Genomic DNA, 57,671 nt, shown 5'->3' on the forward strand with positions numbered 1-57,671 from the left:
GTGGGCGGCGGTCGCGCTGCTCACCTACGTCGCCCGCCCGCGGACGACGCCGACCCCCCGCGGCAGCGGTCTCGACGACGCGCGGGCCCCGTCGGACCCGGAGCCGGCACCGGCCCCCTGACCGCCCGCTCCCGCACTCCTGCGGTGTTGCTCGTGCGGGGTGTCGGCGACGTCCGGCGTGCTATTGCGGGTGTTCCTCGTCCGTCGCGGGTCCTGCAGGACCCGCCTTGCACGAGGAACACCCGCAATGCCGCCGTCCACAGGCGGCCCGGCCGTCCACGGGACGCGGGCGAGGTGCAGCGCAGCCCTCCGGGCACTCCACCCTCGCCTCATGGATCTCTGGCAGGACCGTGAGCTGCTCCTCCGCCGCGACCTGGTCGCCGATGGCTGGTCGGACGACGAGCTGGCCCGCTGTTACCGCACCGGGGAGTTGTCGCGCATCCGACGCGGCGCCTACGTGCCCGGCTCGGCCCCGCTCGAGCCGGCCACGCGGTACCGGCGCCTGATCACGAGCACCGTTGCGGGCCTCCGCCGCGACGCGGTCGTCAGCCACCAGTCCGCGGCACTCCTGCACGGCTTTCCCCTGTGGCGGGCCCCCCTGGACCGAGTGCACGTGACTCGACGTCCGCCGGCGTCCACCGACCGCAGTTCCGTCCTGCACGTCCACGTGGCCGCCTACCGCGACGAGGAAGTCCACCTGCTCGACGGTCTCCTGGTGACCGATCCGGTCCGGACGGCGCTGGACCTCGCGCGGACGCAGTCCTTCGAGACCGCGGTCGTCGCGCTGGACGCCGGCCTGCGCACGACGCTGCTCCAGGCGGCGCTGGTCCAGCAGCGGCTCGACGAGATCGGTGGCCTGCGCGGCAGCAGGGCCGCCGCGCGAGCGGTCGCCGCATCCGACCGGCGGAGCGGGAGCGTGGGTGAGACCCGCAGCCGCCTGCTCCTCCAGCGTCTGGGGCTGGCGCCGACCGGCCTGCAGTACTCCGTTCTCGGGGCCGGCGGCACGCCCATCGGCTGGACGGATTTCGTATGGGAGGGCCACCGCCGGCTCGGCGAGTTCGACGGGAAGGTGAAGTACGGGCGTCTGCTGCGACCGGGACAGCAGCCGGGTGACGCGGTGTTCGACGAGAAGCGCCGCGAGGACGCGATGCGCGACGAGGGCTTCGGGATGACCCGCTGGACCTGGTCGGAGATCGACGCGCGCATCCTCGGTCCGCGGATCCGCCGGGCCATGGACCGCTGCCCGCGGTGACCGGGCACAGGGCCGGCGCATTGCGGGTCTTCCTCGGCTGTTGGCAGTTCTGCAGGACCGCCGAGGCACGAGAAGAACCCGCAATGCCGCGCGGACGGCGGGCGCGGCCGCGTCACCCGGGGCGACGCGGCCACGGCCGTCAGAGCGGGAGGTCCTCCAGCATCTCGGTGACCAGCGCGGCGATCGGCGAGCGCTCGGACCGGGTCAGCGTCACGTGCGCGAACAGCGGGTGGCCCTTGAGGGCCTCGATGACGGCGGCGATGCCGTCGTGCCGGCCGACGCGGAGGTTGTCCCGCTGGGCGACGTCGTGGGTGAGCACCACCCGCGAGCCCGAGCCCAGCCGCGACAGCACGGTGAGCAGCACGCCCCGCTCCAGGGACTGTGCCTCGTCCACGATCACGAACGCGTCGTGCAGCGAGCGGCCGCGGATGTGGGTGAGCGGCAGGACCTCGATGAGGTCGCGGGCGGCGATCTCCTCGGTCACCTCGCGCGAGACCAGCGCGCCGAGGGTGTCGTAGACCGCCTGGGCCCAGGGCGACATCTTCTCGCCCTCGCTGCCGGGCAGGTAGCCGAGCTCCTGCCCGCCGACGGCGTACAGCGGCCGGAAGATCACGACCTTCTTGTGCGCCCGCCGCTCCATCACCGACTCCAGCCCCGCACACAGGGCCAGCGCCGACTTGCCGGTGCCGGCCCGGCCGCCGAGGGAGACGATGCCGATCTCCGGGTCGAGCAGCAGGTCCAGGGCGACCCGCTGCTCGGCGGACCGCCCGTGCAGGCCGAACGCCTCGCGGTCGCCGCGCACCAGCCGCACCTGCTTGTCGGGGGTGACCCGCCCGAGCGCCGATCCGCGGGAGGAGAGCAGCACCAGGCCGGTGTGCGAGGGGAGCTCGGCCGCGGCCGGGACGTAGGTCTCCCCCGCGTCGTAGAGCGCGTCGAGTTCGACGTCGTCCAGCGAGAGCTCGGCCATCCCGGTCCAGCCCGCGTCGACGGCGTCGACCACCCGGTACTCGTCGGTGTCCAGGCCGACGGCGGCCGCCTTGACCCGGAGCGGGACGTCCTTGGTGATCAGGCAGACGTCGCGCCCCTCGGCCCGCAGGTTCAGCGCGACGACCATGATCCGGCTGTCGTTGCTGTCGTTGCGGAAACCGGCCGGGAGCACCGACGGGTCGCTGTGGTTGAGCTCGACGTGCAGCGTGCCGCCCTCGTCGCCGATCGGCACGGGCGCGTCGAGCCGGCCGTGGGCGACGCGCAGGTCGTCGAGGATGCGCAGGGCCTGCCGTGCGAACCACCCCAGTTCCGGGTGGTGCCGCTTGTCCTCCAGCTCCCCGATGACGACCAGCGGGAGCACCACGTCCGAGTCGCCGAACCGGCGCAGCGCGCCGGGGTCGGAGAGCAGGACGGAGGTGTCGAGGACGAAGGTGCGACGAGTGGTCATGCGTCGACTCCCGTGGGGTGCGGCCTCATGGCAAGGCGCACCCCGGCTCGATGGCGGCCGGGCCCCGGCACAGAGGCCGGGCACCGGCCCCCCTGGTCGACGAACTCGTCAGCACCAACCGGGCCTCCCGTGGGCGGCGGGGGAATCCCCGTCGTCCATCCCGGACGCTAGGCCCGGCAGGTGACAGGAAGATGTCGCCCGGGCCACGTGTCCCTCGAACGGAGCACCAGCCGTACCACCCGCCCCAGGCGGCCGTCAGCCGTTCTCCCGCCGGAACCGGCGCACGCCGAAGACCCACCCGAGGACCACGAGGACGACGGTCAGCCCGACCCCCCACCACGCCGCAGCGCTGGTGTACTCGCCGTCGAAGAACGCCCGCGCGCCCTCGACGATGTGCTTGAACGGGTTGACGTCGCTGACGCCCTGGAGCCAGCCCGGCGCCAGGCTCATCGGCAGCAGGATCCCCGACAGCAGGAGCACCGGGAAGACGACGGCGTTGAGCAGCGGCGCGAACGCGTCCTCGCTCTTGAGGGTCAGCGCCAGCGCGTAGGAGACGGCCGACAGCGCCGCGCCGAGCATCGCCACCAGCAGGAGCGTCAGGACGACGCCGGCCACGGGGGCGCGCAGCCCGAACAGCAGCGAGACGAGGATCAGCAGCGTGCCCTGCACCAGCAGGACGAGGACGTCGCGGAGCACCCGGCCCAGCAGCAGCGCCGTCCGGCTGGCCGGCGTGACGCGCTGGCTCTCCACCACGCCGGCCCGCCACTCCGCGATCAGCGCGAAGCCGACGAACAGCGCACCGAACAGGCCCAGCTGCACGAGGATCCCGGGGACGAACAGCTGGTAGGCGTTGCCCGAGCCCAGCCGGCCGGCCAGCGGCTCGAGCAGCGGGCCGAACAGCACGATGTAGAGCACCGGCTGCATCAGGCCGATGGCCACCCACGCCGGGTTGCGCAGCGACAGCCGCATCGCGCGGGAGAAGACGGTCCAGGTGTCGCGGGCCAGGGCGCTCACCCGGGTGCCGGCGCGGTGGCGGGCGAGGCCCCCTCCCCGCGCCCGGCTTCCGGTGTTCACGAGGGCACCACCTCGGGGGTCGGCGCGTCGTCGGGCGAGGTGCCCTCCTCGCGCAGCGAGCGGCCGGTCAGGCCGAGGAAGACGTCGTCGAGGCTGGGCCGGCGGCTCTCCACGCCGGCGATCCCGATGCCCGCGGCGTCCAGCCCGCGGACCAGGTCGACCAGCGCCGGCCCCCCGGCCGGCACGCGGCCGATCACGCGTGCGCCGTCGACCTGCGCCGGCTCGGCGCCGGGCAGGTCCCCGACCAGCCTGGCCGCGTCGCCGGCCCGGGCGGGGTCGGCGACGGTGACGGTGAGGACGTCGCCGCCGACCTTGGACTTGAGCTGGTCCGGGGTGCCCTCGGCGACGATCGCGCCCCGGTCGATCACGAGGATCCGGTCGCACAGGGCGTCGGCCTCGTCGAGGTAGTGGGTGGTGAGGAAGACCGTCGTCCCACGGTCCTCGCGCAGGGACCGGATGTGCCCCCACAGGTTGGCCCTGGCCTGCGGGTCCAGGCCGGTGGTGGGCTCGTCGAGGAAGACCAGGCCGGGGTCGTGCACGAGGCCCATCGCGATGTCCAGCCGGCGGCGCTGACCGCCCGACATGTCCTTCGGCTGGCGCTCCCACAGACCGTCCAGGTCGAGGTCGGAGAACAGCTGCCGCCCCCGGACGACGGCGTCGGCGGTGCGCACCCCGTACAGCCGGGCGTGGTCGACGACCTCCTCCCCGGCGCGCGCCTCGGGCGCGGTGGAGCCGCTCTGCGAGACGTAGCCGATCCGCCGGCGCACCCCGACCGGATCGGCGATCAGGTCGCAGCCGGCCACGGTCGCCGTGCCCGCCGAGGGGGTGAGCAGCGTGGTGAGCATGCGCAGCGTCGTCGTCTTGCCGGCGCCGTTGGGTCCGAGGAAGCCGACGATCTCACCGGCGTCCACGTCGAGGTCGACGCCGGTGACGGCCTGGACCTCCTGCTTCCTCTTCCGGAACGTGCGGGCCAGCCCGCGAGCGTGGATCACCGGGGCAGTGTTCCGGTCACCGGGCGGACGTCCAAGACGATTCGGCTCCGCGCCCGGCGGGGTCAGCGCTCCCCGGGGTGTCGGCCGGGGGGCAGCGGAGGCAGGGTCGGCGCCTCCCGGGTGGCCGGATGACCGTCATAGCGGTCCGGGGGTGCGGCGCGCGGGTCGTAGCCGCCCGGGGGCGCCGCGCGCGGGTCGTCGGCACGGGCGGACGGGCGGACGGCGCCCCGCCGCGGCCGCGCGGCCAGCATCGCCCAGCCCAGGGGTACGACGAACACCGGCCACTGCAGCGTCAGGTCGCCGACCCAGAGGATGCCGGCGAGCAGCAGCACGGCGAGGCAGCCCGCCGTCCAGAGGCCGAGCAGTCGGGCCTCGCCGGGGCTGCGCCGCATCCCGTACCTCAGGCCGCCGGCAGCTCGCCGGCGACGACGGCCGGGGTCAGCGGCTCGTCGAGCAGGCGCAGGAACCGGTCGGCCGCCGCCTGCCCGGCGGGGGCGGCGGCCAGCCAGCGGGAGAGCAGGTCGAACCCCTCCACGTAGGTGGTGATGTAGGCGCGCCACAGCGGGTGGGTGAGGAAGCGCAACTGCTGCCGCGCCCGGTCCTCGCCGACCAGCGACCACCGCTGCAGGTGGGCGACCACCTCGTCGGGGTCGGCGCCGCGGTCGTGCAGCAGGATCGCGGCGTCCTGCCGGACCCGGTTGAGGGGCGCTGCCGCAGCGGAGATCCGCTCGGCGAGGACGCCGTCGAACCGCAGGCCCAGGTCGTCGAGCACCTCGGCCGCCCACGCCCCCCACCCGTCGCCGACCGAGGCCTGGACCCCGAGGTCGGCCAGCCCCTCGGCCATGAGGCACTCGGGGGTGTTGACCAGGAAGATCGTGTGCTCGACCCGGCCGGAGCGCTCGACCAGGCCCTGCTCCTTGCGGCAGTGCTCGGTGTGGTGGCCGGGGTAGGACTCGTGCGCCACCAGGTGCGGCAGCTGGCTCAGCCGGTGCGGCAGGTCGGCGTTGATGGCCACGCGGGAACGGTAGGCGCCCTCGTAGTAGTTGAACCCCGACCACGGCTTGTCGGTGACGACCTCGTACCGCACGGTCTCGGCCTCGGGCAGGCCGTAGCCGGCGCGCACCCGGTCGCGCAGCGCGCTGGACAGCGCCTGGACCGCGACCTCGAGCCGCTGCGGCGGGCACTCCTCGCGGCGCCGGTGGCGGGCGTACCGCTCGGCGAGCGAGCCCTCGCCGGGCAGCAGTTCCGCCAGCTCGGCGTGCGCGGCCGCGTAGTCGTCGGGGTCGCCCAGGGCCACGTCCACCTGGAAGTAGCTGCGCACCTCGTCGCGGAAGGCGACCGGCTCGCCGCTCATCTTCCGCGCGCTGCACTCCAGGCCGGTCAGCTGGCCGCGCAGGAACTCGGTGCGGTCGGGCGGCAGGCCGGCGGAGTCCAGCTCGGCCAGCAGCGCCCGCGCCCGGTCGCGCAGCCCGCGCGGGGTGGGGGCCGGCTCGTCCTGCACCGCGGCCCGGACCCGCGGGTCGCCGCTGTAGGCGTCGACGAAGCCGCTCTCCAGCCGGTCGAACCGCAGGCCCAGCCGCACGTACTCGAGGGCGAGGTCGGCCTGCGCGCTGCTCATGGACGCGAGTCTCGCAGGACCCCCGGCCGGCGTCGTGCCCATGCTGCTACCCGCCGTAGCGGCGGTGCCGGGCCGAGTAGGCGCGCAGCGCCCGGAGGAAGTCCACGCGCCGGAACTCCGGCCAGTAGACGTCGGTGAAGTAGAACTCCGAGTGCGCGGTCTGCCACAGCAGGAAGCCCGACAGCCGCTGCTCGCCGCTGGTGCGGATCACCAGGTCGGGGTCGGGCTGGCCCCGGGTGTAGAGGTGCTCGGCGATGTGGTCGACGTCGAGGATCTCGACCAGCTCCTCCAGCGACGTCCCGCGGGCGGCCTGCTCGGCGAGCAGCGAGCGGACGGCGTCGGCGATCTCGCGGCGCCCCCCGTAGCCGACGGCCAGGTTCACCGTGGCCCCCGGGCGGTCGCGGGTGTTCTCCTCGGCCTGCTTGAGGACGGCGACCGTCTCGGCCGGCAACAGCTCCAGCGCGCCCACCGGCCGCAGCTGCCAGCGTCGGTCGGCCGCCGACAGGTCCTCCGCGACGCCCTCGATGATCCGCAGCAGCGGGAACAGCTCGGGCTCGGGCCGGGAGAGGTTGTCGGTGGAGAGCAGGAAGAGAGTGACGACCTCGACGCCGGCCTCGTCGCACCAGCCGAGCAGCGAGGCGATCCGGTCGGCGCCGCGGCGGTGGCCGGCGTTCGGGTCCTCCAGGCCGATGGAGCGCGCCCAGCGGCGGTTCCCGTCGACGATCACGCCCACGTGCCGGGGGGTGTCGGCTCCTACCAGGCCGCGGGCCAGCCTGCGCTCGTAGACCTGGGTGAGCAGGTCGCGCACGAACTGACGCACCCCCACGCACGTCACCCTAGGCCCCTCGGCACGGCGCCGTGCGGCACCCGATCCCGTGCCGCGGCCACCCCGCCGGCTGCCGGGCAGCTCACAGGCGGCGTACGGCTACGGCGCCGTAACCTCGGTCCATGAGCCGCGCGCCGGAGGAACGGGACGAGGTCCGGGTCGAGGTCGAGGACGGCGCCGAGCTCGAGGGACCGCGCACCCAGGCCCTCACGGCCGTCCGCGAGGAGGGCGAGCGGGTCGAGCGCGCCTGGACCTCCGCCGACTTCGGGGACGACGGCGACTGGGAGCATCCCGACACCCGCCCGCGGATGCGCGGCTGGCTGCACCTGTTCGCGTTCTTCGGCGCGGTCGTCGCCGGCGCCGTCCTCGTTCCGCTGGCCTCCGTGCAGGGCGCCCGGGCCGGGTTCGCGGTCGCCGTCTACTGCGCGACCATCTGCGGGCTGTTCGGGATCAGCGCGCTCTACCACCGCCGCCGCTGGTCACCCCGCGGCTGGAAGATCATGAAGCGGCTCGACCACTCGATGATCTTCCTGTTCATCGCGGGCACCTACACGCCGTTCGCCCTGCTCGCGGTCGACCAGCCGACCGGCTACTGGATCCTGCTGCTCGTCTGGGCCGGGGCGCTGGCGGGTGTGTCGCTCAAGATGAGCTGGCCGACCGCTCCCCGCTGGCTCGGGGTGCCGCTCTACATCGGGCTGGGCTGGGTCGCCGTCTTCATCCTCACCGACATCCTGCACATCGCGGGTGTGGCGTCGCTGGTCCTGCTCGCGGTCGGCGGCGTGCTCTACACGATCGGCGGCGTCGCCTACGGCATCAAGAAGCCCAATCCGTGGCCCGGCGTCTTCGGCTACCACGAGGTCTTCCACGCGATGACGATCGTGGCGGCGATCTGCCACTACATCGCCGTGTACTTCGCGATCTACAACTCGCCGTTCCTCTGAGCTCCGGGCCGGCCCTCAGCTGAAGGGCGACCGGTCGTCGAGGCGGGTCGAGGCCCGGCCGGCCAGCCGCCACAGCCGGGCCACCACGTCGCGGTCGGCGTCGGTGACGAGGTTGCCCATCACCCGCAGCGCGACCGTCATCAGCCCGCGCGAGCGCATGCCCAGCGGACCGGCCGCCGGGAGGAACCGCGGCACGGTCAGCAGCCCGGCGAGGCGGCGGGCGATGGAGAACGCCTCGCCGTAGTGGCCGCGCAGGGTGGCCGGCCATGCGGTCGACCAGTCCGGCTCGTCGAACAGGTCGACGACGGTCCGGCCGGTCTCCAGGCCGTAGTCGATGCCCTCGCCGTTGAGCGGGTTCACGCAGCCGGCGGCGTCGCCCACCAGCGCCCAGTTGCGGCCGGCCACCCCGGAGACGGCGCCGCCCATCGGCAGCAGCGCCGACGCGGGGGCCCGCACCGGGCCCGTCAGCTGCCAGTCCTCGCGTCGCGCGGCGGCGTAGGCGTCCAGCAGGGGCCGCAGCCGGACGCCGGCCGGGCGGCGCGCCGTCGCCAGCGTGCCCACCCCGATGTTGACCTCCCCGGCGGCGGCGCCCAGCGGGAACACCCAGCCGTAGCCGGACAGCAGCTCGCCGGCCGCCCCGCGCAGCTCCAGGTGCGAGGAGATCCACTCGTCGGCGGCCCGCCCCGACGGCACGTAGCCGCGCGCGGCCACGCCGTACGCGGTGTCGCGGTGCCACTCCCGGCCCAGCACCCGCCCCAGCGGGGAGCGCACCCCGTCGGCGACGACGAGCCGCTCGCAGCCCACCGTCACCCGGGCGCCGTCCAGCTCCAGGACGACGCCGGTGACCCGGTCGCCGTCCCGCTCGACGTCGACGGCCCGCGCGCCCTCCAGCGGAGTCGCCCCTGCCTCCAGCGCGCACCCGCGGATCCGCGCGTCCAGCTCGGTGCGCGGCACGGCGCTGCCGTGGTCGGGGAACTCCCCACCGGGCCACGGCAGCTGCCACTCCCGGCCGAAGCCGGCCGCCCGCAGGCCCCGGTTGCGGGCGCGCGAGCGGGCCCAGTCCCCCAGCCCCAGCCGGTCCAGCTCCGCGATCGCACGCGGGGTCAGGCCGTCGCCGCAGGCCTTGTCCCGCGGAAAGACGGCGGCATCGGCCAGCACCACGTCCCGGCCGGCCCGCGCGGCCCACGCGGCGGCTGCCGCCCCGGCGGGGCCGGCGCCGACGACCAGGACGTCGGTGGCGGACGGCGGGACGACGACGCTGCTCACCGGCCCAGTGTCCCCGAGCCCGCCACCGGGCCCCGGCAGGCGCCTCTCAGTCGGGCCGGGGACCCCGCGCTCGGACCTCCTCGACCGCGGTCATCGCCTCGCGCAGCTCCGTGAGCCAGCTGTCGGCGTTGCTGCCCACCAGGCGCACGGCCCAGGCCAGGGCCTCCGACCGCGAGCGGGCCACGCCGGCGTCGACGAGCGTGTCGAGGACGAGCCGCTCGGGCTGGCGCAGCCGGGTCATGACCGGGACCGACAGCGTGGTGAACAGCTCGCGGACGTCGCCGCAGGCCGCGCCCCACGCCACCGACCGGCCGTACCGATCCTGCGCGGCGTCGGCGACCGCCATCCGCTGCTCGCGGGTCTCCTCCCGGAAGCGGGCGATCCGGCCGGAGCGGGCGGCGCCGGGGTCGCCCTCCCCCGCCTCGGGCTCGGGGAGCGCGCCGACCACCGTGATCTCGTCCCGGTCGATCGACAGCTCCACGGGGCCGGTGAACCAGCCGTCGGGCAGCCGCCCGGCGAACCAGCCGGCGACCTCGGTGCGCTCGACCGGCGGTGGCGCCTCCTGACCGCGCCCCCGGGCTCCGCGGCCGCGCCCCCAGGGACCGCGCCCCCCGCCGAACGGGGCGTCGGCGAACCGGTGTCCGTGCATGACAGCCTCCTCGTGCCGCGTGTTGATTACACGCTTACACGGTAGGCCGGACGATCGGCCCCGGCCAGGGTCCGCGCTCAGCTCGCAGCGAACCCCGGCCGGCGACCGGGTCGGGTCAGCGGACGGTGAGCCCCCGCCGCACGAGCACGCGCCGCTCCAGCGGGGCGAAGACGAGCAGCTCGATGGCGATCCCGACCGCGAGGATGAGCGCGATCGACGTGATCACCAGCGACATCTGGGACAGCTCACGGCCGACGTTGAGCAGCTGCCCGAGCCCCTGACCCAGCTGGGGCGAGTAGGTGATGAGCTCGGCGGCCATCAGCGACCGCCAGGCGAACGCCCACCCCTGCCGCAGCCCGCCCAGGTACCCGGGGAGCGCCGCGGGCAGCAGCACGTACCGGGTGCGGCCCAGCGCCGACAGGCCCAGCACGCGGCCGACCCGGTCGAACAGCGGCGGGACCTGCTTCATGCCGCTGAGCAGGCCGTTGGCGATCGAGGGCGCGGCCCCCAGCAGGACGACGGTGTAGATGGCGGCGTCCGTCAGCTGGAACCAGATGATCGCCGCGGGCACCCAGGCCACCGACGGCAGGCTCTGCAGGCCGCTGACGATGGGGCCGATCGCCGCGCGCAGCCACCGGCTCCACCACATGGCCAGGCCGAGGGCGGTGCCGATGACCAGCGACAGCGCGAAGCCGACGGCGCCGCGGCTCAGGCTGGTCCAGATCGCCTCGAAGGCCCGGCCGTCGGTCACCGACTCCCAGAAGACCTCCCAGACGTCGGCCGGCGACGGCAGCGCGTACGGCGGCTTGACCTCGGCCACGTAGGCGATCTGCCACACGCCGACGAGCGCGGCCAGGAAGACGATCGGCGGGAGCACCGACCGGACGAACCGCTTCCCCAGGCTCGGGCCCGGCGGCAGGGTCGCAGCGGTGTCGAGCGCATCCAGGCCGGCCTCGATCGCGCGGGTGCCGACGTCGGGCGACTCGGCCGCCCGGTTCCCGCTGGGCGTGGTGCTAGTTGCCATGACGGCTGATCTCCCGGTGCAGCTCGCGGGTGATCTCGGCCGCGAGCTCGCTGACGCCCGCCGACTCGATGGTCCGCGGCTGCGGCAGGTCGACCCGCCACTCCCGCACGATGCGGCCGGGCCGCGAGCCCATGAGGACGACGCGCTGACCCAGCCGCACCGCCTCCCGGACGTTGTGCGTCACGAACACCACCGACAGCTGCTGCTCGGCCCACACCCGGGCGAGCTCGAGGTGCAGCACGTCGCGGGTGATGGCGTCCAGCGCCGCGAACGGCTCGTCCATCAGCAGGACCGAGCTGTCCTGCGCCAGCGCCCGGGCCAGGGCCACCCGCTGGCGCATGCCCCCGGACAGCTCGTGCACCCGCTTGCGACCGGCGTCGGCCAGGTTGACCACGCCCAGCAACCGCGCCGCCTCCGCACGCCGCTCCACCCGGCCGACCCCGCGGGCCCGGAGGGCGAGCTCGACGTTGCCGCTGGCGGTCAGCCAGGGCAGCAGCGCCGGCTCCTGGAACATCAGCGCCGGCCGCTGCGCGCTGACCTCCACCTGGCCGGCGGTCGGCTTCACCAGGCCCGCGAGCAGGTTGAGCAGCGTCGACTTGCCGCAGCCCGAGGCTCCGACCAGGCAGACGAACTCGCCCGGCGCCACCGTGAGGTCGACCCCGTCGAGCACCGGCGGGCGGCCGCGCTCGAACACCTGGGAGACCCCGCTGACGCGCACGGCGGCGGCCGGACTCCCGGCGTCCGCCACCCCCTCGCCCCGGGACCGGACGAGCGGGTCCTCGGCGGTCAGCCGATCGGTGGTCAGCTGGTTCGTGGACATGGCGAGCCTTCCTGGCAGGGGTCAGGCCTCGCCCAGGCCGCCGGCGGACACCGGCTCCAGGTCGAGGTCGGAGAGGACGGCGTTGAGCGGGCGGAGGTCGTAGATGCCCTCGATGTCGACCAGCTCCGGGGTGGTGCCGGCGTCGAAGCTGTGCTGCGCGGACTCCTCCAGCGTCTCCGCCAGCGGGTCCCACGTGACGGAGAGGTTGGACCAGGCGCGGTCGAGCACCTCGGCGGCCAGCGCGGAGCTGCCGGCGGCCTCGAGCCCGGCGTTCACCGCGGTCTGCGCGGCCTCCGGGTCGTCCTGGGCCAGCTGGACGGCGGCGACGTGCCCGCGCAGCAGGGCCTCGACCGCCTCGGGGTTCTCCTCGAGGTACTCGGTGCGCACGATGATGTTCGTCGTCACGAACTCGCCGCCGGGCCACAGGTCGCGCTCGTCGACCAGCACGTGCGCGCCGGCCTCCAGCACCAGGCGCGAGGCCCACGGCTCGGGGAGCCACGCGCCGTCGAGGTCCCCGGACTGGAACAGCGCGAGGGTGTCGGCGTTCGCCGTCGGCGCGATGGTCACGTCACCGCCGCCCTCGATGCTGTTCTCCAGGCCCTCCTCGGTGAGCCAGGTGCGGAGCGCGACGTCCTGGGTGTTGCCGAGCTGCGGCGTGGCCAGGGTGGTGCCCTCGAGGTCCTCCGGCGCGTCGATCCCGTCGCGGACGACGAGCTGCGCGCCGCCCGACGCGGCACCGGAGATGATCCGGACGGCGTCGCCCTGGCTCTGCCCGTAGGCGTTGATCGCGGGGCTGGGGCCGATGTAGGCGGCGTCCAGCGCTCCGCCGAACACCGCCTCGACGACGTCGGGGCCGGCGTTGAACACCTGGGTGGACAGCTCCGTGTCGCCGAGCTCGGCCTCGAACAGGCCCTGCTCGACGCCGATCAGCGCCGCGGCGTGCGTGACGTTGGCGAAGTAGCCCAGGCGGAGCTCGGCAGCGGCCCCCGAGCCGCCGGAGCCGGATTCCCCGGAGTCGTCGGAGTCGTCCCCGCAGGCCACCAGGACGGCGGCGAGCGGCGTCAGGGCGAGCAGGGAGAGGGCGCGGCGGCGGGTCGTGCGGTGGATGGTCATCGGTCCTCGTCAGAGCGGAGGCACGCGGCGACGACGGGAGCGCGGGGCCAGGGAGGCACGCGTCGACGGACCGCGCGCCCGGGGGGAAGGGAGTGGGACGCGCCGGATCAGGCCGACGGACAGAGAGCGCTGCTCAGCCGGCCGTTGTCGACGTGGCGGCAGGCCACGAGGAGGGGCAGCTGAGGCACGGGCGGAAGAGTAACCCACACCAACCCCACCACATCAGTGGGGTATGCCGAACCGTGACGCCACGGCGCCCGCGACCCGGCCGCGGCCTCTGGCAGATATCGCCCAGGCGGCGAGTGAGCGCCCGATCACGGCGGCGATACGTTGCCAACGGACACGCCTTGGTTTCGTCGGTCCTGGACATTTCCACTTCTTGTTGGTATCCGGCGCGTCGGCGGACCCTGCCGAACATCAGCTCCACCCCCTCCGGAGGTCGCCATGTCCCGCCACCCGCACTCCGTCCGCCGCATCACCACCGCCCTCGCCGGGGGCGCCGTCCTGGGGGCCACCGCCGTCGCCGGCCCCGCGTCGGCGGCCCCGGGCTGCGCGACCGCCTGGGGCTCGCTGGCCGAGAGCGCCACCGGCTCGGCCGTCGGCACGCTCGACGAGATCCGCACCGGGCAGCACGCCTGCTTCGACCGGATCGTCCTCGACCTCGACGGCGCGGCGGGGACCCGGGTGGGCTACCGGGTCGAGTACGTCGGTCAGGTCGTCCAGGACGGATCGGGAACCCCCGTTCCGCTGCGCGGCGCCGCCGACCTGCAGATCGCCGTCACGCTCCCGGCCTACACCGAGGGCGGGGTCGCGACGTACGACCCGACGAACGACGCCGAGGCCGAGTCCGTGGCCGGATACCGCACCTTCCGCCAGGTCGCGTGGGCCGGGTCCTTCGAGGGCGTGAGCACCGTCGGCCTCGGCGTCCGGGCTCGGCTGCCGTTCCGGGTGATGGTGCTCGACGGCCCCGGGAACGACGCCCGCCTGGTCGTCGACGTCGCGCACACCTGGTGAGCACGCGGCCCGGGCGCCGTCCGCGTACGGACGGCGCCCGGGCCGGCGATCAGGTCGAGGTCAGCCGCGCGGGCCGGGATCCGGATCGTCGTCGCGGGGGGGCTCGATGGCCCGCGGCGCCCGCCGCAGGGTGTCGAGCAGGTCCTCCCCCGGCTCGTCGCGGCGCTCGCGCAGCAGCTGCTCGGGGGTGTCGGGGACGACGACGTCGGACTCCCCCGCCGACTCGTCGAAGCTTCCCGGCACCCGGTTGAGGTGCCGGGTCATCGACCGGACGAGGAACCCGACGGCGATGAGGCCCAGCACCAGCAGCAGCAGCCCGAAGGGCCCGGACTTGCCGACGTCGTCGGGCACCTGCTCGGTCGCGGCCCACAGGTCGGTCATCGGACGGTCACCTCGCTGCGGAGGCCGGCGAACAGGTCGTCCTCGGGCGTCGGGACGTCGACCAGCGTGCGCGCCAGCTCGTAGTCCTCGGTCGGCCAGACCCGCTGCTGCAGGTCCATGGGAACGGCGAACCAGCGCCCGGTCGGGTCGATCTGCGTGGCGTGCGCGACCAGGGCCGCGTCGCGCACCGGGAAGTACTCGGCGCACGCGACGCTGGTGGTGACCCGGTGGGAGAGGTCGTGCTCCGGATCCCAGTTGGCGAGCCACTCCGCGTAGGCCGAATCCGCACCGGAGGCGACGATCGCCTCGTGCAGGGCCTTGATCCGGGGCAGCGTGAACGTCATGTGGTAGTAGAGCTTGCTCGGCTGCCACGGCTCCCCGAGCCCGGGATAGCGGTCCGGGTCACCGGCGGCCTCGAACGCGTGGACCGAGATCTCGTGCGTCTTGATGTGGTCGGGGTGCGGATAGCCGCCGCGCTCGTCGTAGGTGGTGACGACCTGCGGCCGGAAGCGTCGGATCAGCTCGACCAGCGGGGCGGCCGCCTCCTCCAGCGGGAGGACGGCGAAGCAGCCCTCGGGCAGCGGCGGCAGCGGGTCGCCCTCGGGGAGCCCGGAGTCCACGAAGCCGAGGAACTCCTGCTCGACCCCGAGGATCTCCCGCGCGCGGGCCATCTCCTCGGAGCGGATCTGCGGGAGTCGTTCCCACACCTCCGGACGGTCGAGGGCGGGATTGAGCACCGAGCCGCGCTCGCCGCCGGTGCACGTGGCCACCATGACGCGGGCGCCCTCGGCGACGTACTTGGCCATCGTCGCGGCGCCCTTGCTCGACTCGTCGTCGGGGTGGGCGTGCACGGCGAGCAGCCGGAGCTGGTCTGCGTCGGTCACCGGGCCATCATCCCCCGGTTCGGGGGACCGGCGCCGCCGCCCGGCCACCCGGACGGGTGTGCTGTGCCACGCGTCACGCCGCGGCCGGTAGCTTCCGGCACTCCCGTCGATGCGTGCACCGCCTCCGACGCCGGTGTTAGCTTGGCGGATCGACCGTGAGCGCCGTCCGGCCGGACGGTGACCCCCGAGCCTGCAGGAGTACCCCCGCGTGACCACCCCCACTGAGAACGAGCAGGGCGTCTGGCTGACCCAGGAGGCCCACGACCGGCTGAAGGCCGAGCTCGACCAGCTGGTGGCCAACCGGCCGGCGATGTCCGCGGAGATCAATGCCCGCCGCGAGGAGGGCGACCTCAAGGAGAACGGCGGGTACCACGCGGCCAAGGACGAGCAGGGCAAGCAGGAGGGGCGCATCCGGCAGCTCACCGACCTGCTGCGCAAGGCCCGCGTCGGGGACGCCCCGACCGAGGCGAGCCACGCGGCGACCGGCACCGTCATCACGATCCGCTTCCAGGGCGACGACGACACCGAGAAGTTCCTGCTGGGCTCGCGGGAGATCGCCGGCACCACGGACCTCACCGTGTACTCGCCGGAGTCCGCGCTCGGTGCGGCGATCATGGGCGCTGCTCCGGGCGCGACCGTGACCTACCAGACGCCCAACGGCCGCGAGATCAGCGTCGACGTCGTCGCGATCGAGCCCTTCGTCCCCTGACCGGCGGCCTTCCCCTGCGCATGGGGCGCTCCCGCCGGGCGGAGAACACCGGCTTCGCGTGCGGTCACTGCTCGGCCCCCGTGCCGGCGAACACCGACGGGCACTACCGCAACCACTGCCCGTACTGCCTGTGGTCGCTGCACGTCGACGACCTGCCCGGCGACCGCGCGAGCGAGTGCCGGGGGCTGATGGAGCCGATCGGGCTGGTGGAGAAGTCGGGCAAGGGCTGGCAGGTGGTGCACCGCTGCACGGCGTGCGGCCACCGCCAGCCCAACCGGCTGGTCCGCGACGGCGCGGCGCCCGACGACCTGGACCTGGTGCTCTCGCTGCCCTGGCTGTAGCTCGGTCGCTCGTCGATCATCGGCGGGTGGCGGTCCGACGCGCGGTCGGGGGCAGCCACCCGCCGATGATCAACGCGGAATCAGGCGGCCAGGCCGCGGCGGCGCAGTAGCGGACCGGGGTCGGCGTCCCGGCCGCGGACCGCGCGGAAGGCCGCCAGCGGGTCGACCGAGCCGCCGACGGCGAGCAGCCGGCTGCGGAAGATCTCCCCGTTCTCCCGGCGCAGCCCGCCGTTCTCCTTGAACCACTCCACGGTGTCGGCGTCCAGGACCTCCGACCAGATGTAGGAGTAGTAGCCGGCCGCGTATCCCCCGGCGAAGACGTGCTGGAAGTAGGTCGTCCGGTAGCGCGGCGGCACCAGGTCGGAGGCGACGCCGGCCTGCGCGAGGGCACGGGCCTCGAACTCGGCCGGCTCCCCGATCTCGGTCTCCGGGGTGATCCGGTGCCAGGCCTGGTCGAGCAGCGTCGCCGCCAGGTACTCGAGGGTGGCGAAGCCCTCGCCCCAGAGCGCCGCGGCGTCCAGCGCGGTCACCACCTCGGCCGGCAGCGGCCGCCCGGTCTCCACGTGCCGCGCGTAGTGGTCCCGGACCTCCGGCCACATCGCCCACATCTCGTTGACCTGGCTGGGGAACTCGACGAAGTCCCGGGGGACGGCGGTGCCGGCGAAGCGCGGGTAGGTGACCGCCGAGCTCAGCGCGTGCAGGGCGTGGCCGAACTCGTGGAAGAGCGTGTCGACCTCCGACAGCGACAGCAGCGTCGGCTGCCCGGGCGCCCCCCGGTTGACGTTGAGGTTGTTGACGACGACGGGCCGGGTCCCCAGCAGGCCCGACTGCGTGACGAAGCTGCTCATCCAGGCCCCGCCGCGCTTGCCCTCCCGGGCGGAGAAGTCGCCCAGGTACAGGCCGACGGCGCCACCTGCGGCGTCGGTGACCTCCCAGACCCGGACGTCGGGGTGGTAGCCGGCCAGCTCCGGCCGCGGGGTGAAGCGGTACCCGTACAGCAGCTCGGCGGCGTGGAAGACGCCGTCGACGAGCACCCGCTCCAGCTCGAAGAACGGCCGCAGCGCCGCGGTGTCGACGGCGTAGCGCTCGGCCCGCACCCGCTCGCTGTAGAAGGCCCAGTCCCAGGCGGCCGGCTCGACGCCGTCGGCGGCCGCGACCTCCGCCAGGACCGCCGCCTCGGACCGCGCGTTGGCCACCGACGGGCCGACCATCGAGGCGAGCATCGCGTCGACCGCGGCCGCGCTGCCGGCGGTCTGGTCGGCGAGCACCAGGTCGGCGTGCGTGTCGAAGCCCAGCAGGCGGGCGCGGTCGGCCCGCAGCCGCGCGATGCGGACCGCCACGGGGCCGTTGTCGTGCTCCCCGCCCGAGGCGCGGCCCACCGAGGCCTCGTGCACCTGGCGGCGCAGCTCCCGGTCGCGCAGCTTGGCCAGCACCGGCTGCCCGGTGGGCAGCACCAGCGTGAGCAGGTACCCCGGCAGCCCGCGGTCCGCGGCGGCCCCCGCGGCCGCGGCGACCTCCTCGGGGCCGAGCCCGTCGAGGCGGGCGACGTCGTCCACCTGCACGGCAGCCGCCTCGGTCGCCGCCTGCAGGTTCTGGGCGAAGGTCGTCGACAGCTCCGACAGCTCCCGGTTGAGCTCGGTGAGCCGGGCCCGGCCGGCCTCGTCCAACCGCGCGCCGGCCAGCACGAAGTCGAGGTGGTAGCGCTCGACCAGCCGGTGCGACTCCGGGTCGAGCCCGGCGCCGTCCTCCCCCGCCCGCTCCAGCCCCGCGTTCACGGCGTCGATGCGGGCGAACAGCGCCGGGTCCAGCCGGATGGCGTCGGAGTGCGCGGACTGCAGCGGGGCGAGCTCGCGCTCGATCTCCCGCAGCCGCGGCGTCGACAGCGAGGAGGAGAGGTTGCCGAGCACGGCGTTCGCCCGGCGCAGCAGGCGACCGGACCGCTCCAGCGCGACGACCGTGTTCTCGAACGTCGCCGGCTCCGCGGCCCCGGCGATCGCCGCGACCTCCGCCCGCTGCTCCCCCATGCCCGCCAGCACCGCATCGCGGCAGTGCTCCAGCGAGATGTCGGCGAACGGCGGCAGCTCGAAGGGCAGCGACGAGGGCTGGAGCAGCGGATTCGCGGAGGTCACCGCCCGACTATGGCATCGGCCCTCAGCGACCGGGGGTCCGGCTGTAGAGCCGCACGGCCAGTGGCACGAACACCGCCAGGAAGGCGACGGTCCACAGCCCCGTGTACAGCACCGGGTGCTGCAGCGACCACGCGTCGGGCACCGGGGCACCGGCCGGGGTGTTCCCGAACAGGTCGCGGGCCGCCTGGACGACGGCGGAGACGGGGTTCCACTCGGCGAAGGTCCGCAGCACCGCCGGGAAGCTCTCCAGCGGCACGAAGGTGTTCGCGACGAACGTCAGCGGGAAGATCACCATGAAGCTGGCGTTGTTCACCACCTCCGGGGTGCGCACCAGCAGCCCGACCACCGCCATCAGCCAGCTGATCGCGTAGGAGAAGACCAGCAGCACGAGGAAGCCGCCGATCGCCTCGGGCACCGAGCTGTGGATCCGCCAGCCGACGGCCAGACCGGTCAGCGCCATCACCGCGATGGAGATGACGTTGAGCCCGAGGTCGGCGAACGTGCGCCCGACGAGCACCGCCGACCGCGACATGGGCAGGGACCGGAAGCGGTCGATGAGCCCCTTCTGCAGGTCCTCCGCCAGGCTGGCACCGGTGGTGGTGCTCCCCAGCACGATGGTCTGGGCGAAGATGCCCGGCAGCAGGAACTCGGCGTAGCTCACGTCGCCGGGCACGTTGATCGCGCCGCCGAACACGTAGCGGAACAGCAGCACGAACATGATCGGCGAGAGCGTCGCGAACACGATCAGGTCGGGCACCCGCTTGACCTTGATCAGGTTGCGGCGGGTGATGGTGACGCTGTCGGACACGACGGCGGCCAGGGCGTTCATCGGGCCGCTCCGGCGATCGCGACCGGCTCGTGCCCGGCCGGGGGATCGCCCCGACCGGCCGCGGCGTCGCTCCCGGTCTCCGACTCGGCACCCCGACCGGTGAGGGTCAGGAAGACGTCGTCGAGATCGGGCCGGCGCAGGCCGATGTCGAGCACCCCCACCCCGCTGCCCTCCAGCAGCTGCAGCGCCTCCGCCAGCGTCTCGGTACCGCCGCTGACCGGGACGCTCACCCGCCGGGACTGCTCGTCGACCTGCATCTCGCCGGCCGCGAGCGGGCCCAGCCGGTCGCGCACCCCGCCGACGTCGGCAGGGCTGGCGACGGTGACCTCGAGGCGCTGACCGCCCACCTGCGCCTTCAGCTCGTCGCCGGTGCCGCGGGCGATGACCCGGCCGCGGTCGATCACGACCATCGCATCGGCCAGGCGGTCGGCCTCCTCCAGGTACTGCGTGGTGAGCAGGATCGTCGTCCCCCCGTCGGCCAGGTCGGCGATGAACTCCCACATGCCCTGCCGGCTGCGCGGGTCCAGCCCCGTGGTCGGCTCGTCGAGGAACAGCACCCGGGGGCGCGCGATCAGCGAGGCGGCGATGTCGAGCCGGCGGCGCATGCCCCCGGAGTAGGTCTTCGCCGGCCGGGACGCGGCGGCCACGAGGTCGAACCGCTCGAGCAGCTCGGTGGCGCGGGCCCGCGCCTCGCGCCTGCCCAGCCGGTAGAGGCGGCCGACCATCTCCAGGTTCTCGAAGCCGGTCAGGTACTCGTCGACCGCGGCGTACTGGCCGGTGAGCCCGATGGCCGCCCGGACGCGGGCCGCGTCGCGCACCACGTCCAGGCCGACGACCTCGGCCCGCCCCTCGGTGGGCTGGAGGAGGGTCGCGAGGATGCGGACCACCGTGGTCTTGCCCGCCCCGTTGGGACCGAGCAGGCCGAGGACGCTGCCCTCGGGAACGGTCAGGTCGACACCGGCCAGGGCGGTGGTCGCGCCGAAGCGCTTCACCAGCCCCTCCACGACGATCGCTGGGGTCATGCCGGGCACGGTAGGCGCAGGCACCGACGGTTCCGGGAGGCGTCCCGGGGCGGGGAGGGCAGGTCCATGCTGCTCCGACGGCCGTCGCCGGCCGAACTCATCGGTGGCCGAACCCGGCCGCGGGACGGGCACCGGCGAGAACGGCGGAGACACCCGCCGCAGGTCGTCGTATGTTTGGCGAGGTGACGGACCCCGCCTCGACGGCACCCGCTCCCCCCGCCCCCACCACACTCGGCGAGCTCCGCGCCAGCGGCGCCGCCTTCCGGCCGGTCAAGGCCGAGATCCGCGCCAACCTGCTCGCCCGGCTGGCCGCGGGCGAGGCCTCGCTGCCCGGCATCGTCGGGTTCGAGGACACCGTCGTCCCCGAGGTCGAGCGTGCCCTCATCGCCGGGCACGACCTGGTCCTGCTCGGCGAGCGCGGCCAGGGCAAGACCCGGCTCATCCGCACCCTGGTCGGGCTGCTGGACGAGTGGACGCCGGTCCTCGCCGGGAGCGAGCTCAACGAGCACCCGTTGCACCCGATCTCCGTCTGGGGGAGGCGCCAGATCGCCGAGCACGGCGACGCGACCCCGGTCGGCTGGCTGCACCGCAGCGAGCGGTTCGGCGAGAAGCTCGCCACCCCCGACACCAGCGTCGGCGACCTGATCGGCGACGTCGACCCGATCAAGGTCGCCGAGGGACGCACGCTGGGCGACCCGGAGACCGTCCACTACGGCCTCGTGCCCCGCACCAACCGCGGCATCTTCAGCGTCAACGAGCTGCCCGACCTGGCCGAGCGCATCCAGGTCGCGCTGCTCAACGTGCTGGAGGAGCGCGACATCCAGATCCGCGGCTACCGCGTGCGGCTCCCCCTGGACCTGCTCCTGGTGGCCAGCGCCAACCCCGAGGACTACACCAACCGCGGGCGGATCATCACCCCGCTCAAGGACCGCTTCGGCACCGAGGTGCGCACCCACTACCCGATCGAGCTCGCCGACGAGATCCGGCTGCTCCACCAGGAGGCGCGCACCAGCGGGCTGGGCGCACCGGACTCGCTGCCGACCCTCGACTCCCCCGTGGTGCCCGAGCACCTGGCCGAGATCGTCGCCCGGTTCACCCGGCTGGTCCGCGAGTCCAGCTCGGTGGACCAGCGCTCGGGGGTCAGCGCCCGGTTCGCGATCGCCGCGCTGGAGACCCTCGCCGGCTCCGCCGTCCGCCGAGCCGCCGTCGCCGGGGAGACCCGGCCGGTGGCCCGTGTCGTCGACCTGCCGGCGATCGTGCCGGCCAGCCGCGGCAAGGTGGAGTTCGCCGACGCCGGCAGCGACCCCGACGACGACAGGGAGCTGGAGGTGCTCGAGCACCTGCTCCGCCAGGCGACCGCGCAGACGTTCCGCGCGCGCTGCGCCGGGCTGGACCTGACCGGCCTGCAGGAGCACTTCACGGGCGGGGAGACGGTGGAGTCCGGCGAGCTGGTGCCGGCCGCGGCCCTGCTGGGGCAGCTGGGCACCATCCCGAAGCTGGCCGAGCTGCTGGGCCGGCTCGGCGTGCCGGAGGGCGACCAGTCGGCCGAGCAGGCCGCGGCGGCTGTCGAGTTCGCGCTCGAGGGGCTCTACCTGACCCGGCGGCTGGCCAAGGACACCGACGGCGGCCGCACCGTGTACGGGGCCTGAGATGACGCGCCGGCCCGGGAAGGGCTACCGGTACGGCCGCTGGCGGGGCGGACCCGACCCGCTCGCGCCGCCCTACGACCTGGGCGACGCCGTCGACGAGATCGGCGACTCCGTCCTCGGCGGCAGCGGCGTCCGGGAGGCCATGCGCGAGCTGCTGCGCCGCGGCATGGCCGGCCGACGGGGCCTCGACGAGCTGCGCCGCAACGTGCGCGACCGACTCCGGCAGGCCCGCCAGGCCGGCCGGCTCGACGGCACGCTGCAGGAGGTCCGCGAGCTGCTCGACCGGGCGCTGGAGGCCGAGCGCCGGGAGCTGTTCCCGGACCCGGACGACGCCGCGCGGCTGGCCGAGGCCGAGCTCGACGCGCTCCCCCAGGACACCGCGGGCGCCGTCCGCGCGCTCAAGGACTACCCCTGGCGCAGCGAAGAGGCCCGGCAGGCCTACGAGCAGATCCAGGACACGCTTCGCCGCGAGGTGCTCGACAGCTCGTTCGCGTCGATGAAGCAGGCCCTGGAGAGCGCGACCGAGTCGGACCTGCAGGCCGTGCGGGACATGGTCGCCGACCTCTCCCAGCTGGTCGACGCGCACAACCGCGGCGAGCAGACCGACGAGGCCTTCGCCGAGTTCATGGACAAGCACGGGCAGTTCTTCCCCGACGACCCCCAGTCGGTCGAGGAGCTGATCGACTCCCTCGCCCGCCGGGCCGCCGCGCAGGAACGGATGATGGCCGGCCTCTCCCCCGACCAGCGGGCGGAGCTGGCGGACCTGATGGCGCAGACCATGCAGGACATGGGGCTGGCCAGCGAGATGGCCCACCTGCAGGACGCGCTGCGCCAGGCGCGGCCCGACCTGCCGTGGGGCCAGCGCGGGCAGGTGCCCGACGGCGAGCAGGCGCTGGGGCTGGGCGACGCCACCAGCGCCGTCGCCGAGCTGGCCGACCTGGAGGCGCTGTCCAACCAGCTCTCGCAGGGCTACGCCGGCGCCTCGCTGGCCGACGTCGACGAGGAGCTGCTGGAGCAGGCGCTCGGGCGCGAGGCGGTCGACGACCTGGCCGCCCTCCGGCAGCTGGAGCGCGAGCTCGAGCGGCAGGGCTACCTCAACCGCAGCGAGGGCAAGCTCGAGCTCTCGCCCAAGGCGGTCCGGCGGCTGGGGGCCACGGCGCTGCGCCGGGTGTTCGCCCAGCTGGACGCGACCGGCCGTGGCGAGCACGACGTCGCCGATGCGGGTGCGGCCGGCGAGCTGACCGGCGCCTCCCGCGAGTGGCAGTTCGGCGACGAGCAGCCGCTGGACGTCGTCCGCACCGTGCGCAACGCCGTGCTCCGGACCGCCGGGGCACCCCGCCCGGACCACCGGCGCGCCGTCCGCATCGCCGTGGAGGACTTCGAGGTCGTCGAGACCGAGCGGCGGACCGGCGCCGCGGTCGCCCTGCTGGTCGACCTCTCCTACTCGATGGCGCTGCGCGGCACGTGGGGCGCGGCCAAGTCGACGGCGATGGCGCTGCACTCGCTGGTGACCACGAAGTTCCCGCAGGACGCCATCCAGATCATCGGGTTCTCCTCCGTCGCCCAGGTGCTGCGGCCGGAGACCCTGGCCGAACTGAGCGTGGACACGCTGCAGGGGACCAACCTGCAGCACGGGCTGATGCTCGCCCGGCGCTTCCTCGCCCGGCACCGCGACGCCGAGCCGGTGGTCCTGGTCGTCACCGACGGCGAACCCACCGCGCACCTGGAGCCGGACGGGACGCCGTTCTTCTGCTGGCCGCCGATGCCCGAGACGATCGCCCGGACCGTCGCCGAGGTGGAGAAGGTGGCCCGCACCGGGGCGACGATGAACGTCTTCGCCCTGGACCCGGAGCCCGCGCTGGTGCACTTCGTGCACGACATCACCGCCCGCGCCGGGGGTCGGGTGTTCACCCCGGACGGCGACCGGCTGGGCGAGTACGTGGTGGCCGACTACCTGCGAACCCGACGGGGGCGGCGGGCTCGCTGAACCTCGTCCGCAGAGGCATAGGAGGCTCTCCCCACGCCGGCGCCGTCAGGACGTGGGGGAAGCTTCCTATGCCTGGGAGGTGCGGCCGGGGTGGGCGCCGCTGGAGCTGATGCCGGGGATCTCGCCGGCCCGGAAGGCGTCGACGAACAGCCGGTGGTCGGACTGGGTCTGCCGGGCGTAGCCGTGGGCGAAGTCCACGAGGTCGGCGAGGAACTCCTCGCGTCGGCCGCGGAGCAGCGCCGTCAGCGCCTCCTCGGTCTGGAAGGGCACGAGCGCGTGGTCGCTGTCGGCGTCCCCCACGCAGTGCATCTTCGCCGTCGCCCGGCCGAGCTGGACCAGCACCGGGGCCATCTCCTCGGGCTCGGTGAGGTCGTCCCACTCGAGGTCCACCTCGTACGGGGAGAGCTCGGCGACGACGAAGCCGACGCCGTCGATCTCGGTCCAGCCGAGGAACTGCGAGGCGTTGGCCTGCAGCGCGCGGCGGCTGACCGCCGTCCGGTGGCCCTCGTGCTCGAAGGCGTCGTGCAGCGCGGGGTCGCGGACGATCCGGCTGGGTGCGGCCACGTTGCCCTGCTTGAGCGAGAGGACGACGTCATTCTCCAGCGCCTGGTCGTACCCCTCCAGCAGCACGTTGTACGCCGGCAGCCCCGCGCTGCCGATGCCGAAGCCGCCGGTACCGACGACGTCCTTCACGTCGAAGGTGACGTCCCGCCGGCGCGGCGGCGGCGTGAGCGTCTGCCGGTAGCGCTCCAGTGCCTCGAGCACCCGGCCGCGCTCGTCGTCGTCCAGCCTGCGGTTGCGGCCGTTGTCGGCGAACCGGCGCTCGAAACCCTCCACGACGGTCATGCGGTCCAGCAGCCCGAGCCGGCTGCGCGCCGTCGTCGCCAGGATGATGTCGCGGACCGCCCCCTCGGTGTTGTCGCGGGTGAGCGCGAAGGAGCGGTCGTCGTCGGAGCGGGTGAAGGCCTCGACCTGGTCGAGGTACGCGTTCAGGTACGTGCGCAGCAGGTCCCCGATGACGTCGTCACCGAGCGCCTTGCTCCACGACAGCAGGGCGAAGCTCGCGGCGAAGCGGCGCAGGTCCCAGCTGACGTGCCCGACGTAGGCCTCGTCGAAGTCGTTGACGTCGAAGACGATCCGGCCCTGCGCGTCCATGTAGGTGCCGAAGTTCTCGGCGTGCAGGTCTCCCTGGATCCACACCCGGGAGGTCCGCTCGTCGCCCCAGGGGTCGTCGAGCTGCGCCATGTCGGCGTAGAAGAGGCACGCGCTGCCCCGGTAGAACGCGAACGGGTCGGCCGCCATCTTGCGGAACTTCGTCCGGAACGCGTCCGCGTCGGCGGTCATCAGGTCGCTGAACGCCTCCACGAGCGTGTCGACGATCAGCTGCGAGCGTTCACCGGTGGTTCCACGGGGCGGTACCCCGACGGGGGAATCTGGCACGGAGGCACCGTAGGCGGCGGCTAACCTGCGGAGAAGTCGTTGCACTGCGGGAGCGATGGAGGTGGCGGTGACGGAAGCGGGGACGGCGCGCCGGCTGGCCGCGGGCGTCGCCACGGTGGGCGGCGGCCTGGGGGTCACGCTGGGCGGACTCTTCGCGCTGCTGCGCGGCGAGGCCAAGCTGGCCCGGCGCGCGATCGGGGCCCGCACCACCAAGCAGCTGCCGCCACCGGGCAACGGCGTCTTCGGCCGCGGCCGCGGCAAGCCGCTCGTGCTCGCCGTCCTGGGGGACTCCACGGGCGTCGGGCTGGGCGTGCACCGCGCGGCCGAGACGCCGGGCGTGCTGCTGGCCGCCGCGCTCGCCGAGCTGGCCGAGCGGCCGGTCCGCCTCGTCGTCTTCGCCGTCGTCGGCGCCGAGTCCCGGGAGCTGCCCGAGCAGGTCGAGCAGGCGCTGGCGGAGAAGCCGGACGCCGTGCTGATCATGATCGGCGCGAACGACGTCACCACCCGCACCCGGCCGTCGGTCTCCGTCGGCTACCAGGCCGACGCGGTGCGGCAGTTCCGCGAGATCGGCGCCGAGGTCGTCGTCGCCACCTGCCCGGACCTCGGCACCATCCGACCGATCGCGCAGCCGCTGCGGCAGCTCGCCCGGCACTGGAGCCGGCAGCTGGCCGCGGCCCAGACGGTCGCCGTGGTCGAGGCCGGCGGCCGCACGGTCTCGCTGGGCTCGATCCTCGGGCCGACGTTCGCCCGCGACCGGGCCATGTTCGGCGACGACGAGTTCCACCCGAGCGCCCACGGCTACGCCGCCGCGGCCGCCGTCATCCTGCCGTCGCTGGCCGACGCGCTCGGCGTCTGGCCGGCCGCCGCCGATCGCGGCCTGCGCAAGCTGCGCCGCGACACCGTCCGGCCGGTCGAGCGGGCCGCCGCCCGGGCCGCCGACCGGCCCGGCACGGAGGTGCGGCCGACCGAGGTCCGCGGGTCCGGCACCGGGCCGCGGGGCCCCTGGGCCCGGTTGCGCCGCCGCCTCCCGCCCGAGCTGCCCACGCCCGACGAGGCCGAGCGCGCCGAGCAGCGGCCGGTCGGCTAGCCGAGGGCCGTCGCGTCCCGCCTGCTACCCGGGGGTAGTTTCGCGGTGACCGCACCGCCCCCTCGTCGTGGAGGACCCATGCCCGAAGCCGTCATCGTCGCCACCGCGCGCTCACCCATCGGACGGGCGTTCAAGGGCTCGCTGAAGGACATTCGGCCCGACGACCTCGCCGCCACGATCGTGCGCGCGGCGCTGGACAAGGTGCCCGCGCTGGACCCGACCGACATCGACGACCTCATCCTCGGCTGTGGCCTGCCCGGCGGCGAGCAGGGCCACAACATGGGCCGCGTCGTCAGCGTCCTGCTCGGCATGGACCACCTGCCCGGGACGACGATCACCCGCTACTGCTCCTCGTCGCTGCAGACCACCCGCATGGCCATGCACGCGATCAAGGCCGGCGAGGGCGACGTCTTCATCTCCGCGGGCGTGGAGACGGTGTCCCGCTTCGTGAGGGGCAACAGCGACTCCCTGCCCGACACCGAGAACCCGCTGTTCGACCCGGCCAAGGCCCGCGTGGCCAAGGCCGCGGAGAACGGCGCCGACTCGTGGACCGACCCGCGGGCAGACGGCGAGCTGCCCGAGGTCTACATCGCGATGGGCCAGACGGCGGAGAACCTGGCCCTGCACAAGGACGTCTCCCGCGAGGACATGGACCAGTTCGCGCTGCGCAGCCAGACCCTCTACGCGCAGGCGGCGGCCGAGGGCTTCTGGGAGCGGGAGATCACCCCCGTCACCGCGCCGGACGGCACCGTCGTCAGCACCGACGACAGCCCCCGCGCCGGCACCACGCTCGAGGGGCTGCAGGGCCTCAAGCCGGTGTTCCGTCCCGACGGCCGGGCCACCGCCGGCAACTCGTGCCCGCTCAACGACGGCGCCGCCGCGGTGGTCGTCATGAGCGACACCAAGGCGCGCGAGCTCGGCCTGACCCCGCTGGCCCGGGTGGTCTCCACCGCCGTCACCGGCCTGTCGCCGGAGATCATGGGCTACGGCCCCGTGGCGGCGTCGGAACTGGCGCTGCAGCGGGCCGGGCTGAGCATCGGCGACATCGACCTCGTCGAGATCAACGAGGCGTTCGCCGCGCAGGTCATCCCGAGCTACCGCGACCTGGGCATCGACATCGACCGGCTGAACGTGCACGGCGGCGCGATCGCCGTCGGCCACCCGTTCGGCATGACCGGCGCGCGCATCACCGGCACGCTGATCAACGGTCTGCAGACCCGGGACAAGACCTTCGGCCTGGAGACCATGTGCGTGGGTGGCGGCATGGGCATGGCGATGGTCCTGGAGCGCCTCTCCTGACGCAGTAGCCCGACTCGGCGACTCGGCCGCCGACCGACCCCGGACACGGCAGTGGCCCGGCCCCCTCGCGGGGACCGGGCCACTGTCACGTGGTGCGGGCTGTCAGTTGTCCTGGAGGTAGGACAGCAGCCGCAGGATCTCCAGGTACAGCCAGACGACCGTGACCAGCAGGCCGAAGGCGATGTACCAGGCGAACTTCGCGGGGGCGCCGCGGCGGATCGCCTCGTCGGCCATGTCGAAGTCCAGCAGCAGCATGAACGCCGCGACACCGATCACGACGACGCTGAAGAGGATGGCGATCGGGCCACCGGAACGGATGCCCAGCGGGTCGCCACCGGCGAAGATGCCGACGACGAGGTTCACCAGGACCAGCGCCAGGACGCCGAACATGGCGCCCACGACCCAGCGGGTCAGCTTCGGGGTGACCCGGATGGCACCGGTCTTGTAGACCACGAGCATGCCGGCGAAGACACCGAAGGTGCCGATCACCGCCTGCATCACGATGCCGGGGTAGATGTCGTTGAACGCCTCGCTGATGGCGCCGAGCGCCACGCCGTACAGGGCGCCGTAGGCCAGCGTGGCGACCGGGTTGGCGATCTGCTTGAACGAGATCACCAGGCCGAGCACGAACGCGATGAGGACCGCCGGCAGGGCCAGGCCCCAGGCGAGGTCCTGCGGCAGGAGCACCCAGGTGGCGGCCGCCGCGAGGACGGTGACGAGGAACGACAGGCCCGTCTTCTGGACGACGTCGTCCATCGTCAGGTAGCGGGTGTCGGTGCGCGTGTACGGGGCCGGGGCGGCGTACGGATCGTGGGGCGGCGCGCCGTAGGGCTGGGGCGCACCCGCGCCCCACGAGCCGTACTGCTGGCCCGCTGCGCCGTTCGTGGCGTTCGCGAAGCCCCGACCGAAGGCCGGGTTGTGGCTGGGCATCGTCATCTCCTCGAGGTGACTGGCGGTCGTGGGGCCAACGGTCCTGCACCCCACTCGATCTGTCCAACGCCGCGGGGGCGCGTCGCGTTCCTGACCTGCCCGGAGTCCCCCCGACGGGTGTTCCCGGTCACCAGCAGGTGCCCCCGGTGGGGTTCGAACCCACACTCGGACCCTTTTAAGGGGCCTGCCTCTGCCGGTTGGGCTACGGGGGCGCGGTGCGCAGGCTAGCCCGACGCCGCCGCGCCCGGCCTGTCCGCTCGACCGCCGGCGAGCTCGACGGCCCGGGTGAGCACCGCGTCGAGCATCGGTTCGGTGAGCCGCCCGGTGAAGGTGTTCTGCTGGCTGACGTGGTAGCTGCCCAGCAGGGTCAGCGGCCCGCCCGGCCCCTCGAGGGTCACCTCGACGCCGTGCCCGAAGGCCGGCCGCGGCCGGGGCAGCCGGTACCCCGCGCCCGCGAGCACCGGCCACAGCGCAGTCCATCCGAAGCCCCCGAGGACGACGACGACGCGCAGCCTCGGCAGCAGCGCCAGCTCCCGCGCCAGCCACGGGGAGCAGGTGTCGCGCTCCGCCGGCGTCGGCGCGTTCGCCGGCGGCGCGCACCGAACGGCCGCGGCGACCCGGACATCGGTCAGCTCGAGGCCGTCGCCGACGTGCGTGGACGTCGGCTGGTTGGCCAGCCCCGCCCGCCACAGCGCCGCGAAGATCCAGTCCCCGCTGCGGTCCCCGGTGAAGACGCGGCCGGTGCGGTTGCCCCCGTGGGCGGCCGGCGCCAGGCCGACGACGGCGACACGCGCGTCGGCCGGCCCGAGCCCCGGCACCGGCCGGCCCCAGTAGTCCTCGTCGCGGAAGGAGGCCCGCTTGACCAGGGCCACCTCCTCCCGCCAGGCCACCAGCCGCGGGCAGGCCCGGCAGCCGGAGATGCGCGCGTCGAGGACGGCGAGGTCGCGGGCGCCGCGGGCCGATCGGGCGACCCCTGCGGGCGTGCGGGTGACCGGGAACCCGGCGGGGTCGGCGTTCATCCGGGGATGCAGCGGCCCGCGGCGAGGGTGGGCATCGGGGTCCGTTCGTCAGCCCCGCGCGAGGGCGAGGGCGATCCCGTCGAGGATGTCGTGCTCGCTGACCACGACGGAGTCGATGGCGAACGCGTCCATGATCACCCGCAGCACCAGCGCGCCCCCGCCGATCACGTCGACCCGGCCCGGGTGCATGACCGCGTGGGCGGCCCGCCGCTCCCGGCTCGCGGTCAGCAGCCCCGCGGTGACCGAGCGGACGCCGGAGACCGGGATCCGCGAGCCGTGGATGGCCTCCGCGTCGTACTCCGGCAGGCCCAGGGCCAGCGCCGCCACGGTGGTGACCGAGCCCGCCAGCCCGACCAGGGTGGCGGCCTCGGCCACGGGCACGTGCGCCACGACCTCGGCGAGCGCGGCCCGGACGTCGGACTCGGTGCGCTGGATCTCGTCGGCGGTCGGCGGGTCGGAGTGCAGGTGCCGCTCGGTCAGCCGGACGCAGCCGATGTCGACCGACCGGGCCGCCCGCACTCCGGTCGCGTCGCCCAGCACGAACTCCGTGGACCCGCCGCCGATGTCGACCACCAGGTAGGGCGGCTCCGGCGCCGCGCCGCCGTGCGCGGTCACGGCGGCGTCGAGCGAGGCGGTGGCACCGAGGAAGGACAGGTGCGCCTCCTCGGCCCCGGTGACGACGTCCGGCAGCTGGCCGAGGGTGGTCCGCACCATCCGCTCGAAGTCGCCGCGGTTGGCGGCGTCCCGGCTGGCGCTGGTCGCGACCATCCGCACCGCCGTCGTCCCCAGCTCCCGGGCCTGCGCGGCGTACTCGGCGAGCACGCGGCGGGTCCGCTCGATCGCCGCGTCGGACAGCCGGCCGGTCGCGTCGACGCCCTCGCCGAGCCGGACGACCTCCATCCGGCGGAGCAGGTCGGTGTGCGCCCCCTCCGGCGGCACGTCGGCCACGAGCAGGCGGATCGAGTTGGTGCCGCAGTCGATCGCCGCAACGCGGGTCATGCGTCCTCCTGCTGCTCGGGCTCGCCGTGCCCGGGCCCGGCCTGCTCCGGCGCGGCGCACGGCCCCTTGGCCCACCACGGGGCCATCTCGGCGACCGCGCGGTCGCCGATCGGGTTGACGCCGGGACCGGCCGCCAGGCTGTGCCCGGCCAGCGCGTGCAGGCACTTGACCCGGTCGGGCATGCCACCGGCCGTGCTGCGGGTCTCCAGCACCGCCTCCCCGGGGCGCGCGGCGGCGTCGCGGGCGGCGAGGAACGCCTCGTGCGCGGCCAGGTACGCGGCGGCCAGCTCCGGGTCGGCGCCCAGCTCGTCCTGCCACTCGCGCATCCGCCCGGCGGACTCCAGGCGGCTGGCCGCGGCCGAGGCCCGGGGGCAGGTCAGGTAGTAGAGCGTGGGGAACGGCGTGCCGTCCTCCAGCCGGGGCGAGGTCTCGACGACGTCGGGCTGGCCGCACGGGCACCGGTGCGCCACCGCGGCCAGCGCGCGCGGCGGGCGGCCGAGCTGCCGGGCCACGACCTCCCGGTCGGCGGGGGTCACCGGCTCCCGGACGGGGCCGCCGGGGCCGCTCGGTCCGCTCACTCGTCCCCCAGGTCGTCGGCCGCGCGTACCGAGCCCAGCAACCCGTCGTACCAGGTCCGGGGGGCGGGGTCGGCCGCCTCGGGGACGGTGCCGGCATCGCCCTCGGCGTCCGCCTCGTCGACGACCCGCACGAGCCGATCACCCGGCGCCACGTAGAAGAAGCGCTCCCGGGCCTCGCGCGCCAGGACGGCGGGATCGCGCAGCTCGGCCAGCCGCGCCTCCTGCTCGGCGATCTCCTGGTCCAGCGCGGCCCCCTCGGCGGCCAGCGCGGCGAGCTCGGCCCGCCCGGCCAGATACTGCTGGACCGGCCCGGCCAGGGTCAGGGCCAGCAGCAGCACGAGGCCGACGAGCAGCACCGTGCGGCCGGTGAACAGCTGGTGGCGCGGTCGCGCCGGAGCCGCCGTCGTCCGCGCGGTGCGGCGGCCGGGCCGGCGCTGCTCGGGCCGGTTGCCGGCGCCGGACACCCGGCCCGTGGGCAGGGGCCGGGACGCCGCGTGCGCCAGCGGCCGCCCCGTGCTGCCGCGTCGGGGCCCGCGCCGGTCGCGAGGACCCGCCACGTCAGCCGCGAGCGGCCAGCCGCGGGAAGGCCGCCGCGCCGGCGTAACGGGCGGCGTCGTCGAGCTCCTCCTCGATGCGCAGCAGCTGGTTGTACTTGGCGACGCGCTCGCTGCGGGCGGGGGCGCCGGTCTTGATCTGGCCGCAGTCGGTGGCGACGGCGAGGTCGGCGATCGTGGTGTCCTCGGTCTCGCCGGAGCGGTGGCTCATCATGCAGCGGTACCCGCTGCGGTGGGCCAGGTTGACCGCGTCGAGGGTCTCGGTGAGCGTGCCGATCTGGTTGACCTTGACCAGCAGCGCGTTGGCCGCGCCGCGCTCGATGCCGTCGGCGAGCCGGGTCGGGTTGGTGACGAACAGGTCGTCGCCGACCAGCTGCACGCGGTCGCCGAGGGCGTCGGTCAGCGCGATCCAGCCGTCCCAGTCCTCCTCCGACAGCGGGTCCTCGATCGAGACGATCGGATAGGCGTCGACCAGCTCGCGGTAGTAGTCGGTGAGGAACTCCGCGGAGCGCGTGGTGCCCTCGAAGTCGTAGCCGCCGTCGGTGTGGAACTCGGTCGCCGCCACGTCGAGGGCGAGCGCGATGTCGGTGCCGAGCGAGTAGCCGGCCTTCTCGACGGCCTCGGCGATGAGGTCCAGGGCCGCGCGGTTGTTCGGCAGGTCGGGGGCGAAGCCGCCCTCGTCGCCCAGGCCGGTCGACAGGCCGCGGGCCTTCAGCACGGCCTTGAGCGCGTGGTAGGTCTCGGTGCCCACGGCCAGCGCCTCGGCGAAGGTGGCCGCGCCGATGGGCGCGATCATGAACTCCTGGACGTCGACGTTGCTGTCGGCGTGGGCGCCGCCGTTGAGGATGTTCATCATCGGCACCGGCAGCAGGTGCGCCGAGGGCCCGCCGACGTAGCGGAACAGGGGCAGGCTCGCGGAGTCCGCCGCCGCCCGGGCCACCGCGAGGCTGACGCCGAGGAGCGCGTTCGCCCCCAGCCGCGACTTGTCCGGGGTGCCGTCGAGGTCCAGCAACCGCTGGTCGACCAGCCGCTGCTCGCTGGCCTCGAACCCGACGAGCTCGGGGCCGATGACGTCGAGCACCCCGTCGACCGCCTGGGTCACGCCCTTGCCGCCGTATCGCTCGCCGCCGTCGCGCAGCTCCACCGCCTCGAAGGCGCCGGTGGAGGCGCCGCTGGGCACCGCTGCCCGGGCGATCGTGCCGTCGTCGAGGGCGACCTCGACCTCCACGGTCGGGTTTCCGCGGGAGTCGAGGATCTCGCGCGCGCCTACTGCGTCGATGCTGGCCACGGGGGCAGCGTAACGAGTCGCCCACGTCACCTCGGAGCACACCACGGTCACGGCACGGCGGGGCGCCTTGCCCCCCACCGCCCGGATCCGTCTACTGCCACGGCCCCGGCGGCCGCCGGGACTCTGCCGAGGAGCCCCGATGACGACCCAGCCGGCCCCCCGCGACGTGCGGACACCCGCCCGGTTCCGCCTCCCGCGGCCGTCGGGCGCCGTGCTCGCCGTCCTCCTGCCCGTCGACCTGGCCCTGATCGCCGCGTCGGTGGCCACCCACCGGGCCGGGAGCGGCACGCCGGAGGCCTCCGAGATCTGGTCGGTGGAGAACGACAGCGGGCTGGCCGAACTGGTCGGCCACGTCCACCTGCTGGCCCTGGCGGTCCTCCTGCTCACCCTCTGGCGGCTCGGCGGGCGGCCGGTGTGGATCGCCTGGGCCGCGCTGTTCGCGCTGGCCCTGGCCGACGACCGCTACCGGCTGCACGAGAACCAGGGGCACCGCCTGGCCGACCTCCTCCACCTCCCCCGGGAGCTGGCCGGGCTCCGGGCGGGAGACCTCGGCGAGCTGGTCGTCTGGGGCCTGCTGGCCGTCCTGCCGCTGCTCGCGATCGGCGGGCTGCACCTCCGCAGCGACCCCCGGACCCGCCGGGAGAGCCTGGGCCTGGGACTCCTGGTCGCCGTCTACGTCTTCTTCGGCGTCGTCGTCGACCAGCTGCACGCGATGAGCCGCGGCGGGGCCGGCGAGCACCTGCTCGGCACGATCGAGGACGGCGGGGAGCTGCTCACGCTGACCGTCGTCCTGGCGCACGTCGTCGTCCTCGTCGGCACCGCCCGACGGAACCGGCGCCCCGCAGACCGGGGCGGGTCGGCTCAGGAGCCGGTGCGGCGGCGCGCCTCGGCGTCGAGCTCCCCGGCGTAGCGGCGGACGGCCTCGCGCAGCGCGTCCTCCACGTCCCAGCCGCGGTCGGTCGCCGCGGCGACGACGGCCAGCAGCCGCTCGCCGAGCTGCTCGGGCGCGGCCACCGTCAGCTCGGCCGGCGCGGGCGTCGGCAGCCCCGCCCGGCCGGCACGGCGCACGAGCGCGGCCGCCCACGCGGCGGCCGGCTGCGAGCGGGAGACGCCCTCGGTCGGCGACCGGCGGCGCTTCTCCGCCTGCTTGATCTCGTCCCAGCCCGCCTCGACCTGCTCGACGTCTCGCGGGCCGGCATCACCGAAGACGTGCGGATGCCGGCGGACCAGCTTGTCGACCAGCTCGGCGGCCACGTCGTCGACGTCGAAGCGGCGCTCCGGGGCTGCCTCGGCGGCCACCCGGGCGTGGAAGACGACCTGCAGCAGCACGTCGCCGAGCTCCTCGCGCATCGCCACGGCGTCGTCGTCCACGATCGCGTCGTAGGCCTCGTGCGCCTCCTCGAGCAGGTACCCGCGCAGCGAGGCGTGGGTCTGCTCCGCGTCCCAGGGGCAGCCGCCGGGCGAGCGCAGCCGGTCCATGACGGCGACGACGTCCAGGAGCCGCGCCCCGGCCGGCTCGGGTGCGCCGGTGACCACGGGGAGCTCCCCCGTCGGCTCGCCCGCCGGCACGAGGCACACCACCTCGCCCGGCAGCGCCGCCGCGGCGGCGAGGTCGGCCACCTCGGCGACCTCGAAGCCCTCGGCGCGCAGCGCGGCGGCGGTGGCCGCGGCCCCGGGGACGGCGGCCAGCGGGCCGTGGCCGCCGACCGCGCGCCAGCCCGCCGGCCCCAGCAGCCCGGGCAGGCGGGGGCTGGTGGTGACGACGACGGCGACGGGCACCGGCCTCAGCCCTCCGCGTCGAGCAGCCGGACCACGCCGCCGTCGGACGCCACGACCGAGCCTTCCGCGAGCGAGCCGAAGCGGGGGTTCACGTCGATGTCGAGGTCCGCCTCGTACTCGGCCAGCAGGCCGGCGCCGGCGTCGGCCGCCTGGCTCAGCGCCTGCGCCTCCAGCTGGGGGCGGACCTCCTCGAACGCCGGGGCCGGCGATGCCTCGACGAGGACCACGAGCAGCCCGTCCAGGCCCTCGACGGGGGTGGCGAACACGCTTCCCGGCGCCGACTCCGCCACGCGGGCGGCCAGCTCGGCCGGCAGCTGCGTGGGGAGCTCGGCGATCGCGATCGGCTGCGGCGCCGGCAGGGTCGCGAGCTCGAGGTACGGGGCGGCCACCTCGGCGTAGCGGCCCGGATCGGCCTGCAGCGCCGCGACCACGCCGTCGGCCGTGGCCTGGTCCGGCACGTTGACGTATCCGACGGACACCTCCGGCGGCCGCTGGGTGAGGGCCTGGTCGTAGGCGGCCCGCAGCGTCGCCTCGGTCGACTCGTCCACCGCGCCCTCGGCCACCGCGATGTCGGCCAGGAGCCTGATCTGCCGCACGCGCTCGAGGGCGTCGCTGCGGTTGACGCCCTGCGCGGCCTGCTGCGCGAAGTAGTCCTCGGGGGTGCCCTGGCCGCGGAGGAGGTCCTCGAGCAGCTCGGTCAGCCCGCCCGGGTCCGGGGAGACCCCGAAGTGCTCGGCCGCCGAGTCGAACACCGCCCGGCGCACCAGCTGGTCGAGGACCGTGCGGGTGTAGGCCGGATCCTCCCCCGCCGTCACCTCGGGGTCCGCGCGGCGCTCGGCGACGGCCCCCTGCAGCTCGTCGACGGTGATCGTCTCGTCGCCGACGTAGGCGGCGACGCTGGGCGAGGTCCGGCAGCCCACCAGGCCGACCCCGGCGAGCACGGTCAGGGCGAGGACGGCGGCCGATCGACGGATGCGCACGATCGCGAGACTCCCACACCCGGTGTGACGCCCCTCGCACGTGGAGTCGTTCGATGCCGGTTTCCGGCATCGAGCGACTCCGCCAGCGTCAGGCGGCGCTCGCTGCGATGCTCCCGCGGCTGTCAGGCGGCGACCGGCTGCTCCAGCACCGCCCGCAGCGTGGCGTGCAGGTTCTCCAGGAGCGCGACGTCGCGCAGCGGGGTGCGGCGGTCGGGGCCCACCGGCACCTTGAGCGAGATCGTCTCGGCGACGGCCTTGTAGGTCGCCCCCTCGGCCAGCCGGGCCAGCCGCATCTGCCTGGACTCCGGCAGCACGACCGGGCTGATCCGGATCGCCCGGCCCTGCAGCGAGACCTCGGTGATGCCCAGCGCCCGCATCGCCACCCGGAAGCGGGCGACCGCGAGCAGGTTCAGCACCGGCGCCGGCGGGGCCCCGTAGCGGTCGGTCAGCTCGTCGAGCACGGCCTGCCCCTGGGCCTCGTCCTGGATGGACGCCACCTTGCGGTAGGCCTCCATCCGCAGCCGCTCGCCGGGCACGTAGTCGTGCGGCAGGTGCGCGTCGACGGGCAGGTCGACCCGCACCTCGGCGGGCTCGACCGGCGGGGACTCGCCGGTGACCTGGGCGCGGTAGTCGGCCACCGCCTCGCCGACGAGCCGGACGTACAGGTCGAAGCCGACGCCGGCGATGTGCCCGGACTGCTCGCCGCCGAGGAGGTTGCCCGAGCCGCGGATCTCCAGGTCCTTCATCGCCACCGCCATGCCGGCGCCGAGGTCGGTGTGGTTGGCGATGGTGGTCAGCCGGTCGACCGAGGTCTCGGTCAGCGGCCGCGACGGGTCGTAGGTGAAGTAGGCGTACGCCCGCTCCCGCCCGCGGCCGACCCGCCCGCGGATCTGGTGCAGCTGGGAGAGGCCGAACGTGTCGGCCCGGTCGACGATCAAGGTGTTGGCGTTCGGGATGTCCAGGCCGGACTCGACGATCGTCGTCGCGACCAGGACGTCGTACTCCTTCTCCCAGAAGCCGACCATGATCCGCTCGAGCTCGTGCTCCTTCATCTGCCCGTGGCCGACGGCGACGCGGGCCTCGGGCACCAGGTTGCGGATCTTGGCCGCGGCCTTGTCGATCGACTGCACCCGGTTGTGGATGACGAACACCTGGCCGTCGCGCAGCAGCTCGCGGCGGATCGCCGCGGCCATCTGCTTGTCCTCCCACGCGCCGACGTAGGTCAGCACGGGGTGCCGCTCCTCGGGCGGGGTGAGGATCGTCGACATCTCCCGGATGCCGGTCAGGCTCATCTCCAGCGTGCGCGGGATCGGGGTGGCCGACATCGACAGGACGTCGACCGCCGTCCGCATCGTCTTCAGGTACTCCTTGTGCTCGACGCCGAAGCGCTGCTCCTCGTCGACGATCACCAGGCCGAGGTCCTTGAACCGGGTGGTCGGCTGCAGCAGCCGGTGGGTGCCGACCAGGACGTCGACCTCGCCGGCGGCCAGGGCCCGCAGGGTTTCGGTGCTCTCGGCGTCGGACTGGAACCGCGACAGCGCCCGCACGGTCACCGGGAACTGGGCGAACCGCTCGGAGAAGGTCTTGAAGTGCTGGTTGGCCAGCAGCGTCGTCGGCACCAGGACGGCGACCTGCTTGCCGTCCTGCACCGCCTTGAACGCCGCGCGGACGGCGATCTCGGTCTTCCCGTAGCCCACGTCGCCGCAGATGATCCGGTCCATCGGCACCGGGTTCTGCATGTCGCCCTTGACCTCGTCGATCGCGGCCAGCTGGTCGGGCGTCTCCTGGAACGGGAAGGCGTCCTCCAGCTCGCGCTGCCACACGGTGTCCGGGCCGAACGCGTGCCCCTTGGTCGCCATCCGCGCCGAGTACAGCCGGATGAGCTCGCCGGCGATCTGCTTGACCGCCTTGCGGGCCTGGCCCTTGGTCTTCTGCCAGTCCGACCCGCCGAGCTTGGACAGCGCCGGCGCCTCGCCGCCGACGTAGCGGGTCAGCTGGTCGAGGGAGTCGGTGGGCACGAACAGCCGGTCCGGCGGCTGGTTCCGCTTGCCCGGGGCGTACTCGATGATCAGGTAGTCGCGCTGCCCGCCGTTGACGGTGCGGCTGATCATCTCGATGTACCGGCCGATGCCGTGGTGCTCGTGGACGACGAGGTCACCCGGCTGGAGCTGGACCAGGTCGACGGCGTTGCGGCGGCGGGCGGGCATCTTCACCGCGTCGCGCATCGTCGTGCCGCGGGAGCCGGTCAGGTCGTGCTCGGTGAGCAGCGCCAGGCCCACGCCCGGCATCGCGAACCCCGACTCGAGGTTGCCCTGGGTGACCGTCGTGAGCTGCGCAGCCGGCGAGGTCTCGATGCCGGGCACGAGCGCGGCCCCGAGTTCGGCCTCGGCGAGCTGGTCGGCGGCGCGCTGGGCCGGGCCCGCCCCGGCGAAGGTGACGACGACCCGCCAGCCCTCCCGGTGCCAGTCGCGCATCGTCTCGATCGCCTTCGGCACGTCGCCGGCGAACCGGTCGACGGTCGTGGCGTCGAGGGTGACGTGCGCGTCGTCGTCCTCGGCCCGGATCGTGAAGGCCCCGGTCGTCCACCACGGCAGGCCGCGGCCGCGGGCGGCGGCCTCGACGTCGACGAGGTCGCGGAACGAGGAGGCGCCCAGGTCCAGCGGCGCCTCGCCCGCCTCGGCGGCGGTGGCCCAGGACGCGGCGAGGAACTCCTCGGCGGTGCGCACGAGGTCCGCGGCCCGGCTGCGCACCCGCTCGGGGTCGCAGACGAGCACGTGGGTGCCGGGGGCCAGCAGATCGGTGAGCAGCTGCATCGGCTCCCCGCCGTCCCCCTCCCTCCCGCCGACCTCCAGCAGGGCCGGCGTCAGCGACTCCATGCCCTCGACCGCGATGCCCTCGGCCAGCTTGCCCAGCAGCTCGGCCAGCCCGGGGTGCTCCACGGCCAGCTCCGCGGCACGGGCGCGGACCGCGTCGGTGAGCAGCAGCTCGCGGCACGGCGGGGCCCACAGCGCCTCGGGGCGGTCGTCGAGCGAACGCTGGTCGGCGGCGGAGAAGTAGCGCAGCTCGTCGACCTCGTCGCCCCAGAACTCCACCCGGACCGGGTGTGGCTCGGTCGGCGGGAAGACGTCGAGCAGGCCGCCGCGCACCGCGAACTCGCCGCGCTTCTCCACCAGCTCCACGCGGGTGTAGGCGGCGTCGACCAGCGCACGGGCGACGGTGTCGAGCTCGGCCTCCTGCCCCGGTCGCAGCTCCACCGGGATCAGGTCGCCCAGGCCCGGGGCCAGCGGCTGCAGCACGCTGCGGACCGGGGCCACCAGGACGTCGACCGGCGGACGGTCGCCGGGGTGGGTCAGGTCGCGCAGGAGGGCCAGGCGGCGGCCCACGGTGTCGGCGCGGGGGCTCAGCCGCTCGTGCGGGAGCGTCTCCCAGGCCGGGAAGACCTCCACCCGGCGGCCGGGGACGAAGCAGCGCAGCAGCTCGGCCGTGGCGTCGGCGTCGCGCTCGCCCGCGGTGACCACGAGGACGGGCACGCCGGCCCCGTCGGCGCCCCGCCCGGCCGTGGCCAGGGCGGCCGCGACCAGGGGCTGCACCGGCGGCGGCGCGGTGACCGCCAGCTCGGCCCGGCCGGCGGCGGCCACCACGCGGGCCATGCCGGGATCGGTGAGGACGACGTCGAGCACGCCGCGCAGGGACACGAAGATCGGACTCCCGGGGTCTGGGTGGCCGCGCACGACGCGGACTGCGTCGGGGCCGGACGCCCAGATTAGTCCCGCGCCGCCGCGCACGCCGCCGGTCGGACGTCGTCCGCCGCTCCCCCATGCGGGTGAGCGGGGTCCGCGGTCCGGGCTCCGGGCACCCCGCGGACCCCTAGCCTCGGAACACAGCCCTCCGGGAGGACCGGGGCGCCGCGTGGGGCCACCTCGGTGCCGCGCGCCGCTGGGCGCTCACGAGGACGGGCAGGATGGAACTCAGCGACTACGGGGCAGCGCTTCGCCGCTTCTGGGCCACATGGGTGGGAATCACCCTCGCCGGCCTGTTCGCCGCCCTCCTCGTGGTGTGGGCGGTCCCACCGACCTACACGGCCACGGCCGAGGTCTTCGTGGCGAGCACGGTCGAGGGCACGAACGGCTCGCAGTTCGTCAACCAGCGGGTGACCAGCTACCCCGACGTCGCGCGGAGCCAGACCGTGCTCGGCCCGGTCATCGACGACCTCGGCCTGAGCGGGTCCGTGACCGGCCTGCGGGCCGACGTCGAGGCGGTCAACCCGCCGGACACGTCCCAGATCCACGTCTCGGTCACCGACCGCGACCCGTCCCGCGCCGCGGCCGTCGCCAACGCCGTCGCGGAGCGCTTCAGCCGGACGATCGAGGACCTGGAGCAGCGCGAGGACGGCGTCTCGCCGGTGAGCCTGACCGTGACCGACCCCGCGACCGTGCCGGGCTCCCCGGTCTTCCCCGTGCCGGGCCTGCTGCTCGGCCTGGGTCTCGTCGTCGGCCTGGCGCTCGGCGTGGCCGTGGCCGTGCTGCGCAGCCGGCTCGACACCCGCCTGCACTCCGAGGACGACGTCCGCGCCGCCTGGGGCAGCGGGGGCGACGACCTCGACGTCCTGGTCTCCCCCACGGGGCGCCGCCGGACGGTGCGCGGGCCGGTGACGACGCTCGCCCACCGGCTCGAGCCGGACGACGACGCGAGCGTCCGCACGCTCGTCGTCGCCGCTGCCTCGCCGGACGACGCGGATCTCGCCCACGACTTCGTGACCGACCTCGCCACCGAGATGGTGGCCGGGGGCACGCCGGTCGCCGTGACCGACGCGGACGGCGAGAACCCCTCGGCCGCGCCTACGGCGCAGGTCCGGCTCACCACCGCGTCCGTCCTCGCCCCCGCGCGCGAGTGGCGGCGCCTGACCCGCGAGAACGAGGGCGTCGTCCTCGTCGCGACCGCCGGCCGCGCCCGGGCCGACGACCTGCGGGAGGCCCGCTCCCTGCTGGCGGCCGCCGGCGCGACGCTGCTCTGCGTGGTGCTGCTCCCGGCCCGCCGGGAGCGGCCCGGCTCGGGCGACGACGCCGCGGAGCAAGGCCCGCCCGCCGTCGAGGCCCTGGCTCCTCCGGCGCCGATCGGCGCCTGACAGCCCCCTCGCGGACCGGCTTCCCTGCCGTCTACCGGCCCTGTTCCCGCTCGGGGACAGGGCCGGTTCCCGGCCCCGGCCCCGGCCCCCGGGTCCCGACATGCGGCGACCCCGCTGGGCGGCGTCCCGGTGGTCGGTCTCACCGCGATGCCCCGGCGGTCGGCGTCCCCGGCGATCGGCATCCCCCGATGCCCGGCAGCGGCCGTGCTCCCGAGTAGCAGCGGCATGCGGCGTCCGCCGAGCTCCGGGACGGTGGCCGGGCCGGCACCGACCGCCGGGTGTTGCCAGCCGCCGGCGCGCGGTGGCCGCCCGCCCCTGCCCACGGCCCGCGGCCCGCGGTCGATCGCGGGCGCGGTCAGCGCCAGGCGGCGGTCAGCGCGCGGTGGCGGTCAGCGCGTCGTCGGTGCGGGGAGCGGGCCGGGCGTCGCCTCGGCGCGCAGGCGCTCCCGGGAGCCGCGCTCGGCCACCAGGGAGATCGCGACGAACAGCGTGAAGGCCACGGAGGCGTCGAAGAGCCCGCTCTCCAGCACGCTGCGCCCCAGGAGGAACGCCAGCAGGCCCAGGAGGAGGACGCGGTGCGGCCGCGCGGCCGCGAGCACCCCGCGGAGGATCCAGAGGACCCACACCGCGGCCAGGACGACGCCGAGCCACCCGGCCTGCACGAGCAACGAGACCCAGCTGCTGTCCAGCGGCTGCGTGTCCCAGTACTGCCCCTGCACCCGGATGATCTTGACGGAGAGGCCGCCGCCGAAGGCGGTCTGCCACGCGGAGTCCGCCCACGTCAGCGCCGCCCGCCAGGCGATGAACCGGGAGTCCAGGGTGCTGGACCCGTCGCCGCCCCGCGAGAGGAACTCGCCCACGGCCCCGGTCACGGCGACGGCGACGGCGGTGCCCGCGACGAACACCAGGCTGCCGATCACGAGGCCGGGGCGCGGGCGCCGCAGGTGCACCAGCACGAGGAGCACCCCGAGCCCCAGCATCAGCAGCGCCGTCCGGGAGCCGCTCGCCCAGATGATCGCCAGGAGACCCGCGGCGGCCAGGCCGTGCGCCGGCCCCGCGTCGTCGAGCACCATCCGCCACGCGACGTAGAGCACGCCCACGCCGGCCAGCAGCGCCAGCTCGTTGGGGTCGATGGCCGGGATCCCGCCCGACAGCCGCCCGTCCGCGGACGACGGCAGCCCGGTGACGGCGGCGAGCACGGCCACCACGACGCACGCCCGGATCAGGGCCGTGAGCACGACGATCGCCGGCGCCGCCCGGAGCAGGAGGAAGACGGTGCCCCCCACCAGGGCGGCGCGCACCGCCACGACTCCCCCGGCGACCAGGTGGCCCGCGGTGAGCGCGCCGAAGACCGAGCAGGTCAGCACCAGGCCCAGGAACCACAGGGAGCCCGTGCCGAGCCGGTGGCGGACCCCGCTGTGGGCGAGGACGAACGCCAGTCCCAGCGCCAGCACCCCGACCACGGCCTTGGCCACGACCACCGGGTCCAGCGAGCCGTCGAAGTACTCGCCCCGGCGCCAGCTCACGCTACCGAGCACGAGCAGGAGCGCCGCCAGGAACACCGCCGCAGCCGACGGCCCCTCACCCCGGGGCCGGGGGGCGGGCCTGCGGTCGGCCGTGACCGTGGTCGGCGTGCTCACGAGCCGGCACCGTAGGGCGCGAGCGGGACCGGACGGCGGCGCGACGCGCGCTCGGGTGCGGCCGGCTCGTCGCCGGGGTTGCGGTCGGCGGCGAGCACCGCGGGCACCAGGAGCGTCTGGCGGACCGCGATCGCCGTCACCACCGGGCCGAGGGACAGGGCCAGCGGGCTCCAGACCACGCCCCCGTCGAGGACGAGGACCAGCAGCGCGACCGCCGCCAGCGACCCGATCTCGACCATCCGCAGCGCGAGCACCCGCCGCTGCCGGCCGTGGACCGACGCCAGGCTCGCGTACGGGAGGAGGGCGGCGCCGGCCACGGCGTAGACGCTCCAGCCGACGACCGCCGCGGTCGGGACGGCGTAGCCACCACCGGTCAGCAGGGGCGCCAGCCACGGCATCGTCAGGACGGCCAGCACGCCGATCGCCGCCACCACGACCGCCACGCCCCCGGCGGCGCGGTCCGCGGCGCGCAGGCCCGCCCGCGGGCCCCTCGGCCGGATCGCGACGAAGTGCGGGAGCAGGAAGGAACCCAGGCCGGCGACGAGCACCATCGTCGGGGCGGTGTAGACCCGCGCGGCCTCCAGCGGCCCGTAGGCGGCCGCCCCGGCCGCCGCGACCACCAGCAGGCGCAGGACGGTGAGGATCGCGGGCCGGATCGTCTGGGCGGTCGCGCGCCAGACGCCGAAGGAGACCACCGCGGCGAGGTCCGCGTCGCGCCACGGTCCCCGCGGGCGTTCGGCCGCCGGCAGCAGCGCCCACGCCACGACCGCCGCGCCGCTCTGACCGACGAGGAGGGCGACGACGAAGGACCCGAGCGTCAGCCCGCCCCAGGACGCCGCGACCACGAGCGTGCCGAGCGCGAGCATCAGGCTCGTGAGGTCCACGGCGGGGAGGGACCAGAACCGGCCGGCGGCCATGAGCAGCCGGCGGAGGAGGTCCTCGGCCATGAAGGCGACGACGGCCGGGCCCGCGAGGAGGCCGACCCACAGCGGCACCGCCCCGGTGGCGAGGGCGAGCAGGACGCCCGCCGCGCCGGCGGCCCCGGCGATCAGCGCCGCGTGGACGTGCAGGCCGGCGCGGATGCGCGGCTCGTGCCGGTCCAGGACCGTCAGCGAGTCCCCGACGAAGCCGCTGGAGACCGCGGTGGCCAGCACCAGGACGCCGTAGGCGAGGGAGAACGCGGCCAGCCCCGCCGCGCCCAGCTCCCGGGCGGCGGCGACCTGGAGGACCAGGCCGGCCAGCGCCTGCGTGCCCTGCCCGAGGAGGGCACCGGTCGCCTGGGACCGCAGCGGCCGCCGGCGACTGGACACGGGTCGATCCTCCCCCGCCGGCTCTGCGAGCAAGCCGTTTCCCGGGCGTGCGTCACCCCCCCGAGGGGGGCGCCGGACGGCTACGCGCTCGGGAGGAACGCCGCGACCAGCGCCGGGGCGATCCGCACCGCGTACTCGCGGGTCAGGTGCAGCCCGTCGGCGAAGACGGGCGTGCTGCCGACGACCGCCGGGCAGTCGCCGTCGACGCAGAACCAGGCCTCGGGGTCGACGTGCGTGGCGCCGGTGGCGCGGGCCACCTCCGCCTCGATCCGGACCTGCTGGGCGAACCGCCGGGGCGGCGCCTGGACGCAGTCCGAGGGCCCGCTCACCGTGGTGGCGCAGGTCTGCAGGTTGGCCCCCGACGGCGGCGCCGTCAGCACCACCACGCGGGCCCCCGTCGCCTGGATCCGCTCCACGATCTCGGTGAGTCCGTCCGCCCACGCCGTCGCCTTGTCGGCGTCCGGATCGGCCAGGTCCGTGTCGTAGGTGTGGCTGAGGACCACCAGGTCGGGAGTGGTCTGCTCGATGCGCTCGAGGGCCCACTCCCGGTGCTCGGCGCACTCGGTGAACGGCCGCCCCTGGTACAGGGTCATCGCCGTCACGTTCGGGCACTGCCCCATGGTCAGCGTCTCGATGGCCCAGTCCTGGGGCTCCATCGCCGCGCGCAGGCCGGGCAGCCAGGCGCCCGCCACCGAGTCGCCCAGAAGCACGGCGCGGTTGGTCGCCCCCGGGTCGCCGAACGTGCACTCGTCGACGTTCCAGCTGCCCACGTCGAAGCACCCGCCCCGCCACTGCTCCTCCAGGTAGCCGGGGAGCTCGTCGAGGGAGGGCTGCAGGTCCTCGGGCCAGGACAGGAGTGCGGTCGAGGTCAGGATGTCCCGCGTCAGCGGGTCCGCCGCCTCGCCGTCGGCCCCCGCGGCCAGCGCGACCGCGTTGGCCTGGGTCACCGCCGCGTCGTCCAGCCGGCCGGGCGGGAAGGCGACCGTCAGGGCGGCCGCGCCGATGACGACCGCCATCGCGGCCACCCCGGCCACGCGCCCGCCCCGGCGGCGGACCGAGGCGGCCCGCTGGGCGGGCACCGGCGGCCGGCGCCCCGGCAGCAACCAGCCGGAGTTCAGGACGGGCTGCTCGATCGCGTGGAAGGAGACGGTCGCCACGGCGACCGAGAGCGCGATGACCACCACGTGCGAGGTCACCGAGCCGGCCGCGAGGAAGACCCCGGTGAACACGACCACCGGCCAGTGCCACAGGTACAGCGAGTAGGAGATCCGGCCGAGGAAGCGGGCCGGGGCGCTGCCCAGCGCCCACCGGACGCCGGGACCGCCCGGGGCGTCGCCGAACGCGACGACCAGCGCGGTCGACAGGACCGGCAGCGCGGCGACGTACCCGGGGAACGCGTCGGCGGCGCTGATGACCAGGGCCGACAGGGCGATCCCGGCCAGGCCCGCCCAGGCCAGCGCCACCCGCAGGCGGTGCGGCAGCCGGACCAGCCGGTGCAGGGAGACGGCGACGAGCGCGCCGATCCCGAGCTCCCAGGCCCGGGTGAAGGTCGAGAAGTAGGCGGTGGCCGGCGAGGTCGCGCTGGCGTACACCGACCAGGCGAACGAGGCGACGACGACCGCGAGCATGACGCCGGCGAGCACCCGCCGGCCACGGCCGGCCCCGCCCCGCCGGGCGTACGGCAGCGCCGCGACGAGCAGGATCAGCAGCGGCCAGACGACGTAGAACTGCTCCTCGACCGCGAGGGACCAGAAGTGCTGCACCGGCGACGTCGCGGCCGTCTGCTGGAAGTAGTCCGTGCCCAGCTGCGCGAAGTGGACGTTCGCCCCGAAGAACAGCGCCCACGTCGCGTCGGTCAGCGTCTCCTGGAAGCGCCCACCGAGGAACAGCAGCCAGGCCACCAGGGTCGTCGCGGCCAACGTCGCCACCGAGGCCGGCAGCAGCCGGCGGGCCCGGCGGACGTAGAACGTGCGGAAGGAGATCCGCCCGGTGCGCTCGCGCTCGCGGACCAGCAGCCCTGTGATGAGGAAGCCGGAGATCACGAAGAAGACGTCGACCCCGACGAACCCGCCGGACGGCCAGCCGAGGACGTGGTCGGCCAGCACGAGGGCGATGGCGACCGCGCGCAGCCCCTCGACGTCGCCCCGGAAACGATGGGCCGGCCGGGGGGCCAGCGGCGGCTGCGGGAGCTCCCGGCCGGCGGGGCGCTCGGTCACCAGGGTCATCGGTCGCCTCCGACGGCACCCGGGAGGACCGCGGCACCCTCGGCCGGCGCGTCCGCGCGGGCCCGGTCGGCGGCGCGGGCGGCCAGGCCCAGCCGCGCGCGGTGGCGCACCAGGCGCGCGAGGACGTGCGCGCGGGTGTCGCGGGGACCGACGTAGGACCGCGGCAGCGTGAACCGGTCGCCGGGCAGGTAGTCCCCGGTCACGCAGGCGTTGTCGTAGCCCGCGGCGCGCACCGCGTCGGCCGCGGCGGCGTCGAAGGAGCCGTAGGGGTAGCAGAAGCTGGCGACCTCGGCCTGGAGCACGTCCTCCAGCACCTCTCGGCTGCCGCCGACCTCCGCGGCGAGGACCGCCGCCCCGGCACCGGCGAGGCGCGCGTGGGTCATCGTGTGGCTGCCGACCTCCTGGCCCGCGGCGGCGACCGCCCGGAGGCCGTCGGCGTCCAGGAGGTCGAAGCGCGGACCGGTGTCCCAGTCGTTGGCGCCGCCGAGGCGCCCGGCGACCGCGTAGACGGTGCCGGTCATGCCGTGCCGGCGGAGCACCGGCACCGCGTGCTCCAGGAAGTCGGCGTAGCCGTCGTCGAAGGTGAGCCCGACCAGGCCGCGGGCGGCGCCGCGGTCGGCCGCGCGCACGAGCTCGCTCAGCGACACCCCGCGCAGGCCCAGGGACCGCAGCAGCCGCAGGTGCCGGCCCAGGCGGTCCGGGTGGACCCGGAGCAGGTGCGGGTCGGGCTCGGCGGACGGGCTGATCGAGTGGTACATCAGCACCGGCGGCAGCGGCAGCCGCGCCGCGGCGTCGGGTCCCGCGGTCACCGGAGGACGCCCTCCCCGGTCGCCTGCAGCTCCGTGGACATGCCCTCGATCGCCGCCAGCGCCCGCCGGAGCACGGTGCTCGAGGTGTGCATCGTGTACGGGAAGTAGCGGACCTCGACGCCCACGGCGGCGAAGTCCCGCTCGAGCTTCAGACCCTTCGGGGTCCCGCGCCAGTCGTCGCCCTTGAAGATCACGTCGAAGCGGACGTCGCGCCAGGTGTCGATCTTGTCGGGGACGACCTCGACGTGCACGTCGTCCACGCACCGCAGGTTGCGGACGATCTCCACCCGCTCGGCGAGCGGGATGACCGGGGCGCGCCCCTTGGTCAGCAGCAGCATCTCGTCGGAGACCACGCCCGCCACCAGGCGGTCGCAGTCCGCCGCGGCGTGCTTGAGGATGTTCAGGTGCCCGATGTGGAAGAGGTCGTAGGCCCCGGGCGCATATCCGATCACTGGCACGTCAGTTCCCCCCATGGACGTCGAGTGCGGGCCGAGTCCACCACCGGTGACCACGCACCGTCACCGTTCCGGCGGTCCTGCTCACCCGAAGGGGGCGCTGAGCAGGACCGATACGCGTGACGGGCACCACCGAGGGTGACGGAGCCGAGGTCTGGTGCCGGCCCTCGAGGCCGGCTCCGGGGTCGCCCGGGAGCGGTCCGGGAGCCCCGACCGCGGCGAGCAGGTCGGCGGCGTAGCGGCTCGGCGCGTGCCGCCGGCGGGCCTCGGCGGCGTCGTCGAGGGCGGCGGCGCGCAGCCGGGTCCAGTCCTCCGCCACCCGGACGACGGCGTCGGCCCAGTCGTCGGGACGGCCGGGGTCGACGGCCTGGACGGCGGCGTACCCGGCCACGGCCTCGCGCAGCCCGCTGTGGGCGCTGACCACGAGCGGCCGGGCGGCGAGCACGGCCTCGACCGCGGTGTTGCCGAAGGACTCGTCCCCGACCGCGGGCACCAGGGCGATGTCGGCGGCGGCCAGGTGCGGCCACACGTCGGACCGGAACCCGAGGAACTCGACGCGCTCCTCCAGGCCGGCCGCGGCGACGGTCGCCCGCAGCTCGCGCTCGAACCACTCGTAGCCCGGGAAGACCGAGCCCAGCAGGTCCAGCCGGGCGTCCACGCCGCGGGCCAGCAGGGCCTCCAGCGTCGCGATGGCGACCTGCGGACCCTTCCGCGGCGACAGGCGGCCGACGAACAGCAGTCGCAGCGGCCCGTCCAGCTCGGGCCGCGCGGGGACCACGGAGGCCGGCCCGCGGACCGCGTTGTGCACGACCGTGCTGCGCCGGCGCAGGCGCGGGGCGACCTCGGCGAGCGTCTCCAGGGTGAAGGCGCTGTTGGCGACCACCCGGTGGGCCAGCGCCGGGCACAGCGCCATGCCCCGGCGCAGCAGGCGGCTCTGGGACCGCTCCGCCTCGTGCACGTGGCAGATCGCCCGTCGTCCGGCGAGCCGGGCCAGCAGCGGCCAGGAGGGCAGCGTCAGCGTGCTCACGTAGACCCCGGCGACGCCGTCGCGACGCAGCAACCGGACGGCGGGCCACGCCCCCCGGAGCGCGTCGGCGAGCAGCCGCAGGGCACCCGCGGGGCGCATCGCGGCGTGCCGGAGCACCGGCATCGGGCACGTCCGGACCCGGACCCCGAGCGACTCGAGCTCGGCCACCAGGGGTCCGGGCCCGGGCAGCACGACCGTCACCGTGTAGCGCTCGGCGAGGGCGGCCGCCGACTCCGCCAGCATCCGGTCGGCGCCGTAGAGCTCCGAGCCCGGGTGCACCACGAGCAGCGGCGGGCGGGCGCCGGTGGGATCGGCGCTCATCGGGGCAGCCGGTCCATCTCGCGGAACCACTTGACCGACGCCAGCAGCAGGAAGCCCGCCGCCGCCAGGAAGAGGACGACGTAGAGCGGCACGAACAGCCAGGTCCACCCGAAGAGGACGAACGCGCAGGCCAGGAGCCCGTAGTCGGTGGGCAGGGTCATCAGGGAGCGCCCGATGCCGACCGGGCCGGCGGTGGGCGCCGCGCGGGTGGCGACGCCGTGCTGGGCGCGCAGCGCCTCGTTGAGCATCGTCGCGAAGTAGGTGACGGCGTCGACGACGGCGTAGCCGAGGGGCACCAGGAGCACGACCGCGTCGACGTCGGCGAAGCGGTACAGCCCGATCGCCACACCCACGTGCAGGCCGGACGCCTTGGCGGCGTCGACCATGTGGTCCAGCCACTCCCCCGCGGGCGAGCCGCCGCCCCGCAACCGGGCCAGCTGGCCGTCGGCGGCATCGAGGGCGTAGCCGAGCACGAGGCAGGCGGCGACGGCCAGCCCCATCGGCACCGACGGCGACGTGGTCGCCACGAGCGCGATGCCGGCGGCGGTGCACGTCGCGCTCAGCGCCGTGACGGCGTTGGGGGTCAGCCCGGCGTGAAAGGCCAGGGCCGCGAACAGCCGGCCCAGCCGGCGGTTGACGAAGCGGGAGTACGCCGGGGCCCCGGCGGCGCCCTTCTGGGCGGACGACAGACGGTGCAGCGTCGCCCTCAGGCCGCCCGCGGGCGACTCCTCCGGGCGCGGGGGCGCCATCACGGTGCTCGAGCGGTCCACTGGTCCTCCGTGACGTGCCACAGGTCGATCGGCCGGGCGCGAGCCCGGCCGGTCGCCGGGCGCACCGGCGCGCGAGGACAGCATCAGCGGCGGAGGAGGGCGGCGGGGAGGTCTGCGGGGACGGCCTCACCCACAGTGGGCAGGCGCCGGGTGGTGGACGGCCGGATGCCGGGCCGGCCCGAGGGGGCCGGCCCGACATCGGGCTCACTGCGGGGTGGTCACCGGACGGCGGTGACGGTGATCCCCTCGAAGCGCACCGCGACCGGACCGGTCGCGCTGCCCGACAGGTAGGCCGCGATCCCGACCGACCCCGGGGCCTGGAGCTCGGCCGCACCGTCGGCGCGGACCAGCGTGGCCGTCGTCGGCTCGGCCGTGCCGGCCTGCCAGACGGTCAGCGCCAGGTCCGTCGTGCCGCTCCCGGAGACCCGGAACCGGAGCTCCAGCTGGGTGCCGGGGGTGTAGGTGACGCCGGCCAGGGTGGTCACCGGGCCGAGCACGGACTCCACACCGGCGACCTCGCGGACGATCGCGGCGCTGACGCCGCCACCGGGCAGCACCCGGACCCGGGCGTAGTACAGCGCGGTCCCGACCCGGCGCCCGGTCACGTGGGCGTAGACACCGGTACCGGTGGCCGGCACCGCGGAGAACGACACCGTCGTCCGGACGTCCGCACTCGCGGCGGCGACGCCGCTCAGGTGGGCGCCGGTGTTGTTGCCCGGGTTGACGGTCAGGACCGCTCCCCCGTCGGCGACCGCCTGGCGCGCGGCACCGGCCATCGAGGCCCAGGCCCCACCGAGGTCGGCGGTGCCCAGCCCGCCCGCCGAGGCGCGGTCGAAGGCGTCGGCGGCGATCTGCACGGCCGGCTCCTCGACCGGCGGGGCCGGCGGGGCGGTCACGGTGATCCGGCGGGTGGAGGTCGCCGTGGCGCCCTCGTCGTCGGTCACCGTCAGGGTGACGGTGTAGGTGCCCGCGGCGGCGTAGGTGTGCGACGCCGCCGTGCCGTCGGCCTGCTCGCCGTCGCCGAACGTCCAGGCCGCGCGGACCACGCGCCCGTCGGAGTCGGCCGACCCGGTGGCGTCGACGGCCACCGCGAGGTTCTCGGCCTGGGCCGTGAAGGCGGCGGTCGGCGCGAGGTTGACGTGCGCGGCGGCACCGACCAGGCCCACCCGGAAGGCGGTGACCCGCACGGCCGTCGCGGCCGTGGCGCTGCTGGGACGGTAGGCCGCCAGGCCCACCGAACCGGCCGCCTGCAGGGAGGCGCTGGTGTCGGTCCGCGTCAGCTGCGGCGCGGCCGGCTCCGCCGTCCCGGCCGCCCACGCCGAGGCGGTGATCGTGGTCGTCCCGACGCCCGAGACCTGCACCCGCGTGTCGAGCGACATGCCCGGCGTCCAGGTCAGCCCGGGGACCGTGACCTCCCCGCCGGGGAAGCTCTGCACCCCGCCGACGATCCGCAGCAGCGAGAGGTAGACCTTGCCGTCGGCGGCGACGCGCACCTGCACCCGGTACTCCGCGCCGTCACCGACCCGGCGTCCCGTCACGTAGACGGTCGTGCCGCTGCCGGTCGGGACCGACGTGAGGGTGAAGGAGGTCCGGACGTCGGCGCTGGTGGTGCTGACGCCGCCGAGGTAGGAGCCGGTGTTGTTGCCGGTGCCGGGCAGGGCCAGCTCCGCGACGCCGCCGGTCACCGACTGGCGCGCGGCCCCGGCGACGACGGTCCAGGCGCCGCCCACGTCGGCCGCGCCCAGGCCACCGGTGACCGACCGGCCGAAGGTGTCCTTGGCGAGCGGGGCGGTGGAGATCGGGGCGGTCACCGTGACCTGCTGGGTGGTGGTGCCGGTGGCGCCGTCGCTGTCGGTGACCGTCAGCGTGACGGTGTACGTGCCGGCCGCGGCGTAGGTGTGCGCCGCGGCGACGCCGGTGCCGGCCGGCGAGCCGTCACCCCAGTTCCAGCTGTGCCCGGTCACGGTGCCGTCGGCGTCGTCGCTGGCGGCGCCGTCGACGGCGATCCCCAGGTCCCGGCCGGTGGCGGTGAACGCGGCCCGGGGAGCGGCGTTGACGCGGACCGGCGCCACGGTGACCAGCGTCTTCGCGGTCGTGGTCGCGCCCCGGTCGTCGGTGACGGTCAGGCCGACGACGTAGGTGCCTGCGGCGGCGTAGGTGTGCGACGCCGTGGCGCCGGTCCCCTGCTGACCGTCGCCGAAGTCCCAGGCGTAGGCGGCCACGGAGCCGTCGCCGTCCACGGAGCCCCGGCCGTCGAGCGCGGCGGTGAGGCCGGTGCGCGTGACGGCGATCCGCGCCGTCGGGGCCTGGTTGGCCGTCGGGGCGGAGACGCCGCCGCCGGTGGCGTGCGCGGCGATCTGCTGCGCGGTGAGGGCGGTGCGGTACAGCGCGACCTCGTCGATGCGGCCGGTGAAGGTGCTGGCGCCGGCGATCGCACGATCGGCGCCGACCCGCAGGTAGCCGCTGTAGGACTGCCCGGTGGTGGCGTCGGTCCGCGATCCGACCAGGACGCCGTCGACGTAGAGCGAGATGCCCGCGGGGCTCATCGTCGCCGCGACGTGGTGCCACGCGCCGTCGTTGAACGAGGCGGTGCTGGTCACCGCCCGCGTCTGGGACGAGAGGCCGAACATGGTCGGCACCTTGACGGCGAAGGAGATGCGGCCGTTCGTCTCGAGGTAGACCTGCCGGTCGTACGACGTGCTGGTGCCCGTGGCCCGGTTGGCGAAGCCCATGATCCGGCCACCCGTGGTGGACGAGGTCTGGACCCACGCCTCCTGCGTGAAGGTGTTCGGCGCCGCCTGCGCGGTGCCGGTGGCCAGGGAGGCGGTCGAGCTGCCGTTGAAGGAGTAGGCGGTGTTGCCCGTCACCGCGCCGGCCTGGCCGCGGGTGACCCCGGCCCCGACCGTCATCGGCGCGGTGCCGATCGCGTCGGCGGCGGCACCCGTGGTCTCACCGAGCCGCCAGTGGTTCGACGCGCCGTCGGCCCGGACCGACTCGGCGTACGGGCGGGTCTGCCCGACCGGGGGGGCCACGGCGACCTCGACGGCGACCCAGGGGGTGGCGACGGTGTTGCCGAACGGGTCGGTCGCGGTGACGCGGTAGCGCAGGCTGCCGCTGACGCCGGCGTCCCCGGCCGACATGGCGGGCCGGTTCCACCAGGTGGAGGCCTGCACGGTCTCGGCGACGGGCAGGGGCTGACCCTCGCGCTGCACGCGGTAGACGAGGTTGGCGTTGTCCTGGTCCGACGTGGCCGTCCAGCCGACGGTGACCCGTCCGGGCGCCGGCGAGGTGGCGGTGGCGGTGAAGCCGTCGGTCGACGGGCCGACCGCGTTCGGGGCGGTGCCGGGCAGGGCGTAGCGGACGAGGCCCTGCTGGCCGATGCCGTTCACCCGCGGGAACTCGCCGCCGTAGACGACGTACCGGTCGTTGCCGGTGACCGACCAGCCGGCCTGGCCCTGGCCGGTGACGGTGCCCGGCGTCATGGTCGGGAACCAGGGCAGCAGCGAGCCGGCGGGCTGGCCGCGGAAGTTGCTGTTGGTGATGGTCGAGCTGCCGACGGTGCCGGTGGGCGCCAGGGTGAAGGCGACGCCGAACTTGTGCACCCGCGGGTTCTGCTCGACGAAGGCGCCGATGTTGCGGCAGTCGTGGCTGTGACTGGCGACGTACACGACGCCACCGGTGGCGTAGTTGGAGTACGAGTCACCGCGGCAGTCGTTGATCTCGACGATCGCGCCGCCGTCGGCCTGGACGACGAACGAGCCCTCGAGGTTGCCGGGGCCGTAGTAGTCGTAGGCGGTACCGATGACCAGGTTCCCGGACGTGCTCAGGCTGTAGACGGCGGAGTTGACGCCCTGGTTGGTCAGCCGCTGGTTGATCGCGAAGGGCATCGTCGCGCCCGACACCGGGTCGAGGGAGGTGACGCCGGTGGCCTTGACGCCGTTCATGGAGTCGAAGCGGCCGCCGGCGACGACCTGGCCCGTGCCGGAGACGGTGAGGGCGAGGACGGCGTCGCTGGTGTTGCGGTTGCCGTCGGAGTTGCCGGTGGCGGAGCCGACGCCGGGCACCGGGGCCCAGGGCAGCAGGCTGCCGTCGGCGGCGCTGACGGCCGCGAGCCGGCTGCGGCTGACGCTGCCGACCGCGGTGATGCTGCCGCCCATGTACACGGTGTCGTTCGTGACGGCGAGGGCGGCGACCTGGCTCTGCACGGCCGGCGCGAAGCCCGCGACGAGGGCACCGGTGGCGGTGTCGAAGGCGGCGACGCGGCGGCGGCTCTGCCCGTCGACGGTCGTGAAGTCGCCGGCGACGTAGACCCGGGAGCCGTCGGGCGAGGCCGCGACCGCGAGCACCTGGCCGTCGAGGGCGTGGGCGAAGGAGGTGATCAGCTCGCCGGTGCGGATGTCGTAGGCGAGCAGGTTGGCGCGCGGCGTCTCGTTGGTGCCGGCAGGCGCACCGGCCGGGCGGGCGCTGGTGAACTTGCCTCCGACGTACACGGTGTTGCCGACGACGGCCTGCGCCCAGGCGACACCGTTGATCTGCACGGTGGGCAGGGCGTCGGCGGTGACCGTGGTCGGCGTGCTCGCCGACGGGACCAGCGGCGCGGAGTCGGCCTGTGCCGTACCGGGGAGCAGCGCCAGGCTGCCGGCGGTCAGCAGGAGGCCGACGGTGCCCGCGACGACGCGGGCCGGTGCGCGCCGAGGCGCGCTCGAAGACGTGGACATGCGGTTTCCCCCGTGTACCAGGACCCGAGACCGGCGGCCTCCCCCTGGATGCCGTCGTCGAGTACCGAGAGTGACGATGACACCCTGTGCCACCGTTGACGATCACCTGACCAGGTGAGACCCAGGCGGTGACCTGCGGTTTTCTCCCTCACCGGGGTGAGGCCCATCACGCACGGTGATCGCTCGGCAACTCCCTGGTCGGCGGGCCGGCTCCGTGCGGAGCCGGCCCGGCCACCGGGGTCACGGCAGCTCGGTGACCAGCAGGTCGTCGAAGCGCACCGTCGTCGCGGCGGGAGCGCTGCCCGGCCGGTACGCGCCGATCCCGACCGCCCCGGGCCGCTGCAGCGCGGCGGTGGTGTCGGTCCGCGTCAGCTGCGGCGTCGTCGGCTCGGCCTGCCCGGCGACCCACACCGACGCGGTGACCACCGTCGTCCCGGTGCCCGAGACCTGCACCCGCGTCTCGAGCGACGTGCCCGGCGTCCAGGTCAGCCCGGCGACACGGGTCTCCCCGCCGGGGAAGGCCTGCACTCCGCCGCTCAGGCGCGAGAGCAGCAGGTACACCGCGCCGTCCGGCGCCACGCGCAGCCGGACCGTGTAGTCCTCGCCGGCGGCCACCCGCCGGCCGGTGACGTAGGCGTACGTCCCGGTCCCGGTCGGGGTCGAGGACAGCGAGACCGTGGCGCGGACGTCGGCGCGAGCCGTGCTCGTCCCCCCGAGGTAGGCGACCGCCTCGTTGCCCGCCGCGGGCAGCGCCAGCACGGCCGCACCCCCGACGACCGACTGCCGGCTCGCGCCCACCGTCGCGGTCCACGGGCCACCGAGGTCCGCCGCCCCCAGGCCGCCGGTCGTCGAGCGCTCGAACCGGTCGCCGGCCAGCGGCGGGGTGGTCCCCGGCGCGGCCACGGCGACCGCGCGGGTCACCGAGCCGGCGGCACCGTCGTCGTCGACCACCGTCAGCGTCACCTGGTAGGTGCCGGGCGCGGCGTACGCGTGCGTGGCGGTCGCGCCCGTGCCGGGCGCCGAGCCGTCGCCCCAGTTCCAGCTGTGGGCGGCCACCGTGCCGTCGCCGTCGGCGGAGCCGCGCCCGTCCACCGCCAGGGAGAGCCCCGTCGGCGTCGCGGTGAAGGCCGCGGTCGGCGGCCGGTTCGCCGGGGCGACGACCGTCACCTGCCGCTCGGTGCCGGCGGTCGCGCCGGCGGCGTCGGTGACCGTGAGCCGGACGGTGAACGTGCCGGCCCGGGCGTAGGCGTGCGTCACCGTCGCGCCGGTGCCCGTGGTGCCGTCGCCGAAGTCCCAGCCGTGGCTCCCGATCGTGCCGTCGGGGTCCGTGGAGGCCCGCCCGTCGAAGGCGGCGGTCAGCCCGTCCGCGGACGACGTGAACGACGCCTGCGGAGCGACGTTGCCACCGGCCCCCGTGCTGCCGAGCGCGTGGTGGCGGGCCACCTGCTCGGCGGTCAGCACGACCGGGTACACCGCGACCTCGTCGATGCGCCCGTTGTAGTAGGCGGCGCCCGACCACGGCCGGTCCGCGCCGATGTGCCAGTAGCCGCTGATGTCGAACGCCCCGAACGTGTCGGCGCGCGAGGCGACCAGGCGACCGTCGACGTAGAGCTTCATGCCGTCGGGGCCGACCGTGCCCGCGACGTGGTGCCAGGTGCCGTTGTTGTAGGCCGCCGGGCTGACCAGGCTGCGGGGGGCGTCCGGGTAGACGGCGAAGTTGACGCGTCCCGCCGTGTCCAGCCAGATCTGCCGGTCGTTGTTCCGGCTGAGACCCGAGCGCACGTCACCGAAGTCGACGATCACCCCGCCGGCCGTCGTCCGCGTCTCGAACCAGGCCTCGACCGTGAACGTGTCCAGGCCGCGCACGGGCGCCTGCTGGCTCACCAGCCCCGTCCTGCCGTCGAACCAGGTGGAGGTGTCGGCGTCGCCGCGCAGCGCCCCCTCCCAGCCGGTGCGGACGCCGCTGGAGATGGCCGCGTCCCCGGCACCGGCCTGGCTGAACGCGGTGCCGCCGGAGGCCTCACCCAGGGACCAGTGCTCGATGGCGCCGTCCGCGTGCACCGTGGCCGCGTAGGGACGCGACGTCCCGGTGCCGGTGACCGCGACGGTGGCCGAGGAGAGGTCGACGGAGTTGCCGAAGGGGTCCGCGGCCACGACCCGGTAGCTGTGCGTGCCGGCCGGAACGTTCCGGTCGGTCCAGCCCAGCGTCGGCCGCAGCCACCAGGACGACGGCCGGGTGAACGTCGCCGCCGGCGTCGCGCTGCCATCGCGGTAGACGGAGTAGCTCAGGGTGCCGTTGTCGAGGTCGCTGGCCGCGGGGAAGGCGACGCGCACCGTGCCCGCGGCGATCGCGGTCGCCGTCGTCCCGCCCGACGCCGTCGGGCCGACCCGGTTGGGCGCGAGCGACGGGACGGCGAAGCGGACCAGGCCCTGCTGCGACTGGCCGTTCACGCGCGGGAACTCACCGCCGTAGGCGACGTACGAGCCGTTGCCCGTCACGCTCCAGGCGGCCTGGTACTGGCCGGTGACCTGCCCCTGGGCCAGGGACGGGTACCAGTTCAGCTGCGCCGGGGCGCGCTGCCCGGTGAAGTTGAGGTTGCTCTGCGCCACGACGCCGTTGCTGCTCGCCGGCGCGGCGCTCAGCGCCGAGGCCCGCTGCTCGACCCGCGGCTCCTGCTCCGGGAACCCGCCGATGTTGACGCAGCTGTGCGTGTGGGAGGCGATGTAGACCACGCCGCCCGACGGGAAGCTCGAGTAGCTGTCCCCGCGGCAGTCGGCGATCCACCGCACCCGGCCGTTGCCCGCCTCCACCGCGAAGGAGCCCTCGAGGTTCCCGGGGCCGTAGTAGTCGTAGCCGGTTCCGTAGACGGTGGTGCCGTCGGTGGACAGGCTCCACACCGCCGAGTTGACGCCCTGGTTCGTGATCAGCCGGTTGATCTCGAAGGTGCGGGTGCCGCCGGTCGTCGGGTCGAGGGCGGCCACGCCGGTGGCCTTGGCGCCGTTCATCGTGTCGAACCGGCCGGCGGCGACGACCTGGCTGCCGCCCCCGGTCACGACGAGGGCCAGGACGTCGTTGCTTGTGGCGGTGGTGCCCGGAGCGGTCGGGTTGGTCGGGTTGCGGTTGCCGCTGGTCGGGCCGGTCCCGGGCACGGGCGCCCAGGGCAGCAGGCCGCCGTCCGACGCGCGGACCGCGGCCAGCCGGGTGCGGCTGGTCCCGCCGACCGCGCTGAGGCCGCCGCCGAGGTAGACCGTGCCGTCGGTGGCCGCGATCGCGGCGACCTGGCCGTTGACGCCGGGCCGGAAGGACTCCACGAGAGCGCCGGTGCGGATGTCGTAGGCGGCGATCCGGCTGCGCGGCTGCCC

47 protein-coding genes and 1 tRNA gene (2 of these 48 running past the window's edge) are annotated in these 57,671 nt (G+C 75.1%); 12 read left to right on the plus strand and 36 right to left on the minus strand.

Annotated features, from left to right (window positions below; translation table 11 throughout):
• Positions 1–121: the 3' portion of a hypothetical protein gene (locus BMY88_RS08665; RefSeq protein WP_091942171.1), read on the plus strand. It extends 131 nt beyond the left edge of the window; 121 of the gene's 252 nt are visible here — the last part of the coding sequence; the start codon falls outside the window, past its left edge; the stop codon is at positions 119–121.
• 210 nt (positions 122–331) lie between these two features.
• Complete coding sequence (locus BMY88_RS08670) at positions 332–1,252, plus strand: hypothetical protein (RefSeq protein ID WP_091942173.1); 921 nt, start codon at positions 332–334, stop codon at positions 1,250–1,252.
• A 139-nt stretch (positions 1,253–1,391) separates the two neighbouring features.
• Here the strand turns inward: BMY88_RS08670 and phoH2 are convergent, their stop codons facing one another.
• The 6 genes from phoH2 to BMY88_RS08700 all read right to left on the minus strand — a co-directional run bounded on the left by phoH2 (position 1,392) and on the right by BMY88_RS08700 (position 7,197).
• Positions 1,392–2,687 carry an RNA 5'-3' helicase PhoH2 gene (gene phoH2, locus BMY88_RS08675; RefSeq protein ID WP_091942175.1) on the minus strand — a complete coding sequence of 432 codons (1,296 nt, stop codon included), beginning with the start codon at positions 2,685–2,687 and terminating at the stop codon, positions 1,392–1,394.
• A gap of 255 nt (positions 2,688–2,942) precedes the next feature.
• Positions 2,943–3,761: an ABC transporter permease gene (locus BMY88_RS08680; RefSeq protein WP_244524542.1), complete on the minus strand. Its 819-nt coding sequence runs from the start codon at positions 3,759–3,761 to the stop codon at positions 2,943–2,945.
• Positions 3,758–4,753: an ATP-binding cassette domain-containing protein gene (locus BMY88_RS08685; RefSeq protein ID WP_091942177.1), complete on the minus strand. Its 996-nt coding sequence runs from the start codon at positions 4,751–4,753 to the stop codon at positions 3,758–3,760. The genes BMY88_RS08680 and BMY88_RS08685 overlap by 4 nt, the downstream gene beginning before the upstream one ends.
• Positions 4,754–4,815: 62 nt before the next feature.
• Positions 4,816–5,145, minus strand: coding sequence for a hypothetical protein (locus tag BMY88_RS08690; protein WP_091942179.1), 330 nt, complete (start codon positions 5,143–5,145; stop codon positions 4,816–4,818).
• Positions 5,146–5,153: 8 nt separating this feature from the next.
• Complete coding sequence (locus BMY88_RS08695; RefSeq protein WP_091942181.1) at positions 5,154–6,371, minus strand: DUF885 domain-containing protein; 1,218 nt, start codon at positions 6,369–6,371, stop codon at positions 5,154–5,156.
• Positions 6,372–6,417: 46 nt separating this feature from the next.
• Positions 6,418–7,197 carry an isoprenyl transferase gene (locus tag BMY88_RS08700; protein ID WP_091942183.1) on the minus strand — a complete coding sequence of 260 codons (780 nt, stop codon included), beginning with the start codon at positions 7,195–7,197 and terminating at the stop codon, positions 6,418–6,420.
• 122 nt (positions 7,198–7,319) lie between these two features.
• Here BMY88_RS08700 and trhA point away from each other — a divergent pair, with 122 nt between their 5' ends.
• Positions 7,320–8,138 (plus strand): PAQR family membrane homeostasis protein TrhA, encoded by an 819-nt coding sequence (trhA, locus tag BMY88_RS08705; RefSeq protein WP_091942187.1) that lies wholly within the window; start codon positions 7,320–7,322, stop codon positions 8,136–8,138.
• Between the two features lie 15 nt (positions 8,139–8,153).
• On the opposite strand, the gene BMY88_RS08710 is transcribed toward trhA, so the two are convergent.
• The 5 genes from BMY88_RS08710 to BMY88_RS08730 all read right to left on the minus strand — a co-directional run bounded on the left by BMY88_RS08710 (position 8,154) and on the right by BMY88_RS08730 (position 13,010).
• Positions 8,154–9,404, minus strand: coding sequence for a geranylgeranyl reductase family protein (locus BMY88_RS08710; RefSeq protein ID WP_091942190.1), 1,251 nt, complete (start codon positions 9,402–9,404; stop codon positions 8,154–8,156).
• Positions 9,405–9,450: 46 nt separating this feature from the next.
• Complete coding sequence (locus BMY88_RS08715) at positions 9,451–10,053, minus strand: hypothetical protein (protein ID WP_091942192.1); 603 nt, start codon at positions 10,051–10,053, stop codon at positions 9,451–9,453.
• A gap of 115 nt (positions 10,054–10,168) precedes the next feature.
• Positions 10,169–11,077, minus strand: a complete 909-nt coding sequence (locus tag BMY88_RS08720; protein ID WP_091942195.1) for an ABC transporter permease — start codon at positions 11,075–11,077, stop codon at positions 10,169–10,171.
• Positions 11,067–11,897 (minus strand): ABC transporter ATP-binding protein, encoded by an 831-nt coding sequence (locus BMY88_RS08725; protein WP_091942197.1) that lies wholly within the window; start codon positions 11,895–11,897, stop codon positions 11,067–11,069. The genes BMY88_RS08720 and BMY88_RS08725 overlap by 11 nt, the downstream gene beginning before the upstream one ends.
• Positions 11,898–11,918: 21 nt before the next feature.
• On the minus strand, positions 11,919–13,010 hold the full coding sequence (locus BMY88_RS08730) for an ABC transporter substrate-binding protein (RefSeq protein WP_091942199.1): 1,092 nt from the start codon (positions 13,008–13,010) through the stop codon (positions 11,919–11,921).
• A 444-nt stretch (positions 13,011–13,454) separates the two neighbouring features.
• Here BMY88_RS08730 and BMY88_RS08735 point away from each other — a divergent pair, with 444 nt between their 5' ends.
• Entirely contained in the window at positions 13,455–14,024 is a 570-nt protein-coding gene (locus tag BMY88_RS08735; RefSeq protein ID WP_091942201.1) for an AMIN-like domain-containing (lipo)protein, read from the plus strand.
• Between the two features lie 60 nt (positions 14,025–14,084).
• On the opposite strand, the gene BMY88_RS08740 is transcribed toward BMY88_RS08735, so the two are convergent.
• Complete coding sequence (locus tag BMY88_RS08740; RefSeq protein WP_091942203.1) at positions 14,085–14,405, minus strand: hypothetical protein; 321 nt, start codon at positions 14,403–14,405, stop codon at positions 14,085–14,087.
• Entirely contained in the window at positions 14,402–15,289 is an 888-nt protein-coding gene (mca, locus tag BMY88_RS08745) for a mycothiol conjugate amidase Mca (RefSeq protein WP_091942205.1), read from the minus strand. Before mca ends, BMY88_RS08740 begins: the two co-directional genes overlap by 4 nt.
• Before the next feature lie 208 nt (positions 15,290–15,497).
• Between mca and greA the strand changes: the two genes are divergently transcribed.
• Entirely contained in the window at positions 15,498–15,998 is a 501-nt protein-coding gene (gene greA / locus BMY88_RS08750; RefSeq protein ID WP_091942207.1) for a transcription elongation factor GreA, read from the plus strand.
• Between the two features lie 20 nt (positions 15,999–16,018).
• Positions 16,019–16,339, plus strand: a complete 321-nt coding sequence (locus BMY88_RS08755; RefSeq protein WP_091942209.1) for an RNHCP domain-containing protein — start codon at positions 16,019–16,021, stop codon at positions 16,337–16,339.
• Between the two features lie 80 nt (positions 16,340–16,419).
• On the opposite strand, the gene BMY88_RS08760 is transcribed toward BMY88_RS08755, so the two are convergent.
• Genes BMY88_RS08760 through BMY88_RS08770 form a run of 3 tightly spaced genes read right to left on the minus strand, consistent with a single transcriptional unit; the run spans position 16,420 to position 20,319 of the window.
• Positions 16,420–18,468 (minus strand): M3 family metallopeptidase, encoded by a 2,049-nt coding sequence (locus BMY88_RS08760; protein WP_091942211.1) that lies wholly within the window; start codon positions 18,466–18,468, stop codon positions 16,420–16,422.
• Positions 18,469–18,490: 22 nt separating this feature from the next.
• Positions 18,491–19,297: an ABC transporter permease gene (locus tag BMY88_RS08765; RefSeq protein WP_091942213.1), complete on the minus strand. Its 807-nt coding sequence runs from the start codon at positions 19,295–19,297 to the stop codon at positions 18,491–18,493.
• A complete protein-coding gene (locus tag BMY88_RS08770; protein WP_091942372.1) occupies positions 19,294–20,319 on the minus strand; it encodes an ATP-binding cassette domain-containing protein in 1,026 nt (341 codons plus the stop codon). The genes BMY88_RS08765 and BMY88_RS08770 overlap by 4 nt, the downstream gene beginning before the upstream one ends.
• Before the next feature lie 182 nt (positions 20,320–20,501).
• On the opposite strand from BMY88_RS08770, the gene BMY88_RS08775 reads away from it, so the two are divergent.
• Entirely contained in the window at positions 20,502–21,968 is a 1,467-nt protein-coding gene (locus BMY88_RS08775) for a sigma 54-interacting transcriptional regulator (RefSeq protein ID WP_244524543.1), read from the plus strand.
• A 1-nt stretch (position 21,969) separates the two neighbouring features.
• Complete coding sequence (locus BMY88_RS08780) at positions 21,970–23,955, plus strand: VWA domain-containing protein (protein WP_091942217.1); 1,986 nt, start codon at positions 21,970–21,972, stop codon at positions 23,953–23,955.
• A gap of 66 nt (positions 23,956–24,021) precedes the next feature.
• Here the strand turns inward: BMY88_RS08780 and BMY88_RS08785 are convergent, their stop codons facing one another.
• Positions 24,022–25,395 (minus strand): DUF2252 domain-containing protein, encoded by a 1,374-nt coding sequence (locus BMY88_RS08785; RefSeq protein WP_211435561.1) that lies wholly within the window; start codon positions 25,393–25,395, stop codon positions 24,022–24,024.
• A 67-nt stretch (positions 25,396–25,462) separates the two neighbouring features.
• On the opposite strand from BMY88_RS08785, the gene BMY88_RS08790 reads away from it, so the two are divergent.
• Together BMY88_RS08790 and BMY88_RS08795 are read left to right on the plus strand one after the other, a co-directional pair.
• Complete coding sequence (locus tag BMY88_RS08790) at positions 25,463–26,482, plus strand: SGNH/GDSL hydrolase family protein (RefSeq protein ID WP_091942374.1); 1,020 nt, start codon at positions 25,463–25,465, stop codon at positions 26,480–26,482.
• 78 nt (positions 26,483–26,560) lie between these two features.
• Positions 26,561–27,781 carry an acetyl-CoA C-acetyltransferase gene (locus BMY88_RS08795; protein WP_091942219.1) on the plus strand — a complete coding sequence of 407 codons (1,221 nt, stop codon included), beginning with the start codon at positions 26,561–26,563 and terminating at the stop codon, positions 27,779–27,781.
• A gap of 102 nt (positions 27,782–27,883) precedes the next feature.
• Here BMY88_RS08795 and BMY88_RS08800 read toward each other — a convergent pair whose 3' ends face one another.
• The 7 genes from BMY88_RS08800 to eno form a co-directional block, all read right to left on the minus strand.
• Complete coding sequence (locus BMY88_RS08800; protein WP_091942221.1) at positions 27,884–28,711, minus strand: Bax inhibitor-1/YccA family protein; 828 nt, start codon at positions 28,709–28,711, stop codon at positions 27,884–27,886.
• A 138-nt stretch (positions 28,712–28,849) separates the two neighbouring features.
• Positions 28,850–28,923 (minus strand) — tRNA-Leu (locus BMY88_RS08805).
• A 12-nt stretch (positions 28,924–28,935) separates the two neighbouring features.
• Positions 28,936–29,730, minus strand: coding sequence for a uracil-DNA glycosylase (locus BMY88_RS08810; RefSeq protein WP_091942223.1), 795 nt, complete (start codon positions 29,728–29,730; stop codon positions 28,936–28,938).
• Positions 29,731–29,778: 48 nt separating this feature from the next.
• Positions 29,779–30,729 carry a Ppx/GppA phosphatase family protein gene (locus tag BMY88_RS08815; RefSeq protein WP_091942225.1) on the minus strand — a complete coding sequence of 317 codons (951 nt, stop codon included), beginning with the start codon at positions 30,727–30,729 and terminating at the stop codon, positions 29,779–29,781.
• A complete protein-coding gene (locus tag BMY88_RS08820; RefSeq protein WP_091942227.1) occupies positions 30,726–31,307 on the minus strand; it encodes a DUF501 domain-containing protein in 582 nt (193 codons plus the stop codon). The genes BMY88_RS08815 and BMY88_RS08820 overlap by 4 nt, the downstream gene beginning before the upstream one ends.
• Entirely contained in the window at positions 31,304–31,771 is a 468-nt protein-coding gene (locus tag BMY88_RS08825) for a septum formation initiator family protein (RefSeq protein WP_244524544.1), read from the minus strand. Before BMY88_RS08825 ends, BMY88_RS08820 begins: the two co-directional genes overlap by 4 nt.
• Before the next feature lie 94 nt (positions 31,772–31,865).
• Positions 31,866–33,149, minus strand: coding sequence for a phosphopyruvate hydratase (gene eno, locus BMY88_RS08830; RefSeq protein ID WP_091942231.1), 1,284 nt, complete (start codon positions 33,147–33,149; stop codon positions 31,866–31,868).
• A gap of 139 nt (positions 33,150–33,288) precedes the next feature.
• On the opposite strand from eno, the gene BMY88_RS08835 reads away from it, so the two are divergent.
• The gene (locus BMY88_RS08835; protein WP_091942233.1) at positions 33,289–34,059 is read left to right on the plus strand and encodes a hypothetical protein; all 771 of its coding nucleotides are present in this window, start codon (positions 33,289–33,291) and stop codon (positions 34,057–34,059) included.
• Here BMY88_RS08835 and BMY88_RS08840 read toward each other — a convergent pair.
• From BMY88_RS08840 to mfd, 3 genes are all read right to left on the minus strand, one after another.
• The gene (locus tag BMY88_RS08840) at positions 34,011–34,928 is read right to left on the minus strand and encodes a nucleoside triphosphate pyrophosphohydrolase (RefSeq protein ID WP_091942235.1); all 918 of its coding nucleotides are present in this window, start codon (positions 34,926–34,928) and stop codon (positions 34,011–34,013) included. The genes BMY88_RS08835 and BMY88_RS08840 overlap by 49 nt on opposite strands.
• Before the next feature lie 5 nt (positions 34,929–34,933).
• Positions 34,934–35,908 carry a peptidylprolyl isomerase gene (locus BMY88_RS08845; protein ID WP_091942237.1) on the minus strand — a complete coding sequence of 325 codons (975 nt, stop codon included), beginning with the start codon at positions 35,906–35,908 and terminating at the stop codon, positions 34,934–34,936.
• Positions 35,909–36,030: 122 nt separating this feature from the next.
• On the minus strand, positions 36,031–39,603 hold the full coding sequence (gene mfd / locus BMY88_RS08850; protein WP_091942239.1) for a transcription-repair coupling factor: 3,573 nt from the start codon (positions 39,601–39,603) through the stop codon (positions 36,031–36,033).
• Between the two features lie 266 nt (positions 39,604–39,869).
• Here mfd and BMY88_RS08855 point away from each other — a divergent pair, with 266 nt between their 5' ends.
• Positions 39,870–41,033 carry a YveK family protein gene (locus BMY88_RS08855; protein ID WP_091942241.1) on the plus strand — a complete coding sequence of 388 codons (1,164 nt, stop codon included), beginning with the start codon at positions 39,870–39,872 and terminating at the stop codon, positions 41,031–41,033.
• 389 nt (positions 41,034–41,422) lie between these two features.
• Here the strand turns inward: BMY88_RS08855 and BMY88_RS08860 are convergent, their stop codons facing one another.
• From BMY88_RS08860 to BMY88_RS08900, 9 genes are all read right to left on the minus strand, one after another.
• Positions 41,423–42,673 (minus strand): hypothetical protein, encoded by a 1,251-nt coding sequence (locus tag BMY88_RS08860; protein WP_091942244.1) that lies wholly within the window; start codon positions 42,671–42,673, stop codon positions 41,423–41,425.
• Complete coding sequence (locus BMY88_RS08865) at positions 42,670–43,983, minus strand: MATE family efflux transporter (protein ID WP_211435562.1); 1,314 nt, start codon at positions 43,981–43,983, stop codon at positions 42,670–42,672. The genes BMY88_RS08860 and BMY88_RS08865 overlap by 4 nt, the downstream gene beginning before the upstream one ends.
• An 80-nt stretch (positions 43,984–44,063) precedes the next feature.
• Positions 44,064–46,208 carry an acyltransferase family protein gene (locus BMY88_RS08870; RefSeq protein WP_091942246.1) on the minus strand — a complete coding sequence of 715 codons (2,145 nt, stop codon included), beginning with the start codon at positions 46,206–46,208 and terminating at the stop codon, positions 44,064–44,066.
• Positions 46,205–47,017, minus strand: a complete 813-nt coding sequence (locus BMY88_RS08875; protein WP_211435563.1) for a polysaccharide deacetylase family protein — start codon at positions 47,015–47,017, stop codon at positions 46,205–46,207. Before BMY88_RS08875 ends, BMY88_RS08870 begins: the two co-directional genes overlap by 4 nt.
• A complete protein-coding gene (locus tag BMY88_RS08880; RefSeq protein WP_211435564.1) occupies positions 47,014–47,475 on the minus strand; it encodes an FAD synthase family protein in 462 nt (153 codons plus the stop codon). The genes BMY88_RS08875 and BMY88_RS08880 overlap by 4 nt, the downstream gene beginning before the upstream one ends.
• A 1-nt stretch (position 47,476) precedes the next feature.
• Entirely contained in the window at positions 47,477–48,820 is a 1,344-nt protein-coding gene (locus tag BMY88_RS08885; RefSeq protein WP_091942250.1) for a glycosyltransferase family 4 protein, read from the minus strand.
• On the minus strand, positions 48,817–49,590 hold the full coding sequence (locus tag BMY88_RS08890) for a CDP-alcohol phosphatidyltransferase family protein (protein WP_244524545.1): 774 nt from the start codon (positions 49,588–49,590) through the stop codon (positions 48,817–48,819). Before BMY88_RS08890 ends, BMY88_RS08885 begins: the two co-directional genes overlap by 4 nt.
• 218 nt (positions 49,591–49,808) lie before the next feature.
• Positions 49,809–54,308, minus strand: coding sequence for a PKD domain-containing protein (locus BMY88_RS08895; protein ID WP_091942252.1), 4,500 nt, complete (start codon positions 54,306–54,308; stop codon positions 49,809–49,811).
• Between the two features lie 240 nt (positions 54,309–54,548).
• Positions 54,549–57,671, minus strand: the 3' portion of a protein-coding gene (locus BMY88_RS08900; protein WP_244524546.1) for a PKD domain-containing protein. 414 nt of this gene lie beyond the right edge of the window; 3,123 of the gene's 3,537 nt are visible here — the last part of the coding sequence; its start codon lies beyond the right edge, outside the window; its stop codon occupies positions 54,549–54,551.

The organism is Trujillonella endophytica (genome assembly GCF_900110555.1).
Classification (GTDB): domain Bacteria; phylum Actinomycetota; class Actinomycetes; order Mycobacteriales; family Geodermatophilaceae; genus Trujillonella; species Trujillonella endophytica.

Bases quoted from the DNA above. Each gene is read 5' to 3' on its own strand.
- BMY88_RS08670 (WP_091942173.1), top strand. From the start codon at position 332: ATGGATCTCTGGCAGGACCGTGAGCTGCTCCTCCGCCGCGACCTGGTC.
- BMY88_RS08690 (WP_091942179.1), bottom strand. From the start codon at position 5,145: ATGCGGCGCAGCCCCGGCGAGGCCCGACTGCTCGGCCTCTGGACGGCG.
- trhA (WP_091942187.1), top strand. From the start codon at position 7,320: ATGAGCCGCGCGCCGGAGGAACGGGACGAGGTCCGGGTCGAGGTCGAG.
- BMY88_RS08715 (WP_091942192.1), bottom strand. From the start codon at position 10,053: ATGCACGGACACCGGTTCGCCGACGCCCCGTTCGGCGGGGGGCGCGGT.
- phoH2 (WP_091942175.1), bottom strand. From the start codon at position 2,687: ATGACCACTCGTCGCACCTTCGTCCTCGACACCTCCGTCCTGCTCTCC.
- BMY88_RS08780 (WP_091942217.1), top strand. From the start codon at position 21,970: ATGACGCGCCGGCCCGGGAAGGGCTACCGGTACGGCCGCTGGCGGGGC.
- BMY88_RS08735 (WP_091942201.1), top strand. From the start codon at position 13,455: ATGTCCCGCCACCCGCACTCCGTCCGCCGCATCACCACCGCCCTCGCC.
- BMY88_RS08885 (WP_091942250.1), bottom strand. From the start codon at position 48,820: ATGAGCGCCGATCCCACCGGCGCCCGCCCGCCGCTGCTCGTGGTGCAC.
- BMY88_RS08870 (WP_091942246.1), bottom strand. From the start codon at position 46,208: ATGACCCTGGTGACCGAGCGCCCCGCCGGCCGGGAGCTCCCGCAGCCG.
- BMY88_RS08755 (WP_091942209.1), top strand. From the start codon at position 16,019: ATGGGGCGCTCCCGCCGGGCGGAGAACACCGGCTTCGCGTGCGGTCAC.
- BMY88_RS08695 (WP_091942181.1), bottom strand. From the start codon at position 6,371: ATGAGCAGCGCGCAGGCCGACCTCGCCCTCGAGTACGTGCGGCTGGGC.
- BMY88_RS08810 (WP_091942223.1), bottom strand. From the start codon at position 29,730: ATGAACGCCGACCCCGCCGGGTTCCCGGTCACCCGCACGCCCGCAGGG.
- BMY88_RS08895 (WP_091942252.1), bottom strand. From the start codon at position 54,308: ATGTCCACGTCTTCGAGCGCGCCTCGGCGCGCACCGGCCCGCGTCGTC.
- BMY88_RS08855 (WP_091942241.1), top strand. From the start codon at position 39,870: ATGGAACTCAGCGACTACGGGGCAGCGCTTCGCCGCTTCTGGGCCACA.
- BMY88_RS08730 (WP_091942199.1), bottom strand. From the start codon at position 13,010: ATGACCATCCACCGCACGACCCGCCGCCGCGCCCTCTCCCTGCTCGCC.
- BMY88_RS08725 (WP_091942197.1), bottom strand. From the start codon at position 11,897: ATGTCCACGAACCAGCTGACCACCGATCGGCTGACCGCCGAGGACCCG.
- BMY88_RS08770 (WP_091942372.1), bottom strand. From the start codon at position 20,319: ATGACCCCAGCGATCGTCGTGGAGGGGCTGGTGAAGCGCTTCGGCGCG.
- BMY88_RS08795 (WP_091942219.1), top strand. From the start codon at position 26,561: ATGCCCGAAGCCGTCATCGTCGCCACCGCGCGCTCACCCATCGGACGG.
- BMY88_RS08720 (WP_091942195.1), bottom strand. From the start codon at position 11,077: ATGGCAACTAGCACCACGCCCAGCGGGAACCGGGCGGCCGAGTCGCCC.
- BMY88_RS08815 (WP_091942225.1), bottom strand. From the start codon at position 30,729: ATGACCCGCGTTGCGGCGATCGACTGCGGCACCAACTCGATCCGCCTG.
- BMY88_RS08765 (WP_091942213.1), bottom strand. From the start codon at position 19,297: ATGAACGCCCTGGCCGCCGTCGTGTCCGACAGCGTCACCATCACCCGC.
- BMY88_RS08835 (WP_091942233.1), top strand. From the start codon at position 33,289: ATGACGACCCAGCCGGCCCCCCGCGACGTGCGGACACCCGCCCGGTTC.
- BMY88_RS08800 (WP_091942221.1), bottom strand. From the start codon at position 28,711: ATGCCCAGCCACAACCCGGCCTTCGGTCGGGGCTTCGCGAACGCCACG.
- BMY88_RS08740 (WP_091942203.1), bottom strand. From the start codon at position 14,405: ATGACCGACCTGTGGGCCGCGACCGAGCAGGTGCCCGACGACGTCGGC.